This is a genomic window from Staphylococcus sp. HMSC068C09 (assembly GCF_001813735.1).
Classification (GTDB): domain Bacteria; phylum Bacillota; class Bacilli; order Staphylococcales; family Staphylococcaceae; genus Staphylococcus; species Staphylococcus hominis.
In genome coordinates this window covers 4,302-60,207 of the sequence record NZ_KV813778.1, presented here as the reverse complement: position 1 = coordinate 60,207, position 55,906 = coordinate 4,302, and the positions used below count along the sequence as shown (strand labels likewise).

46 protein-coding genes, 1 pseudogene and 2 riboswitches are annotated in these 55,906 nt (G+C 32.4%); of the genes and pseudogenes, 10 read left to right on the top strand and 37 right to left on the bottom strand.

Annotated elements, in window-relative coordinates; all coding sequences use genetic code 11:
* The coding region (locus HMPREF2930_RS09795; RefSeq protein ID WP_070597394.1) for a DMT family transporter at positions 1 to 774 on the top strand (774 nt) is incomplete at its 5' end.
* A 91-nt stretch (positions 775 to 865) separates the two neighbouring features.
* On the opposite strand, the pseudogene HMPREF2930_RS09790 reads toward HMPREF2930_RS09795, so the two are convergent.
* Positions 866 to 1,039: pseudogene (locus HMPREF2930_RS09790) on the bottom strand (VOC family protein); the annotation flags it as partial.
* Between the two features lie 52 nt (positions 1,040 to 1,091).
* A complete protein-coding gene (locus HMPREF2930_RS09785; protein WP_017175098.1) occupies positions 1,092 to 1,946 on the bottom strand; it encodes a fructosamine kinase family protein in 855 nt (284 codons plus the stop codon).
* Positions 1,947 to 2,171: 225 nt separating this feature from the next.
* Between HMPREF2930_RS09785 and HMPREF2930_RS09780 the strand changes: the two genes are divergently transcribed.
* Both HMPREF2930_RS09780 and HMPREF2930_RS09775 read left to right on the top strand, forming a co-directional pair.
* The gene (locus HMPREF2930_RS09780) at positions 2,172 to 3,242 is read left to right on the top strand and encodes a quinone-dependent dihydroorotate dehydrogenase (RefSeq protein ID WP_017175099.1); all 1,071 of its coding nucleotides are present in this window, start codon (positions 2,172 to 2,174) and stop codon (positions 3,240 to 3,242) included.
* A 71-nt stretch (positions 3,243 to 3,313) separates the two neighbouring features.
* Positions 3,314 to 3,589: a hypothetical protein gene (locus tag HMPREF2930_RS09775; protein ID WP_017175100.1), complete on the top strand. Its 276-nt coding sequence runs from the start codon at positions 3,314 to 3,316 to the stop codon at positions 3,587 to 3,589.
* A 52-nt stretch (positions 3,590 to 3,641) separates the two neighbouring features.
* On the opposite strand, the gene HMPREF2930_RS09770 is transcribed toward HMPREF2930_RS09775, so the two are convergent.
* The 4 genes from HMPREF2930_RS09770 to alsS all read right to left on the bottom strand — a co-directional run bounded on the left by HMPREF2930_RS09770 (position 3,642) and on the right by alsS (position 8,073).
* Positions 3,642 to 4,358, bottom strand: coding sequence for an epoxyqueuosine reductase QueH (locus HMPREF2930_RS09770; RefSeq protein WP_017175101.1), 717 nt, complete (start codon positions 4,356 to 4,358; stop codon positions 3,642 to 3,644).
* Between the two features lie 258 nt (positions 4,359 to 4,616).
* Positions 4,617 to 5,549 carry a zinc ribbon domain-containing protein gene (locus HMPREF2930_RS09765; protein ID WP_017175102.1) on the bottom strand — a complete coding sequence of 311 codons (933 nt, stop codon included), beginning with the start codon at positions 5,547 to 5,549 and terminating at the stop codon, positions 4,617 to 4,619.
* A gap of 125 nt (positions 5,550 to 5,674) precedes the next feature.
* Positions 5,675 to 6,379, bottom strand: coding sequence for an acetolactate decarboxylase (gene budA, locus HMPREF2930_RS09760; RefSeq protein WP_002449310.1), 705 nt, complete (start codon positions 6,377 to 6,379; stop codon positions 5,675 to 5,677).
* Positions 6,380 to 6,408: 29 nt separating this feature from the next.
* Complete coding sequence (gene alsS / locus HMPREF2930_RS09755) at positions 6,409 to 8,073, bottom strand: acetolactate synthase AlsS (protein WP_017175103.1); 1,665 nt, start codon at positions 8,071 to 8,073, stop codon at positions 6,409 to 6,411.
* Between the two features lie 739 nt (positions 8,074 to 8,812).
* Between alsS and HMPREF2930_RS09750 the strand changes: the two genes are divergently transcribed.
* The gene (locus HMPREF2930_RS09750) at positions 8,813 to 10,264 is read left to right on the top strand and encodes an APC family permease (protein WP_017175104.1); all 1,452 of its coding nucleotides are present in this window, start codon (positions 8,813 to 8,815) and stop codon (positions 10,262 to 10,264) included.
* A gap of 128 nt (positions 10,265 to 10,392) precedes the next feature.
* Here HMPREF2930_RS09750 and HMPREF2930_RS09745 read toward each other — a convergent pair whose 3' ends face one another.
* A complete protein-coding gene (locus HMPREF2930_RS09745; RefSeq protein WP_017175105.1) occupies positions 10,393 to 11,730 on the bottom strand; it encodes an aspartate aminotransferase family protein in 1,338 nt (445 codons plus the stop codon).
* 202 nt (positions 11,731 to 11,932) lie between these two features.
* Positions 11,933 to 12,748, bottom strand: coding sequence for a MetQ/NlpA family ABC transporter substrate-binding protein (locus tag HMPREF2930_RS09740; protein WP_017175106.1), 816 nt, complete (start codon positions 12,746 to 12,748; stop codon positions 11,933 to 11,935).
* Positions 12,749 to 12,856: 108 nt separating this feature from the next.
* Positions 12,857 to 12,963: riboswitch (SAM riboswitch) on the bottom strand.
* Positions 12,964 to 13,109: 146 nt separating this feature from the next.
* Here HMPREF2930_RS09740 and HMPREF2930_RS09735 point away from each other — a divergent pair.
* Together HMPREF2930_RS09735 and HMPREF2930_RS09730 are read left to right on the top strand one after the other, a co-directional pair.
* On the top strand, positions 13,110 to 13,535 hold the full coding sequence (locus tag HMPREF2930_RS09735; protein WP_017175107.1) for a hypothetical protein: 426 nt from the start codon (positions 13,110 to 13,112) through the stop codon (positions 13,533 to 13,535).
* A gap of 166 nt (positions 13,536 to 13,701) precedes the next feature.
* Complete coding sequence (locus HMPREF2930_RS09730; RefSeq protein WP_017175108.1) at positions 13,702 to 14,325, top strand: LPXTG cell wall anchor domain-containing protein; 624 nt, start codon at positions 13,702 to 13,704, stop codon at positions 14,323 to 14,325.
* A 156-nt stretch (positions 14,326 to 14,481) separates the two neighbouring features.
* On the opposite strand, the gene HMPREF2930_RS09725 is transcribed toward HMPREF2930_RS09730, so the two are convergent.
* Entirely contained in the window at positions 14,482 to 15,816 is a 1,335-nt protein-coding gene (locus HMPREF2930_RS09725; protein WP_017175109.1) for a putative glycoside hydrolase, read from the bottom strand.
* A gap of 192 nt (positions 15,817 to 16,008) precedes the next feature.
* A complete protein-coding gene (locus tag HMPREF2930_RS09720; RefSeq protein WP_017175435.1) occupies positions 16,009 to 16,500 on the bottom strand; it encodes a P-loop NTPase family protein in 492 nt (163 codons plus the stop codon).
* 175 nt (positions 16,501 to 16,675) lie between these two features.
* On the opposite strand from HMPREF2930_RS09720, the gene HMPREF2930_RS09715 reads away from it, so the two are divergent.
* Complete coding sequence (locus HMPREF2930_RS09715) at positions 16,676 to 17,566, top strand: fructose bisphosphate aldolase (protein WP_002449395.1); 891 nt, start codon at positions 16,676 to 16,678, stop codon at positions 17,564 to 17,566.
* Between the two features lie 141 nt (positions 17,567 to 17,707).
* On the opposite strand, the gene lqo is transcribed toward HMPREF2930_RS09715, so the two are convergent.
* The 9 genes from lqo to betB form a co-directional block, all read right to left on the bottom strand.
* Positions 17,708 to 19,210, bottom strand: a complete 1,503-nt coding sequence (lqo, locus tag HMPREF2930_RS09710; RefSeq protein WP_002449218.1) for an L-lactate dehydrogenase (quinone) — start codon at positions 19,208 to 19,210, stop codon at positions 17,708 to 17,710.
* A 314-nt stretch (positions 19,211 to 19,524) separates the two neighbouring features.
* Complete coding sequence (locus HMPREF2930_RS09705; RefSeq protein WP_017175436.1) at positions 19,525 to 20,355, bottom strand: pyruvate, water dikinase regulatory protein; 831 nt, start codon at positions 20,353 to 20,355, stop codon at positions 19,525 to 19,527.
* 6 nt (positions 20,356 to 20,361) lie between these two features.
* Entirely contained in the window at positions 20,362 to 22,986 is a 2,625-nt protein-coding gene (gene ppdK / locus HMPREF2930_RS09700) for a pyruvate, phosphate dikinase (protein WP_017175437.1), read from the bottom strand.
* Between the two features lie 213 nt (positions 22,987 to 23,199).
* Positions 23,200 to 24,792 (bottom strand): acyl-CoA synthetase MbcS, encoded by a 1,593-nt coding sequence (gene mbcS / locus HMPREF2930_RS09695; RefSeq protein WP_017175438.1) that lies wholly within the window; start codon positions 24,790 to 24,792, stop codon positions 23,200 to 23,202.
* 131 nt (positions 24,793 to 24,923) lie between these two features.
* Positions 24,924 to 25,361 carry an antibiotic biosynthesis monooxygenase family protein gene (locus HMPREF2930_RS09690; protein ID WP_202596562.1) on the bottom strand — a complete coding sequence of 146 codons (438 nt, stop codon included), beginning with the start codon at positions 25,359 to 25,361 and terminating at the stop codon, positions 24,924 to 24,926.
* Positions 25,362 to 25,480: 119 nt separating this feature from the next.
* Positions 25,481 to 25,687, bottom strand: coding sequence for a YozE family protein (locus HMPREF2930_RS09685; protein WP_017175440.1), 207 nt, complete (start codon positions 25,685 to 25,687; stop codon positions 25,481 to 25,483).
* 123 nt (positions 25,688 to 25,810) lie between these two features.
* Positions 25,811 to 26,992, bottom strand: coding sequence for an amidohydrolase (locus HMPREF2930_RS09680; RefSeq protein ID WP_037541498.1), 1,182 nt, complete (start codon positions 26,990 to 26,992; stop codon positions 25,811 to 25,813).
* 129 nt (positions 26,993 to 27,121) lie between these two features.
* On the bottom strand, positions 27,122 to 28,828 hold the full coding sequence (betA, locus tag HMPREF2930_RS09675) for a choline dehydrogenase (protein ID WP_017175442.1): 1,707 nt from the start codon (positions 28,826 to 28,828) through the stop codon (positions 27,122 to 27,124).
* 136 nt (positions 28,829 to 28,964) lie between these two features.
* Positions 28,965 to 30,455, bottom strand: a complete 1,491-nt coding sequence (gene betB, locus HMPREF2930_RS09670) for a betaine-aldehyde dehydrogenase (protein WP_017175443.1) — start codon at positions 30,453 to 30,455, stop codon at positions 28,965 to 28,967.
* Between the two features lie 239 nt (positions 30,456 to 30,694).
* On the opposite strand from betB, the gene HMPREF2930_RS09665 reads away from it, so the two are divergent.
* Positions 30,695 to 31,249, top strand: coding sequence for a choline uptake/conversion transcriptional regulator CudC (locus HMPREF2930_RS09665; protein ID WP_017175444.1), 555 nt, complete (start codon positions 30,695 to 30,697; stop codon positions 31,247 to 31,249).
* 93 nt (positions 31,250 to 31,342) lie between these two features.
* On the opposite strand, the gene HMPREF2930_RS09660 is transcribed toward HMPREF2930_RS09665, so the two are convergent.
* The 15 genes from HMPREF2930_RS09660 to HMPREF2930_RS09590 form a co-directional block, all read right to left on the bottom strand.
* On the bottom strand, positions 31,343 to 32,965 hold the full coding sequence (locus tag HMPREF2930_RS09660) for a BCCT family transporter (protein WP_017175445.1): 1,623 nt from the start codon (positions 32,963 to 32,965) through the stop codon (positions 31,343 to 31,345).
* Positions 32,966 to 33,376: 411 nt separating this feature from the next.
* Entirely contained in the window at positions 33,377 to 34,669 is a 1,293-nt protein-coding gene (locus tag HMPREF2930_RS09655; protein ID WP_017175446.1) for an anaerobic C4-dicarboxylate transporter family protein, read from the bottom strand.
* A 165-nt stretch (positions 34,670 to 34,834) separates the two neighbouring features.
* The gene (locus HMPREF2930_RS09650; protein ID WP_017175447.1) at positions 34,835 to 35,077 is read right to left on the bottom strand and encodes a hypothetical protein; all 243 of its coding nucleotides are present in this window, start codon (positions 35,075 to 35,077) and stop codon (positions 34,835 to 34,837) included.
* A gap of 220 nt (positions 35,078 to 35,297) precedes the next feature.
* The gene (locus tag HMPREF2930_RS09645) at positions 35,298 to 36,080 is read right to left on the bottom strand and encodes a CHAP domain-containing protein (RefSeq protein WP_017175448.1); all 783 of its coding nucleotides are present in this window, start codon (positions 36,078 to 36,080) and stop codon (positions 35,298 to 35,300) included.
* Between the two features lie 428 nt (positions 36,081 to 36,508).
* Positions 36,509 to 37,108 carry an adenylyl-sulfate kinase gene (cysC, locus tag HMPREF2930_RS09640; protein ID WP_017175449.1) on the bottom strand — a complete coding sequence of 200 codons (600 nt, stop codon included), beginning with the start codon at positions 37,106 to 37,108 and terminating at the stop codon, positions 36,509 to 36,511.
* Positions 37,109 to 37,126: 18 nt separating this feature from the next.
* Positions 37,127 to 38,305, bottom strand: a complete 1,179-nt coding sequence (sat, locus tag HMPREF2930_RS09635) for a sulfate adenylyltransferase (RefSeq protein WP_029376790.1) — start codon at positions 38,303 to 38,305, stop codon at positions 37,127 to 37,129.
* Positions 38,306 to 38,350: 45 nt separating this feature from the next.
* On the bottom strand, positions 38,351 to 39,226 hold the full coding sequence (locus HMPREF2930_RS09630) for a sulfite exporter TauE/SafE family protein (protein WP_017175451.1): 876 nt from the start codon (positions 39,224 to 39,226) through the stop codon (positions 38,351 to 38,353).
* Between the two features lie 21 nt (positions 39,227 to 39,247).
* Positions 39,248 to 39,859 (bottom strand): NAD(P)-binding protein, encoded by a 612-nt coding sequence (locus tag HMPREF2930_RS09625; protein WP_017175452.1) that lies wholly within the window; start codon positions 39,857 to 39,859, stop codon positions 39,248 to 39,250.
* 33 nt (positions 39,860 to 39,892) lie between these two features.
* Entirely contained in the window at positions 39,893 to 40,657 is a 765-nt protein-coding gene (cobA, locus tag HMPREF2930_RS09620) for a uroporphyrinogen-III C-methyltransferase (protein WP_017175453.1), read from the bottom strand.
* Between the two features lie 36 nt (positions 40,658 to 40,693).
* Positions 40,694 to 42,415 carry an assimilatory sulfite reductase (NADPH) hemoprotein subunit gene (gene cysI / locus HMPREF2930_RS09615; RefSeq protein WP_017175454.1) on the bottom strand — a complete coding sequence of 574 codons (1,722 nt, stop codon included), beginning with the start codon at positions 42,413 to 42,415 and terminating at the stop codon, positions 40,694 to 40,696.
* Positions 42,416 to 42,433: 18 nt separating this feature from the next.
* A complete protein-coding gene (locus HMPREF2930_RS09610) occupies positions 42,434 to 44,287 on the bottom strand; it encodes an assimilatory sulfite reductase (NADPH) flavoprotein subunit (protein ID WP_017175455.1) in 1,854 nt (617 codons plus the stop codon).
* 163 nt (positions 44,288 to 44,450) lie between these two features.
* On the bottom strand, positions 44,451 to 45,182 hold the full coding sequence (locus tag HMPREF2930_RS09605; protein ID WP_017175456.1) for a phosphoadenylyl-sulfate reductase: 732 nt from the start codon (positions 45,180 to 45,182) through the stop codon (positions 44,451 to 44,453).
* Positions 45,183 to 45,685: 503 nt separating this feature from the next.
* A complete protein-coding gene (locus HMPREF2930_RS09600; RefSeq protein ID WP_017175457.1) occupies positions 45,686 to 46,792 on the bottom strand; it encodes a hypothetical protein in 1,107 nt (368 codons plus the stop codon).
* Positions 46,789 to 47,991, bottom strand: coding sequence for a 5,10-methylene-tetrahydrofolate dehydrogenase (locus HMPREF2930_RS09595; RefSeq protein WP_037541500.1), 1,203 nt, complete (start codon positions 47,989 to 47,991; stop codon positions 46,789 to 46,791). The genes HMPREF2930_RS09600 and HMPREF2930_RS09595 overlap by 4 nt, the downstream gene beginning before the upstream one ends.
* 90 nt (positions 47,992 to 48,081) lie before the next feature.
* Positions 48,082 to 49,674 carry a solute:sodium symporter family transporter gene (locus HMPREF2930_RS09590; RefSeq protein ID WP_017175459.1) on the bottom strand — a complete coding sequence of 531 codons (1,593 nt, stop codon included), beginning with the start codon at positions 49,672 to 49,674 and terminating at the stop codon, positions 48,082 to 48,084.
* Between the two features lie 267 nt (positions 49,675 to 49,941).
* Positions 49,942 to 50,043: riboswitch (TPP riboswitch) on the top strand.
* A 123-nt stretch (positions 50,044 to 50,166) separates the two neighbouring features.
* On the opposite strand from HMPREF2930_RS09590, the gene HMPREF2930_RS09585 reads away from it, so the two are divergent.
* A complete protein-coding gene (locus HMPREF2930_RS09585; protein ID WP_017175460.1) occupies positions 50,167 to 50,916 on the top strand; it encodes a 3-oxoacyl-ACP reductase in 750 nt (249 codons plus the stop codon).
* A gap of 63 nt (positions 50,917 to 50,979) precedes the next feature.
* Positions 50,980 to 52,272, top strand: coding sequence for an LLM class flavin-dependent oxidoreductase (locus HMPREF2930_RS09580; protein WP_017175461.1), 1,293 nt, complete (start codon positions 50,980 to 50,982; stop codon positions 52,270 to 52,272).
* A 95-nt stretch (positions 52,273 to 52,367) separates the two neighbouring features.
* On the opposite strand, the gene HMPREF2930_RS09575 is transcribed toward HMPREF2930_RS09580, so the two are convergent.
* From HMPREF2930_RS09575 to HMPREF2930_RS09565, 3 genes are all read right to left on the bottom strand, one after another.
* Positions 52,368 to 53,132 carry a DUF4064 domain-containing protein gene (locus HMPREF2930_RS09575; RefSeq protein WP_017175462.1) on the bottom strand — a complete coding sequence of 255 codons (765 nt, stop codon included), beginning with the start codon at positions 53,130 to 53,132 and terminating at the stop codon, positions 52,368 to 52,370.
* 91 nt (positions 53,133 to 53,223) lie between these two features.
* Positions 53,224 to 55,179, bottom strand: coding sequence for an FtsX-like permease family protein (locus HMPREF2930_RS09570; protein WP_017175463.1), 1,956 nt, complete (start codon positions 55,177 to 55,179; stop codon positions 53,224 to 53,226).
* A 1-nt stretch (position 55,180) separates the two neighbouring features.
* The coding region (locus HMPREF2930_RS09565) for an ABC transporter ATP-binding protein (RefSeq protein WP_070597393.1) at positions 55,181 to 55,906 on the bottom strand (726 nt) is incomplete at its 5' end.

The following is a 55,906-nucleotide window of genomic DNA, read 5'->3' as shown; positions in this document are numbered from 1 at the left end:
TCACCTATTCAAGCAAGTTTTTTTAATGCTTTGTTTTCAACTTTAATATTATTAATAACTGTATTACTCGATAAAAGTAAAATAAAAATCTATCATAACAAATTTATATGGCTCTTAGGTATTACTAATACAATAGGTATTTTACTCCAATATGTAAGTTTAAGTTTGTTAGATCCAGTTAGTGTTGGATTATTAGGAAGATTTTATATTATATTTGCGTTGTTTCTTTCAGTGCTCTTTCTAAATGAAACGTTGTGCAAAAACGATACCCTTCCTATAATTTTTGCTGTTATAGGTTCATTCTTGATTACTCATTTTTCAGGTGATTTTAACAGTATATTAGGTGTGATTGTCACCCTATCTTATACATTCTTTTTTGCGCTAACGAATATGTTAGCTAAAAAGACCGTCAAAGACATTGATTCTAAAACCATCTTACTATACAATCAGGCGACTTCTACTTTGTTGCTAGGTATCATATTAATTGTGACTAATCATTTACATACCATACATATAAGCATAGGCTTGTTCTCTATTTTACTTTCTGCTTTGTGTAGTGGCGTAATAGGACTTTTATTATTTTATGAAGGTTTGAAATACATTTCGTTTCGTGAAGCGAATATTATAAGAACCCTCAATCCTATATTTGTGTTTATATTTTCTTTCCCGTTTTTCCCTTTACCATTAACGCCTAAATTCATAACCGGCGCGATTTTAATCATTATTTCTATTATTTATATGAATCTATATAAAGATAAAAAAACGTCTTCATGATAACTTTTTCATTAAAAATGCGCCCCACCATTAGATCTCATTCTAACTTTGGGGCGTATATTAATTGGCGTATTTTATAAAATTAATTGAACTAACAAACTAAGAAATTATATTTATGTCCATCTGGATCAGCAAATGTTGCACCGTAATAACCTTGAGAAGTCTTAGGTTCATCAATCACCTTACCACCTAATGCTTCCACTTTATGCATTAATTCATCCACTTCATTATTAGTTTTAACACCTAATGATATAATCACTTCATTAAAGACGAAAGAAACAACTTCGGATTAAGACGACTTAACCCGAAGTATTTTATTAGGCCAATATGTGATCCATTGAACGATTCACACTACTTGCATACATACCACCAAATTTAACTAAATGCACCATGAATAAATATAATCTATAGAACTCTAAGCGTTTTTCTGCTCCTTTTCCTAAAGGATAATGCTTTTCATATTCATTATAAAACTCTTGTGTAAATCCACCGAAGACAGTAGTGATACCTAGATCAAATTCTCTATCTCCATATAACGGCGCTGGATCAAATAAAGCGGGACGCCCATCTTTTAAAAACATATAATTACCGCCCCATAAATCACCGTGTAAAAGAGACGGTTTGCTATTATGATTTTCTAATTCATTAATCATAACAGAACGTACTTGTTCGTATACTTTATTATCTTCTTCATTCCATAAATTTTTACGTAATAGTTCATCCCTTAAATGATCCATACGGCGTTCTACAAAAATTTCACTCCAAGACTCTGACCATGTATTATCAAATGAGACATCAGCCCCTTCATAAGGTAACTCGAATCCAAACTTACCTTCTGACTGTTGATGACTATGCATTTTGGCTACAAGTTGTCCTAATTCTTTTTGACTTCCTTTACCGCCTTCTTCTAAATAACTGAGTAATAGATACGCATCGCCATTAATTTCGCCATTTTCAATCACTCTTGGTGCTGTAATATCTGCTTTTTCAAATGCTTCTAGTCCAGCCATTTCGGCAGCGTAGAAAGAGGGTTTACGATTTCTTTGAACTAATAAAAAATATATATCATCGTTTGTTGTAATTTTAAATGCTTCATTTACATCTCCACCGCTTACTGGTGAAATATCTTGAATACCCTCTAAAGGTAATTGATTTTTCCAATCTGATTTCATTAATTATCCTCCTTAGTCCAATTCTTTATCTACTATTCTATTACCTAAATGGATGTGCTTTAACCTTTGTCATTCCAAAATGATTTAAAGTTAGGCAATTTTTCAAACACTTTCAAATTTGACTATTCATTTTTAATCGAACGTGCTAGTCTATTAAAGGAATGTTTTTTCAATGATATTAAATGAGGATCGTAAGCCTCAAATACAATGAAATGGAGCATTATTATGTACAAATTAATTAAACCTCTTTTATTCAAAATCGAACCTGAAAAGGCACATGGATTAACAGTAGATGCCTTAAAATTCACTCAGAAAAACGCTTTTTTACTACCTTTTGTAAATAAATTATTTACATATGAACACCCCTCTCTTTCACAAAACATTAAAGGGATAACATTTAAAAATCCAGTTGGTTTAGCTGCTGGTTTTGATAAATCATGTGAAGTGCCTAAAGCACTTGAAAATGCTGGTTTCGGTGCTCTTGAACTTGGTGGCATTACACCTAAACCACAAGATGGCAATCCTAAACCGCGTATGTATCGCTTACTTGAAGATGATGCCTTAATCAATCGTATGGGCTTTAATAATATGGGGATGAATAAAGCTTTATGGAATTTAAGACGTCATGCTTACACTATTCCTGTAGGTTTAAATGTGGGCGTTAATAAAACGACACCTTACGAAGAGCGTTATCAAGATTATATTAAAGTCATCGATGCGTTTAAAGCAGATGTATCATTTTTCACTGTGAATATTAGCTCACCTAATACTGAAAACTTACAAAGTTTCCATGATAAAGATGAATTTTCAATGTTATGTCATGCTTTAATAGATTATAAAGCACAACACGAAGTGAATGTCCCAATCTTTTTAAAGCTAACTTCAGATTTAGAACTTGAAGGTTTTAAAACTATTTTACCTCAAATTACAGAAACCTTTGATGGTATGATTTTAGCCAATACCACACGTCAACGTGATGGATTATCTTCTCCAAATAAAGTAGAAGACGGAGGATTAAGTGGTCGACCTTTATTTAAACGTAATTTAGAACTTGTAAAATGGGCTTATCAACAAACGAATGGCGAATTTTTAATCATTGGTACAGGTGGTATTTTTAGTGCACAAGATACTATTCAAATGATGCGAAATGGTGCGTCACTTGTACAAATCTACTCATCCCTCGTGATAGAAGGCCCTGGTTTAACTAAAAAGATTAATCGAGATATTGCTAAATATTTAAAAGCAAACCATTATAGTCATATTAGTGAGATTATTGGACTAGATGCTAGACGTTAAAATATTTCACTAAACGATAAAGTGTACTATACTAATATTACACGTAGCACGTACTATCGGAGGGTATGTTGATGACTATAGAAGATAAACAAACAAAGTCACAAACTAAAGATAAGAATAACATTGAAGATGCCAAATCTTCTCAAGAATACGATAATAGTATCGGTTACAATGGTGAAAAGAAAACAGCTTTGGATCTTGAAATTGAACGTGAACTATTAGAAATGATGGAAAATAAAGATCCTGAACCTGAAAAAGAGAAGAAAGGTATAAAAATTGCTGGACTACTATCTGCCCTTGTTATTGCTATTTTAGCTATTGTGCGTTTTATTCATCGTACGTTATAACTAAAAGCGAAGGAGTAAGAAAGAATGGTTAACTCATTCTCTCTTACTCCTTTTAAAATTGTTCTAAAAATGCTTTAGCTTCTCGATTAATTTTTTTAAAATCAATACCTTGTTCCATCGCTGCAAATACACATCCGCAATAACATTGTCTAAATATATTATAATCATTACACATTTCTATAGACCGTTCGTAACCTTTATTTTTCTTAAAATCACTAGGTAAATAATATGTATTGTATAATCGTTGAACTTCCATACCGAGTTCGTTAATTAATTGAGCATTCTTTTTAGGAGATAATGTTAATGCACTACCGAAATAATCATATCCATACTTCACTGCTGCTTCTGCGACAAGCTCTAAACGCATCTCAAAACACGCTGTACAACGTTTTCCACCTTCAGGTTCTTCAGTAAGACCACGCGATTTCGCCATCTTCATGAATTCATATGGCTGATAATCAGCTTCAATATATTTTACCGAATATCCAGTCTTCTCATTAAAATCTTTTACAAATTGTGCTTGGACTTTGGCACGTCTTAAGTATTCATTTTTAGGATGAATGTTAGGATTAGCAAAATAAATAGCAATATCTGCATACTGAGATAGATATTCTAATGTATATGTGCTACAAGGTGCACAACAACTATGTAATAAAATTTTAGGGCGAACGCCTTCACGCTCCCATTGATTAATCAGTTTTTTCAACACCCTATCATAATTGATTTTTTGATTTTTCATCTTCTTAATCATAGGTTCAGCATTTAACATTTCTCAATTCTCCTTATAAAATATTATATATTATTTTTAGTTTGAGACTTATACAATAAAAATATATCAGATATTATCGACTTACTATATCTTGAACTTTTTTAATAGCCTCATCTTCTATTTCTTTGAAAATTTTTATTGCCCTATGTATTTTTTATATTATTTCTTAAAGATGGTGATTACTTAAATTCATTAATGACACGCGTATCACATTGAGTACATACATTTTAAATTGGAACAAATTTACTTCCATAATGCTTACAATAAGCCACTAAAACCTCTTCCAAATAATCTACGTAGTACTCCGAAATCATCGAATTGACTAATTAACGATGATCCAAATAAATGTAATGCAAATCCAATAATAACGAAAAATATGATAACACCGTAAAAACTAGGGATACGTAATTTTCTATTTACACTATATTTAGCAATTAAATATATACATGATGTGAATAATAAGATAATCGAAAATACTCCTAATACCCCACTTAAAATATAAAGTTTTAAAAATAGTGAAATAAATCCTAACAAAAGTATAAGCACTGATAATGTATTCGTTAAAATAAAGTCTGACAAAACTTTTTTAATTTGAAAAGGTTGAAGTACAGTTAAACGTATCACTCCATAAGTAATAAAGAAAAGAATAGCTATAGCAATAGCGATGCCTAGTATTACTCTTAGAACAATAGTAAATACTCCTGAAACGATATAACCAAAACTATCTTCAATCATAAAATGAATAAAAAATCCTAAAATTAATAAGCCCACTATCACTAATGAAGCTAATAATGAGTAACTAAATGAATGATGACTCTCAATGATTGTATCATGCCGTTTAAACACTTGTTTAAAGAATTTTTTACTTTCTTCGACAACAGATTTAACTTTTTGACTTGAAGCACTAGGATTACCATAACGTTGTTGATAAGATGTATAATCAGGTGCATCTTGCGTTTGAGATGACTCAATATTGTTGTATTGATTCACTGTAGGCTGTTCTTTTGATATAGCATTTGGCGAAGTAACAGAACTTGAAGTAGAGTGATTTACACTTTTGTTTATATGACTATCCAAGTTTAATGATTCTGGTGTTGTTGTAGATGGTGTAATCTGATCTAATTTCGTTCCACATTCTCCACAAAATAAATCTCCTTGTTGATATGACTGACCACAATTTGGACATTGCATCCTATATACCTCCATAAACATAAAATTCGAACTCATTATACCATTAAATTGAATTGCTTAAAATATTATTTTAATGAAATAAAAAAGTTCGAATCTTAAAAGATTCGAACTCTAATGATGATATATTATTCAGCTTCTCTAATTTCTGCATCGATATCTGCATAATCAATTTCAGTATTAGTGAATGTTTTATTATCGATTGGGAAGTGTTGTTCAAATGTTTCAAAGTTTTGAATTTCAACTTTTACATCATCTACTTCAAAATCTAAAATGTGTCCGCCGAAATTACGATCATCGTTGGCGAAATGAATATGGAAACCACCAGAACCAATACCATGGAATAATTCAGGTGTAAAGAAGCCAATCACTGTACCGTTAACATCTTCCTGAGTTTCTTCAGGTTGTCTACGTGCTGAATCAATTAATCTTGTATATGGTGGTTCTTGTTTTGGCATCATACGAACATGCATTTTTTTAAATTTACCAGTGATTTTTACTGCTGAGAATAAATTATCACTTAACATATGTTCTTTTACTTCATTTAATACTGTTTCAGAATCTTTATTAGAAGTTTCATAAGATTCATCTGCTTCAAATTTAGTAATTGTTGCAAAAGGTGTTAATTCATCACCTTTAAGTTTAACGAATTCTTTTTTTTCATTTGCATGGTAAGCTTCTCCATTAATGAAGATAACTTCACCGTCTGAACCTGTAAGTGTTGCTAGTCCTGAATCACCATGTTTTAATAATTCATCGATTGTGGCAGTTCCTTCTAATAAACCTGCCATCAATGTACCTAATGTACCATGTTGATATAATACGTGACCCATATTAATATTCACTCCTATTTTTTAGAAAATTAATTTAAAGAATCTGGTAACATATTTGTTGATAATTTAATATTATCTTTATAATTTACTGGAATATCAATTAAAACAGGTCCTTCTGTTTCGTAACCTTCTTTAATTGCAGCTTCAAGTTCTTCTGGGCTTGTTACTCGAATACCTTTCGCACCAAATGACTCTGCATATTTAACATAATCTACTGGACCAAATGCTACACCAGCTGCACGTTTATATTTCATTTCTTCTTGGAATTCAACCATGTTGTATTTACCATCATTCCAAATTAATTGAATGATATTTAATTTTTTACGTACAGCAGTTTCTAAATCTTGACCTGAGAATAAGAAACCACCATCACCAGCAACTGATACAACTTGTGTGTTTGGACGTACTAATGCAGCTGCTATAGCCCATGGTAACGCAACACCTAAAGTTTGCATACCGTTACTGAATAATAAATGTCTTGGATTGTAACTTCTAAATTTACGAGCCATCCAAATATAGTGACTACCTACGTCTACTGTAACAGTTGTATCATCAGTTAACGTTTTTTGCATTGTATTGATAATTTCTACTGGATGTAAAATACCGTCTTCATGTTCATATTTAATGCCAGTAGCTTCGATAATATTTGCTCTTAATTCTTCTAAGTCATCTAAATGTTTTTGATCAATAATTGGTTCAGATACTTTTTCTGACATCATTTGAATTGTACCTGCAATATTACCTACTAATTCTTTTTTAGGACGTAAGTAATTTGTAATTTCAGCATGCACTTCGTCAATTGAGATAATTTCAGTATCTAATTCTTTATTCCAGTTACTTGCTTCGTATTCAATTGGATCATAACCGATTGCAACTACTAAGTCAGCTTTTCTTAGTAATTCGTCACCCACTTGGTTACGGAATAAACCAACACGACCAAAGAAATGGTCTTCTAATTCACGACTAATTACACCAGCACCTTGGAAAGTTTCTACAACAGGTAAGCTTGTTTTTTCAACAAATTTACGAATTGCTTCTGTTTCTTTTTCACTAGAACTTCTCATACCTGCAAGTAATACAGGGAATTTAGCATCTTTAATTGCTTGAAGCACTTCATTCACTTCTTCATCTGTTGGTACGCCTAAATGAGGTTTTTCTGGTAAGTCGATTGCTTTACTTTGCACTTGAGATGAAATAACGTCTTGTGGAATACTAATGAAACTTGCACCATTTTTACCAGAAGTTGCAGTGCGGATTGCATTTGTCATAACTTCAGATAATGATTCAGGATCTTGAACCTCTGCACTATATTTAGTTGATGATTTTAGTAACGCAGCATTATCTACAGCTTGGTGAGTAAGACGTAATAAATCATTTCGTTTAACTTGACCACCGATTGCTAATACAGGGTCACCTTCTGAAGTAGCTGTTAATAATCCAGTTGTTAAGTTACTTACCCCTGGACCACTTGTTACTAATGCAACACCAGGTTTACCTGTTAAACGTCCAATGCCTTGTGCCATCATTGCAGCATTTTGTTCATGACGTGTAACGATAAGTTCTGGACCATCATCTTCTAATGCATCGAATAAATAGTCGATTTTTGCACCTGGAATACCAAATACATAATCCACATTATTATTTTTTAAAGTATCAATGACCATATCTGCAGCAGAATAGTTTTCTTTAGCCATTTTATATTCATATCCTTTCAAGTTTACATTTGTAATTTAAATTTTTTATTTCAAAATTACTTTTCTATTTTTTTATACCCAATTAAAAAGAAGCCACACACATGTCTATTTTTTTAGGGAAAAAGAGGGAAAGACTTAGTCACATGTTAATTGCGGCTTCTTTATATTTAAATAACTTCAATTTTTAAAGTTGAAGTGTAACCTCAGTTAATTAGACATATTCAAATATGAGATGGGAGTTTTCTATTATATATGTCATGTTTAAGGGAATGATAGTAAGACATACTTATTAGAACATTTGAATACGTTGTAACTTTATTACGTTTCTTATTATAGTACGCATCGAAACATTAATAAAATACATATTTTCGATAGTAACCATTCCATATTGGAATAGGTCAATATACTTTAACCATTGTAAAATGACACAATTAAAAAGGTCTAATGACTTGACTTGTCTTCTATCATTATAGTGCCAATATTGATATAATTACTACTTTTTATATTTTTGGAGTAAATATACTCTTTTTTGTTGTTTTTATTTTAGATTTATCTGATATAATCAAATCTATCATTTAAATTTTCTAGTTATGTATTCTTGTTTGATTAAAAGTAAGAAAACTTGAAATTTTCAGAAATTTTAGACAAAATACCGTTCTTTTATGCTATGATAATAAATGTTATATAGCTAACAAGCTAATTCATTAAATTTTAAACTTATTAGTGGAGGTTTATAATTATGGCCAGTTTTTTCAAAAATTTTACTAGAAAAGAAGATCCCACTATCTATCAAAGTAAAGATGGACATTTAAAACGTACGTTACGTGTTAAAGATTTTCTTGCATTAGGTGTAGGTACTATTGTATCAACATCGATTTTCACACTACCTGGTGTAGTAGCAGCAGAGCATGCTGGTCCAGCCGTAGCTTTATCTTTCTTATTAGCTGCAATTGTTGCTGGTTTAGTTGCATTTTCATATGCTGAAATGGCTGCAGCCATGCCTTTTGCTGGTTCTGCATATTCTTGGATTAACGTTTTATTTGGTGAATTCTTTGGATGGGTAGCTGGTTGGGCATTACTTGCCGAATACTTTATTGCCGTTGCCTTTGTAGCTTCTGGTTTTTCAGCCAATTTAAGAGGACTTGTGTCTCCTTTAGGTATTGCGTTACCTAAGTCTTTATCTAACCCTTTTGGTGCAAATGGAGGAATTATAGACTTAGTTGCAGCAATTGTTATTATTTTAACTGCATTATTATTATCTCGTGGTATGAGTGAAGCTGCTCGTATCGAAAATATTCTTGTTATTTTAAAAGTTCTAGCGATTGTTTTATTCGTTATTGTTGGATTAACAGCAATTCAAGCAAGTAACTATGTTCCATTTATTCCTGAGCATAAAGTCACTGAAACTGGTGATTTTGGTGGATGGCAAGGTATTTATGCGGGTGTATCAATGATTTTCTTGGCATACATAGGATTTGATTCAATTGCTGCCAACTCAGCTGAAGCTATTAATCCGCAAAAAACGATGCCTCGTGGTATTTTAGGTTCATTAATCATTGCGATTGTTTTATTCGTAGCTGTAGCTTTAGTATTAGTTGGTATGTTCCATTATTCAAAATATGCTGGGAATGCTGAACCTGTAGGTTGGGCACTTCGTCAAAGTGGACATGGTGTAGTAGCAGCAGTAGTTCAAGCTATTTCAGTCATCGGTATGTTTACAGCATTAATCGGTATGATGTTAGCTGGTTCACGTTTACTTTATTCATTTGGTCGTGACGGATTATTACCTTCTTGGTTAGCCAAATTAAATGATAAACATTTACCTAATAGAGCGCTTGTTATTCTCACTGTTATCGGTGTTTTAATTGGTTCAATGTTCCCATTTGCTTTCTTAGCTCAATTAATTTCAGCAGGTACATTAATTGCATTTATGTTTGTATCTATTGCAATGTATAGTTTAAGAAAACGTGAAGGCAAAGATTTACCAGTTCCAGCATTTAAAGTGCCATTCTTCCCTGTATTACCTGTCATTACCTTTTTATTAGTCTTGCTTGTATTCTGGGGATTAAGTTTTGAAGCTAAACTTTATACATTAATCTGGTTCTTAGTTGGTATTGTTATTTATGTACTCTATGGTATTAAACATTCTAAAAAGAATGATGAAGATGATTATGTCGTACCAAAAGATTAAGATAATGAACTAACTTATATTTCTCATATCCCCTTAAGAAACATTCAATTGTTTTTTAAGGGGAGTATACTGAAAAAGAGCAAGAAAAGACATTCACTTAATGTCTTTTCTTGCTCTTTTAATATATTTTACCAACCTTGTCCTTCTATACTATATTGATTTAAATTACCATCTTGTAGTGCTTGAAGCGCTTCTTCAATAATATCTAACGCTTTATCTAACTGTTCATAAGTAATAACGAGTGGCGGTTGAAAACGTAAGACGTTCCCAGCAACTGCAATAATCACTACACCATGTTCAAAACAGTAATTACAAATTTTCAATGCTTCTTCAGCAGCTCTTTCTTTTGACTGTTTGTCTTTAACAATATCAATTCCAATAGATAACCCAATACCGCGCACATCTCCTACGTAATCGTATTGATCTACCCATTGATTCATACGTTGACGCACGTAGTTTCCTTTTTCAGAACTAGCTGTTAGTAAGTCGTCGTTTTCTATCATTTCAATCGTAGCAAGAGCCGCTTCACAACTTACTGGATTTGCCCCTGTCGTAAATAGATGTGCTGGTGCTTCAAGACTTTCAATAATTTCTTTTCGACCCACAATCGCTGACATTGGTAATCCACCTGCTAATGATTTACCAAATGTAATGAGGTCTGGTGTAAAGTTAAAGTGGTCCACAGAGCTCCAAGAACCTGTACGACCTAATCCTTGTTGGATATCATCAACAGCAATTAAAATACCGTATTCTCGACATAACGCTTCAAGTGCTTCAAAATAGCCTTCTACTGGTTCTAATAGTCCACCATCTCCTTGAATCGTTTCTAACACAATACAAGCTACTTCCTCAGCTGGAACATATTTAGCAAACATCTCTTTCAATGGCGCTAAATATTCTTCAACAGTGTTTGATTTAGATTGTTCAAACATCCCTCTGTATTTATCTGGAAATGGAATATGATAAAAACCATTTAATAAAGGGCCATAATGTTTACGCATATTTAAACTGATAGCCGACATTGATAACGCTCCAAATGTAGAGCCATGATAAGCATTTGTAAAGCTGATAATATAGGGTCGTCCCGTATAAGCACGTGCAAATTTGATAATACCATCATTCGCATCCGAACCACTCAAACCAAATGTGACACGTTTTTCATAATCACCTGGCGCAATATCGCATAACTTTTTAGACAGTTTCACTAAAGGCTCGTGATACATATATGCGGGGGTATAATGAATAAATTTATCTACTTGCTTTTTAATCGCCTCTGCTACCTGTTGTGGTGCATGACCCACATTTTGTGAGCTTGCACTAGCTAACAAATCGATGTATTCTTTTCCATCTATATCTACTAAAGTTGCTCCATATCCATGATCAATCACTAATGGATAATATTTTATACGTCCTGAAGTAGCAAAATACTTGCTCTCTTCTTTTATCATATCCTCTGCTTTACTCAAATTGACTCATCCTCTCCCAAAGTATCAACAACTTATATCTAACTTTCTTTATTGACTTCAATTCTTGTGATAATAATCAATATCTTACTAATAATTGTCAGATTTGTAAATATTTTCAGAAAAATTAAAATATATTGTTTCTATCTTTTAAACAATGATAAATATAAATCATAAAAGGCCTCTAATAGAGACCTTTTATGACTTATTTGTTTTCGTATGGAATAACATCATCGCCATATTCTTTTTTAATATAGGCTTTGATTTCTTTAGATTGCATAACTTTTAATAATGTTTGGAATTTTTCATCATTTTTATGACCTTCTTGCACGGCAATCGTATTCGCAAATGGTGATGATTTACCTTCCATAACAATAGCATCTTTAGACGGTTTTAAACCATTATCAAGCGCATAGTTTGAATTTATAATTACTGCAGCTCCTTCACCATTCTCATATGTTTTTGGTAAAAACTCTGCCCCTTGTTGATGGTTAAATTTCAAGTGTTTTTTATTTTCAGCAATATCTTCAAATTTTGCATTTTCAATTTTAACGCCTTTTTTTAATTTAATTAATCCTTCATTAACAAAGAAAGATAGAAAACGTCCTTCTTCTGCAGGATTATTAGAAACGTAAATCGTCGATCCATCTGGAATGTCTTTTAAATTTTTATATTTTTTACTATATACACCCATAGGCGTTGTAAACACTTTACCTAATTCTTCAATTTTATAACCATGACTTTTCTTTTCAGCATTCAAGTATGGAACGTGTTGGAAGAAGTTCGCATCAACATCGCCTTTATCTAATAATTTATTAGGCACCTTATAATCATTAACTTCTTTGACTTCTAAATCATATCCTTTTTTCTTCATTTCTTCTTTAGCTTTTTTCAACACATCACCATGAGGTGCTGGCGACGCTGCTACGGTAATTTTTTTATTATCTTCTTTCTGATTTCCACAAGCCGTTAGCGTAATAATTACTAATACAATACTGATCATACCTATTAATTTTTTCATATGTATTGACACCTTTTTATAAATTTTCAACTCTCATTTACTCTTACTAGATATGTAAAGACATAAAAAAATACTTTCTACTATTAAGAGAAAGCATCGATACACTTTCTCTCATCTTCTAAAGTATGATTAACTTTATGTGAATTAGCACCATGTCATACCATGACGGTTGCTGGGTTTCGTAGGGCACATCCCTCCACCACTCTTGATAAGAGTTAATAGATTATTGAATTATTAATAACTTATCATTGATTTAAACGTTGGTCAATATGTTTTTTTAATATTCTAAAAATTCAAAAAGTGTTAAACCAAATATTTCAGGGAATATTCTTATACTATGTATATAAGAAGGAGGGAAATTATGATCTATTATTTTTATCATTGTCTTAGTGCTTTAGTTATAAGTATCATCTTATTAATTACAATGGCTATAATGGATGTCTTAGTTCAATCGACTCATCTTACTTTATTGTTAATTAATATTGATTTCTTAATTGACCCAAGCAAAATGCCATTATTATTAGAACTAGCCATTCATATTTTTATAGGATGGTTAATATATTTTATTTTCTTACTTATTTATCATGTCTTTAAACCATTATATAAACTAAGTTATGTCTTATTAATGATTGTTTTTGCCTCTCTTTATCCGTCACTCATCGCTATGGCAAAGCGTTCATTCTTTCACTTTAACTGGACAGAATACGGTTTATGGATGATTGCTCATATTATTTTTATGATTTTAATGGCTTGTTCCATTTCATATTTTTCTAAAAAGAAATATTAATACCTTATATAAATTATGTGATAAATATTGATTTAATGTTTACAAAACATTTATTCTTTAAGTTAAGTTAAAGATTTATTATGATTTTTTTTAAAACCCTGTTTCTGATCTATTCAAATGCTACACTCTAGTTGTAATTGATCATGAATGAAATGGGGTTTTCATTATGAAGAAAGTATCTTTCATCGCATCTACACTTTTAACAAGTACAATGCTACTTACAACGACTCAATCTGTAGAAGCACATACTGCTGACTTAGTGACTAAAGAAAACGCTAAACAAATTGCTACAGATGCATTATCTAATAGTGGAGGTAATCCAAATCTACAACGACTTGGTCGTACTGTTGACAAAGGCGCATACTTTGAAATTATAAGTCATAATAGATTAAATGAAGGCAGTGGAATGTATAAAGTTTATAAAAATGGCGAAGTTGAGTACAAAAATGGTACATATAGTGACTTTAATCAACTTCAAGATACACGTATTCATGCAGAATCAGGTATCGCTAAAGCTGCTAAAACACCTTCCTCTTCTAATGATAAACAAGTTAATTCTGTTGATTGTGCACGTGAACTCAATCGTTATTATGTAGGAACAGTTGCTTCTTCTGAGGTGCCATCCTCTAAGTCACTTAAAAATACTCAAACATCACAATCTTCTGTTAAAACACTCCCAAGTACTGGAGACGATACACAACAACACTCAACTCAACTTTTAGCCTCACTTCTATTAGTTATGGGAACTTCATTATTACTTAAACGAAAACATCATAGTCATTCTTATTGATCTACTAAACATTTTTAATAAATAAAAAAGGAGTGAGTCAACAAATTCAAAATGAATTCTGACTCACTCCTTTTGTTTAATCATGATTTCGTTTAAATAGTTCTACAAGATAAATCATTTCCATACTAAATTAATATACAAGAAACTGTCTCTATATTATTTATTTTTATTATCCGCTTGTTCATTATCTTGACTATCAGAATGTTGATCATCTTTGTTTTTAGTTTGTTCTACACCTTCAGGGTCTTGTTCTTTAGCATTGCCTTTTTTTGGATTATAATTAACACCTTCTGTATAATCATTACCTGCATTCCATAATAAGAACTCATTCACACCGTTATCTTTTAAAGCTTGAACTTCTTCAGATATCGCTTTTGCATCATAATCAATATAATTACCAGCCCCTAAATATGAAGCGGTAAAGTCTTGAATCCATGGTCTTGAAATAGGCTTATCTTTACCTAATGTATCTAATAAACTATTTTCTTTTTGAATATAGCGATTAACTGTTTTATATGGCTCAGTATCTGGTGCTTGTAAACCGAAATCTCCATTACTCCAATGAGATGGATAAATCATTGATGAAATGGCATCTACATTTTTAGAAATTTTAGGGAAGCTTTGACCAATACCAGGTGCATTTTCAACTAATGCAGAATAACCAAATACATCAGCTGACACATTAACTCCCATTGGTTTTAATTCTTTATTTGCGTATTCTAAGAATTTAGTAATTGTATCCACACGTTGATCGCCTGAACTCATCTGACTATTTTTATATTCACCTTTATTATAAGTTAAGCTATCTGCTTGATTTTCAAATCCTTCTGGGAAGCGTACATAGTCAAATTGAATATCTTGGAAGCCTGCTTTTGCAGCTGCTTTTGCAACATCAATATCATACTTCCATACTTCCTTCATAAATGGATTAACAAAGCTATCCCCTTTACCATTTGTCCAAACAGAACCATCACTATTTTTGAATGTCCATTCAGGGTGTTCATTTGCTAATTTTGTATCTTTAAATGTCACAATACGTGCAATTGGATAAATATTATTATCATGTAGTTTTTTTAATAATTTTTTACCATCTACAATATCAAGCGTATTTTTATCCACTTGTTTATTGCCTGTATTTAATTTCATAGTAATGTTACCTGTATCATCTTTCACATCGATAACCATGGTATTTAAATTAGAATCTTTGATGAATTTAACTAACTCATCCATTTTAGCACCCTGTGTAGAATTACTTGTTACATAAATCCCTTTAACACCATCTTTAGGATACTCTACTTTATTTTCATTTGTATTTTTATCATTATTCTTTTTCAATGCATCACTTTGACTATTACCACTTTTATTACTAGATTGCTCATTTTTCTGATTTCCATCTTTTTGTCCACTATCAGATGCATTATCTCCATTACTACAAGCCGCCAATAATAGAGCACTTGTTGTTAATACAGCAAAAATTTTATTTTTCTTCATTACTGTTCCTCCAAGAAAGTATATAAGTATTAATTAAGAACTTAGTTATCATATATAAACGATTTAAAAATAAAGACTAACTTCAATTAATAAGAACTTAACTTACTTTAGAATAGCATATTTTAACAAAAAATATACGATACACTAAAGTTTTATAAAATATTCTATTTAATATTTACATATATTAAAATTTTAAAGAAAACGTAAAGATAATGCTTTAGAATCATCGATGATCCACTGAACATTTGGTATTGATCTTTTCATTTGTTGCATGATAAATTGCTCATTATTTTTAGGAAAATCCCAAATATACTTAATAAATTCAAAACTTAATGTTTTAGGATTTCCTCCGATATGTTCTCTGTTAAATAGTGAATATATGTAACGCTTGATTACTCTAAGTATACATTTTACTCTTGGTTCTTTAATCCATATGACTTTAGTTGCATATTTTAATCTCATACTAAGTGTACTAGAATAATTTCCATCAATAATCCATTCCTCTTTTACTACAATAGATTCAAGTTTTTGTTTTAATTCTTCAAAAGTAATGACGTTTTTATTATTAAGCCATTGAATTTGATCAATATGGTAAAGTGGCAGTTGATATTTTAAATGTAGTTGATATGCCAATGTTGATTTTCCAGAACCAGGGCTACCAATAATTAATATACGTTGTTTCATAACAATCCCCTTTGAATATGTTTGAATGTTTACATTAAATGTATAAATACGGTAATTTCATAAAATTGTAAATTGTTAATTAAGAAATTTCAATAATTAATTACTTTATACTTGAGAATATTATTATTTTTTACGATAATGATATTGAAAGTTTATTAAAGGAGTGAAAGGCATAATGAATAAAGAACAATTAGAAAAAGTAAGTCATGGGAAAGGATTCATCGCTGCATTAGACCAAAGTGGTGGTAGTACTCCAAAAGCATTAAAAGAATATGGTGTAAACGAAGATCAATACAGCAATGATGACGAAATGTTCCAACTTGTACATGATATGCGTACACGTGTTGTCACTTCACCTTCATTTACTTCAGATAAAATTTTAGGTGCGATTCTATTTGAACAAACTATGGATCGTGAAGTTGAAGGTAAATATACTGGTGACTACTTAGCTGATAAAGGTGTCGTTCCTTTCTTAAAAGTCGACAAAGGTTTAGCTGAAGAGCAAAATGGTGTCCAATTAATGAAACCTATCGACAACTTAGATGAAACTTTAGACCGTGCAGTTGAACGTCATATCTTCGGTACTAAAATGCGTTCTAACATCTTAGAATTAAATGAACAAGGTATCAAAGACGTTGTTGAACAACAATTTGAAATTGCTAAAAAAATCATTGCTAAAGGTTTAGTACCTATCATTGAACCTGAAGTAAACATTAACGCTAAAGACAAAGCTGAAATCGAAGAAGTATTAAAAGCTGAACTTAAAAAAGGCTTAGATTCTTTAAATGATGATCAATTAGTAATGCTAAAATTAACTATCCCTACTAAAGCTAACTTATACAAAGAATTAGCTGATCATCCAAATGTTGTTCGTGTTGTTGTATTATCTGGTGGCTACAGCAGAGACGAAGCAAACAAATTATTAAAAGACAATGATGAATTAATTGCAAGCTTCTCACGTGCATTAGCAAGTGATTTACGTGCAGGCCAATCAAAAGAAGAATTTGATAAAGCTTTAGGCGATGCAGTAGATTCAATCTACGATGCTTCAGTAAATAAAAATTAATAGTCAGATTTTTATTTAAAAGTGATGAGTCACGTGCTCATCACTTTTTTCATGTTTTTAAGCAGTTATAACCATTAAATTTATTTAATAAAAAAACTGTTAACAGAACGTGATGTCCTGTTAACAGTTTTCTAATTTTTCTTATTTAGCATTAGTATTTTCATAGAAACCTAATTCTAATTGTTTAGATGTTAAACGACGAGTTTTTCTCATTAAGTCAACATCATGAATTAATGATTCACCATATGAAGGAATCATTTTTTTGATTTTTGGTTTCCATTCATCTAAATATTGTTCGAAGTTTCTTTCGATAACTTCTAACGCTACTGAAACTGATGTAGAAGCCCCTGGTGATTCACCAAGTAAAGCAATGATAGAGTGGTCTTTAGAGTCAACCACTTCTGTACCGAATTGGATGAATCCTTTACCTTCTTTTTCATCATCTTTAATAACTTGTACACGTGTACCAGCAGTATATACTTGCCAATCTTCATCACGAGCTTCAGGGTAGAACGTACGTAAGTGGTTCATACAACCTTCTTTAGTCATGATGATTTGGTCAAATGAATATTTAAGTAATGACATATTCTTAACTGCTGCAGCTAATAACGTAGTGATATTGTGTGGTTTAACTGATTTGAATAAATCTAAGTTAGAACCGTGAATTAAGAATTTAGGGCCAACATTTGCGAATGGTCCGAATAATAATGTTCTTTCACCATCGATATAACGAGTATCTAAGTGAGGAACAGTCATTGGTGGTGTGCCAGGTGGCTCTTTACCATAAACTTTCGCATCATGTTGTTCGATAACTTCTGGATTTGTACAAGCGATAAATTGACCAATGATTGGGAAACCACCGATATGTTTACCTTCTTCGATACCAGTTTTTTGTAATAATGGAATAGATCCACCACCAGCACCGATGAATACATGGTCAGCTTCTTTAGTAAAGACTTTATTGTTAGCTAAATCTTTAATTTTAACTTGCCATTTACCGTTAGATAAACGTTTGAAGTCTTGTACTTCATGATTATAGTTGACGTTTACGTTTGAATCGTCGTTTTGTAAGTTATGTGCCATTTTACGAGTTAATTCACCGTAGTTAACGTCAGTACCTTCGTCGATTTTACTAGCAGCCATTAAGCCATCATCGAAACGACCTTGCATCATTAATGGAATCCATTTTCTCATTACTTCGATGTCTTCAGTGTATTCGATATCATCGAACATAGGGAAATCTTTCATTTTTTCGTAACGTTCTTTTAAGAATTGAACGTTGTTTTTACCACGTACGAAACTGATATGTGGTAAAGGATGAATGAAATCTCTAGGATCTTTAATTTGTCCTGATTCTACTAAATGACCCCAAAATTGTTTAGAAATTTCAAATTGTTCGTTAATTTCTTTTGCTTTTTCAATGTCAATCGTACCATCTGGTTGTCTTACAGTATAGTTTAATTCACATAATGCAGCGTGACCAGTACCAGCATTGTTACGTTCATTTGAACTTTCGATACCTGGACGATCTAAACGTTCATAAAGATCGATGTTCCAGTTAGGTACAAGTTCATTGAACATAGATGCAACTGTTGTACTAATTACACCAGCACCGACAATAATCATATCTTTTGATTCTGTCATGTTTGTACACCTCTCCAAAAATTATGTTTCACAATATATTATAATTACCTGTTGCTCTTGTTTCCCTAATATCTAGTAATCAATATATTGTTTTAGTAATGTGTTAAGTCTTTCATTACTATGTTAAAACAAATATAGTCAATTGTAAATCAGAAAAACTTAAATATTCGAATTAATGAATTCATTATCATTAAATTAAGCAAAAAATTTATCAATATAAGTTAAATAGTAAGAATAGTTGAATGATCAAAGTTTTATTATAACATGATGTCATTACAATCACTTAATGATTTACTTACAACCTTATATAATGATTATTTATTATTTTGTAAAAACTTTTCAATATAAAAAGCTGATTCTTCAATTGATTTATACTCAGTATTAATCACTGTAGCATTTAATTTTTTAAATACTTCTTCTGCATAACTGAGTTCTTCTTTTATACGATTTAAATTATTATATTGAGACTCTTTCGACAAACCTAATGTTTCAGCACGACTTTTTCGTATATTTGCAATATACTGTGGACTTGCAGTTAATCCAAATACTTGTAACCCTTTTTGCTTAAAAACACTGTCTGGAATACTAACTTCAGGTACTAAAGGAATGTTTGCTATTTTGTAGCCTTTATTCGCTAAATACATACTTAATGGTGTCTTTGAAGTACGTGATACCCCTACAATCAACGCATCCGCTTCGCCTATATCAGAAAAATGCTTACCATCATCATATTTAACTGAATATTCAATCGCTTCAATACGCTTAAAATAAGCTTCATTTAACTTTCTTAACGCACCACTTTCCATCAATGGTTTTTCACCTGTCACGTGTTCAATAATGCTAATTAAATCTGACATATAATCTACATATGGGATATGATGTTCTCTAGCAAATTCGTGACCAAGTGCATTAAATGATTCACTTACTAATGTCGTAGCTACTATTGCGTGGTGTTCTTTCGCTAAATTTAATATATTTAAAAATTCTTCCTCATCTTTAATATAAGGAAATTTTTTTATTTCTACATTATTTAAATCTGGAAACTGGGTTAAAGTTGCATGAATCATACGTTGAGCAGTTTCTCCAATTGAATCTGAAACAATAAATAATTTTAAATTATGTGCTTGTGACTCGACTTCATTCATTTTTGATTACTCACTTTCCTCCACTTGACTCTGAGCAGTCGCTAAAATTGCTCCTGGAATTCGGAATGGTGAACATGATACATAATCAATTGGTAAGTGATTGAAATAATGAATAGATTTTGCATCTCCACCTAATTCACCACATACACCAATCTTAATATTTTCGTTCACTTTCTTTGCCTGTTTAACTGCCATTTCAATTAGTTTTCCAACGCCATCTTCATCTAATGTTTGGAACGGGTCAAGTTTCAATATATTTCTTTCAGTATACACATTTATAAACTTCCCTGCATCATCTCTAGAAAAACCAAATGACAATTGTGTTAAATCGTTCGTACCAAAGCTGAAGAAATCACAATATTTTGCTAATTCGTCTGAAATAAGACATGCACGAGGCGTTTCGATCATTGTTCCCATTGAGTAATCTACGCTTTCTTGATGTTGTTTTTCTAATTGATCAATAGTCTTAACAAGGTTTTCTTTTAAAGTAGTAAATTCTTCGACTGTAGACACTAACGGAATCATAATTTCTGGTTTACACTGAATGCCTTCTTCTTTTAATTTAAATACACTTTCAATAATCGCTTCTACTTGCATTTCATATAACTCAGGGTATGTGATGGCTAAACGACAACCACGATGTCCAAGCATTGGATTCACTTCGTTTAAATCCACAATGCGTTTATCTAATGTTTCCTTTGAAATATTTAATTGCTTCGCAACATTCGCAATATCCTCTTCAGAATGTGGTAAGAACTCATGCAATGGCGGATCAAGTAAACGTACTATTGTAGGATGTTCACCTGATAATTTAAAAATTTCTTTAAAGTCTTCTACTTGATATTGTTTAATATGATTAAGTGCTTCGAGACGGTCTTCACGAGAGGATGATAAGATGAAACGTCTCATCTCTACTAGTCGCTCAGCCCCAAAGAACATATGCTCTGTACGTACTAATCCGATGCCTTTAGCACCAAATTGGTAACCCACTTTAATATCTTGAGGTGTTTCTGCATTCATACGTACTTTTAAACGAGCTGTCTTTTCTGACCACTCCATAAATTGATTGAATGACTCGCTATGCTCAGCATTGACTGTTTTAATCTCACCTAAATAAATGTCACCTTCTGAACCATCAACTGAAACCATATCTCCTTCATGTAGTGTTTGATTGCCATAGTATACCGTCTTAGCACTCGTATTAATTTCTAAATCAGAACATCCTGTCACACAACATTTACCCATTCCACGAGCTACAACTGCTGCATGAGACGTCATGCCACCATGTGTGGTTACAATCGCTTCACTTGCAATCATACCTTCAATATCTTCAGGAGACGTTTCTGGTCTCATCAAGATCACTTTTTTACCTTGATCTGATTGTGCTTTCGCCTCTTCAGCAGTAAATACAATTTGACCTGTTGCAGCACCTGGACTCGCAGGTAATCCCATTTTAGATACAACTGTTGCTTCTTTTAATGAAGACTCATCGAAATTAGGATGCAACAGTTGATCAATTGATTTTACTTCAACTTTTTTCATTGCTTCTTTTTTAGTAATAATACCTTCATTCACTAAATCTACAGCAATTTGAATAGCTGCACGTGCTGTACGTTTACCATTACGAGTTTGGAGTAAATATAATTGTCCATTTTCAATTGTAAATTCAATATCTTGCATATCTTTATAGTGTTTTTCTAATTGTTTTGTCACATCTACAAATGCTTGATGAACCTCTGGCATTTGATCATGTAATGTTGAGATATCTTTAGGTGTACGAATACCAGCAACAACATCTTCTCCTTGTGCATTAAGTAAATATTCACCAAATAATTTATTTTCGCCAGTCACTGGATTACGCGTAAAAGCAACACCTGTTCCACTATTATCTCCACTATTACCGAAAACCATTTCTTGGATATTTACTGCTGTGCCGATGTCATGTGGAATATCATTTAAATCTCGGTAAATACGAGCACGATCATTATCCCAAGATTTAAATACAGCTTCTATAGCTTCTTCCAGTTGTTTCAAAGGCTCTTGTGGGAAAGGTTTATGTACTTCTTCTACATATATTTCCTTAAAGCGCTTACAAATTTCTTTTAAACCCTCTGCACTAATGGCAGCGTCATTCTCAAAATGATGTTGTTTTTTATACTGTTCGAAATATGTATCAAATGCTTGCATAGGTACACTATATACGACTTCACCAAACATTTGTAATAAACGACGATAACAGTCATAAGCAAAACGTTTATCCCCAGTTTTTTTAGCTAATTTTTCTACATTCTCATCATTTAAGCCCAAGTTTAATATTGTATCCATCATTCCTGGCATAGAAATTTTTGCACCACTTCTTACAGAAACAAGTAATAAATTAGTATCAGAAGAGAATATTTTTCCGGTTCTCTCTGAAAATGAAGCCAAGTGATCAATTAATTCTGTTTTGATGTCAGTAGATAATGACTTACCTTGTTTTAAATACTCAATACATGCTGTTGTGGTAATGGTGAAACCATCTGGTACAGGTAAACCTAAGCGTTTCATTTCAGATAGATTAGCTCCTTTACCTCCCAATACATCTCTCATTGATTTTTGTCCTTCATCAAACGCATAAATATATTTAGTCATTATAAATCACCTCAAATTTTTATTATGTCATACTAATTATTTAAAAGTATGTCATAATAACACGTGAAATACAATTAAAATTATCTTTATTTTTAATTTTTCTAAATATAGACAAATTTTCAATATTCATGTTATCTGATACATCAGTATTCTCATCATAAAAAAACACTGATAAATTAGTGACATACTAATTTATCAGTGTGGTGAATATGATTATTTATTTTGAGCGTTGTTATATTTTGTGCGTTCAGCATCGCGTAATTCAACACGACGAATTTTGCCAGAGTTTGTTTTTGGTAAATCTTCTACAAATTCAATCGCACGTGGATATTTATATGGTGCGACTACTTTTTTAGAGAAAGTTTGTAACTCTTTCACTAAATCATCACTTGGTTTATAGCCCTCTTTTAAAATAATAAATGCTTTAACAATATTGCCACGAATTGGATGTGGACTTGCTACAACTGCACATTCTTTTACCGCTTCATGATTTGTGAGTGCATCTTCAACTTCGAAAGGTCCAATAGTATAACCAGAACTAATAATAATATCGTCACGGCGACCTTCAAACCAGAAATAGCCATCTTCGTCGATATGTGCTAAATCTCCAGTAATGTAATAATCTCCTGCATGTGCCTCTTTTGTACGTTTCTCATCTTTAAAGTAACCTTTAAATAATCCAGGGAAATCAAGTGGTAATGCTATATTACCTTTTACATTTGTATCCACTTTGTTTCCATCATCATCAACAACTGCTACACGACTACCCGGAATAGCTTTACCCATAGAACCAGGACGTGGTTCTGTATCTTTTAAGAAACCAATTAGTAACGTACTTTCTGTTTGTCCATATCCGTCACGCACTGTTAAATTAAAATGTTTACGGAATTGTTCAACTACTTCTCTATTTAATGGTTCCCCTGCAGATACTGCACTGTGTAAATGATCTAAATTGTATTGATCTAAGTTATCTAATTTTGCCATCATACGGTATTCTGTTGGTGTACAGCAAAGCACATTAATTTTAAAGTTTTGTAATAGTGATAAATAACGGGAAGGATTAAATTTACCATTATACACAAATGCTGTCGCTCCTGATCCCATAATAGATAGGAATGGACTCCATACCCATTTTTGCCAACCAGGTGCAGCTGTTGCCCACACTAAGTCATCTTCTTTTATAGCTAACCAATGTTCAGGTGCCATTTTCATATGAGCATATCCCCAACCATGAGAATGTGTAACAGCTTTTGGATTACCTGTAGTTCCAGAAGTGTAAGATAAAATAGCAACATCATCTCTTGTTGTATTGGCTATGTCTAATTTATCACTTTGCTTTGCTTTTTCATCTTCAATACTAATCCAATTCTCTTGATTTCCGTTAATCACAAATTTTGTTAATTCGTTATATTCTTCAATATCTCTAAATTCTTCTATAAAATCAGCTAATACAATAACTGCATTAATTTCTCCATGCGTAATACGATATTGTAAATCCTTTGTTCTTAACATTTCAGAACTTGGGATAATTGCAATACCTAATTTTAATGCTGCAATATAAAGTTCATACGTGATGATAGCACGTGGCATCATGATTAACACTTTATCGCCTTTTTTTAGTCCATGGTTTAATAATACATGTCCTACTTTATTAGCGTTTTTAATTAATTCAGAGTATGTAACACTAATGGGTTCTTCTACACCGTTTTCATAAATAATTGCTTGTTTACTTTGATTTGAAGCATGTTTTTCTATTTCAGATACAATATTATATGTCTCTGGTGCTAATAAATTTAAATGATTCATTACTTTATTTTCCTTCCAATTTTTAAGTTTTCATCGTTCATAAAATCACACATCTTAATTTCACGCAATCCTATGCGGTATTTGTTTTAAATATAAAAAAGATTAAGTTTCTATACCAGTATATTACTTTTTTAGAAACTTAATCTTTGAATATTAAATATATTATCTATATCAACATTCGTTTCTAAATTAGCAAGTTCTATTCTTACATTATAAGATAAATCGCGATTAACTATTTTATTATCGACACCTTGTTTAGTGCCTCTTTTTTTATGCGTTTTATCATAAGCGGCTGAACTTTGCCAATCATAGAACGATTGTCGATCTTTCCATAACGTCAAAATAATATAATGACGATGCTTAGTTTGAGGACGTAAAAAACGTAAAGCTTTGAATCCTGGCACATCTTGTAAATATTTAGTGCGCTCTAAAAATTTAGATTCAAATTGAGGTTCATTACCTTCATTAACAAACAAGTGATTCAAAACACATATTGAATCGTTTGTTAACTCGTTTATTGACTCAAGTACTGTATATAATTGAACATCATTATTTTTTTCGATAGACATAGTCCGTTCTTCTTTTTCTTCTATTACATATGTTTTATAACTATCAGTTAAAGTCACTTCTTAGTTCCTTCATTTCTTAACTAGCTTTAAGCTATCATTTTTAATTCTGCTATTCATCTCTATCTTCCTTCATATAATGAAAGGGAACGTTTAACAATTTCTAAGAATTCATGATCCAACATCGACGTCTTAGAAAAGTAATCAAGTATATTTTCAGCAAGATATTCATGTTTTGGAAAATTTTGGTCTTGATTTATCCATGATGCAAGTTCACCTAATGGGGTCTTATCATCAATAAATCCTTGCATAAAATCATAAAAACTCATCAACTCACCCCAATATCTAAATATAGGATAATACTATCATGACAAATTCTTTAATACTAGAGTATACACTTGACTTCTACTTTAAAAATGTAGAATTATTGCTTAAATATATATTTTGACTGCTTATTCAATAGTTAAATAGTTTAATACTACTGCACCTACTGCTTCTGCTGCAACTAACATACTTGACTCATCAATCGTAAATTTAGGATGATGATGTGGATATGCTTTACCCTCTCTCGGTTTTGCTCCAGAATATATAAAAGTACTTGGCAATGTTTTAGCATAAAAAGCGAAGTCTTCAGATGGCGGTTGAGGTTCGCATACTTCTATGCCTTTAACATCAGCTAATTTTGCTTGGTTAATGGTTTCTGCAACATATTCAGTAAAGTCAAGATCATTATACAATGCAGGATAATCTTTACTAAATGTAAATTCACAATTTACACCAAATGTTTCTTCCAAACCATGAACCATTTGTTTTAAAGCCGTTTCAATACGATCGCGTGTAGCATCTGTCAAAGCGCGAACGTCACCTTCAATGGTTATTTTATCTTTAATCACATTAAATTGACCTTTACCATCAAATGATCCAATTGTGACGACACCCGTTTCAAAGGGATTAAGGCGACGTGAGACCACTGTTTGAGCGGTAGTAACGAAATTAGCTCCCGCTACAATCGCATCATTTGAAGTATGCGGAGAAGAACCATGTCCTCCTTCACCTTTTACAATTAATTTAAAGTAAGAACGTCCTGTTTGAACGTTACCCTTATGATAATAGACTTTACCAGGAGCCATATTAGTCATCACATGGGTGCCTAAAACATGATCAACGCCATCCAATACGCCATCTTCAATCATACCTTTAGCTCCACCAGGTGGCATTTCTTCAGCGGGTTGATGAATAACAATTACTTTGCCACTGAACTGAGATTTCATTTCTATCAATGTTTCTGCCAAAATAAGCATATATGCTGTATGTGCATCATGTCCACACGCATGCATGACTCCCTCGTTTTTAGAAGCAAATGATAAACCAGTATCTTCTTGAATGGGAAGCGCATCAAAATCTGCTCGAATAGCAATCGTTTTCCCAGGTTTACCACTATCTATCGTTACTTTTACACCATTTTGTCCTATATTTGTTTCTACCTTACACTCTTTATCTTTATAAAAATTAGCAATATATTTGGGTGTCTCAGTTTCATGAAATGATAACTCAGGATATTCATGTAAATGTCTTCGAATCTCGATCATACGCTTTTCCTTATCTTGTAAACGTTGCACTAAATCTTTAATCATTTCATATCACTCCTTCTCTGTCATTCATTATATGCCTTTACGTATTAAAAATGTTGTAGAAGAGGATATTTAAAATAAAAAGGTTAGAATCATCTTTGATTCCAACCCTTATTTCATATAACTATCTTATTAATGTTTATAGTATGGATCGAATTCCATTGCTCCAGCATTCTCGTCACTAACACCATGTTTATAGTAATCAACATATTGTGGTTCTAATGGTTTTTTACCACGAATGATATCAGCTGCTTTTTCAGCGAGCATTAAAACTGGTGCATGAATATTACCATTAGTAGTGCGAGGCATAGCAGATGCATCAACAACACGTAAATTTTCCATGCCATGTACTTTCATAGTTAATGGATCTACAACTGCCATCGGATCTGACGCTGGCCCCATTTTAGCACTACAAGAAGGATGTAAAGCAGTTTCGCCATCTTTACGTACCCAATCAAGAATTTCTTCATCTGTTTGTACAGATGGTCCTGGTGAGATTTCACCACCATTATATGGATCCATTGCAGGTTGAGATAAAATATTACGTGCTACTCGAATTGCTTCAACCCATTCTTGTTTATCTTCTTTTGTTGATAAATAATTGAATACAATACTTGGTTTTTCAAATGGATCTTTTGATTTAATTTTTAAACTACCACGTGAATTTGAATACATAGGACCAACATGTACTTGATATCCATGCGCCACCGGTGCTTTTTGACCATCATATCTTACAGCAATTGGCAAGAAATGGAACATTAAATTTGGATATGCAACTTGATTGTTAGATCTAACAAAAGCACCACCTTCAAAGTGGTTTGAAGCTGCTGCACCTTTACGTGCAAATATCCATTGTAATCCAATCCAAGGCATACGTTTTACATCTAAGCTTGGTTGTAATGAAACAGGCTGCTTACATTTATGTTGAATATATACTTCTAAATGGTCTTCGAAGTTTTCTCCAACACCAGGTAAGTGCATGCGTGGTTCTATACCTTTAGATTTTAAGAATTCAGAATCACCGATACCAGACAATTGCAATAACTGAGGTGTATTAAATGCACCACCTGAAAGAATTACTTCACCGGCATTCACAGTATGAAGTTTACCATTACGTTTAAACGTTACACCTGTAGCTTTCTTACCTTCAAAATGTATTTTAGTAACAAATGCACGTGTTTTAACTGTTAAATTTTTACGCTTCATTGCAGGACGTAAATAGGCACGTGAAGCTGAAACACGACGGCCATTATGTACTTGACTATCAAATGGACCAAAGCCTTCTTGTCTATATCCATTGACGTCGTTTGTTTTATGATAACCTGCTTCAACACCTGCATCGAAGAATGATTTAAATAATGGATTTGTGGCTGGTCCACGTTTTAATTTAATCGGACCGTCATGTCCTCTATATTTATCATATGGTGCAGCTCCAAATGTTTTTTCTAGTTTTTTAAAATAAGGTAAACAATGTGCAAAGTCCCAAGTTTCCATTCCTTCTGGTTTAGCCCAGCCTTCATAATCCATTGGATTACCACGTTGATAAATCATACCATTAATTGAACTTGAACCACCTAATACTTTACCTCGAGCATGGTCTACCTTACGTCCCATATGCGGTTCTTCTTCAGTTTGGTATCTCCAATCGTAAAATGGATTTCCTGAAGGAAACATCAATGCTGCAGGCATTTGTATAAATAAATCCCATGGATAATCACTACGTCCTGCTTCTAGTACAAGTACTTCTTTATTTTTATCTTCTGACAAACGATTTCCCAATACTGATCCAGCGCTTCCTCCGCCAATAATTACGTAATCATATGATTGATTTTTACTCATATATTGTCGTCCTCCTATAAAAATATAAATCTTCTATTTAAATACAATTTAGTTTGATTTGATACGTCTTTATTCTTCAAAATAAATGGACCGTAAAATAATACGTCTACGGTCCTTTATAGTTAAATTGTAAAAGTTATTTACTAAAGAAATTTACAGGTTCTGGATTTCTATTTGTAAGAATATGTTTAGAGATTAAGTATTCTTCTAATCCTTCTTTACCTAACTCACGTCCAATACCAGATTGTTTATAACCACCCCATGGCGCTTGAGCGAAGTAAGGATGGAAGTCATTAATCCAAACTGTGCCTAGTTTTAATTTATTAGCTACACGTTGTGCTTTTCCTATATCTTTAGAAAATACTGCACCTGCTAAACCATAAATTGAATCATTTGCGAGTGCAATCGCTTCTTCTTCATTATCGAACCCTTCTACTGTAACAACAGGGCCAAATACTTCTTCTTGAACAATTCTCATATGAGTATCGCAATTAGTGATTACAGTTGGTTCAAAGAATAAACCTTCTTTTAAACCTTCATCGTCTGGACGTTTCCCACCGATAGCAATTGTTGCACCATCATCTTTAGCAACTTTCATATATTTTTCAATTTTATCTCTATGTTCTGGAGAAATCACTGGACCCATTTCTGTGTCACTATCAAATCCATTACCTAATTTAATTTTTCCAACACGTTCAATTAAAGCTTTTTCAAATTTTTCTTTTATATTGTTATGAACTAAAATTCTTGAACCTGCTGAACAAACTTGACCTGCATGGAAATATCCGCCATTTAATGCTTGATCTACAGCTAATTCAAAATCAGCATCATCAAAAATAATATTTGGATTCTTTCCGCCAAGCTCTAATGCAATATTAGTTACATGATTTGCAGCATTCTTCATAATGTGTTTACCAGTTTCAATTCCACCTGTAAATGATACTAAATCAACTTCTTTATGACCTGATAATGTATCTCCTACTTCTTCACCACTACTTAATATTAGGTTGATAACCCCTTTAGGGAATCCAACCTCTTCCATTAATTCAAATACACGAATTGTTGTTAATGGCGTAATTTCACTTGGTTTCATTACTAATGAGCAACCAGTTGCTAATGCAGGTGCAATTTTCCATGAAGCTTGTAATAATGGATAATTCCAAGGCGTAATTTGTGTAACTACACCTACAGGTTCTTTAACAAGTTTACTTTCAGTGTTAGGTATTGGAGAATCAATAATTTCTCCTCCGTCTTTATCCGCCAAACCTGCAAAATAATTAAACACATTTGCAATATCATCCATATCTGCATAAGATTCCTCTAATGTCTTACCAGTATCTAGTGTTTCTAATTTGGCTAATTCATCACGATTTTCTGTAATTTTATCAGCAATTGCTCTTACTTTTTTACCTCTGACTTCACTTGTTTCTTGTGACCACTCACCATTTTCAAATGAACGACGTGCTGCTAAAATAGCTTGCTCTGCATCTTCCTTAGTACCTTCAGTAACAGTGAAAATCACTTCTTGATTATATGGATTAATAATATCTCTAGTATTTTTGTTAGCGCTCTCTACCCATTCACCATCGATATATTGGCGATTAGACAATGCTTTTACAAGTTCCATCATACTACCTCCGTTAAGTTTGTTAAATTTTTATTTAACGAATTTTACAAAAGTAGCTTATCATATTTTTTACGTCATTGCAAAAAGCATCTTTATATATTTTTTTATATTATTTTAAATATTATGGAAATTAAAATTGACTTTTGAAACTCATAAGAAAAAATCATATAATGAGTGAGAATGTAAAATTTGTGTTAATATTTCACATCTTATGAAGATCAAAATAAGTGAGGTGCAATATGAGCAATTCTAATAATATCAATCAAAAAATAGAGGAAGCGAAAGATTTAGTTATCAACTCAATTGGTGAAACAATGGATTTATATGGTACAAACCGTAGTGTTGGTAATCTTTACGGTACGATGGTTTTTGAAGGCAGTATGACGCTTGATGAAATGCGTGAACATTTACAAATGAGCAAACCTAGTATGAGTGCTGGTGTAAAAAAATTGCAAGAATACGATATCGTTAAGCAACAATTTACCCGTGGCAGTCGCAAACAACATTTTATAGCTGAGAAAGATTTCTTTAATTTTTTTCGAAACTTTTTCACACAAAAATGGGAACGTGAAGTCGATACAAATTTAGAAGCAACGAAAAAAGCAGAAAACATTCTTCAAAACATAATACAAACTAATAATTTAAGTGGAGAAGAAAAAGAAAAAATAGATCGTATACAATCCCAACTGAACCACACAAAATTATATTGTAAATGGTTAGAAAATTTAAGCTCTGCGATTGAATCTGGAGACATTTTCGAACATTATCCTATACCAAAAGAAGAAGAGTTATAACTTAATTCATTATCAATATTATTCAAAAATCCTCAGAAATTAGATTTATTATCTAATTTCTGAGGATTTTTAAATGTACTATCATTTTTTACATTATAAATTATCGTCTTCAGGGTCTGATTTAACTTGAACAATACGAAGTGAACGGCGCTCTACTTCTTTTAGTTTATCTGCTCTTGTTTCCAGTTTAATCCGATCTTTATTAAGTGTGATAATAAAGGATATCATCATAAACGTAAATATAAATAGAAGGGGTACACTTGCTAATAATGAAGCAGTCTTTAATACTTCAAGAGCTCGTTCTCCACCAACTAACATAAGGGAGAAAGGTAATAGACATAAAGCAAAAGCCCAGAATAAACGATTAGCTTTTAATGGTTCCCCTATTACCTTCTTCTGAGAAGCAGCCGCTAAAATATAAGAACCTGAATCAAATGTCGTTGCTAAGAATAAAAATGCAGATATTAAGAACAACACTATAATTAAAGAACCAAATGGCAATTGATGCATAACTTCTATAATTGTTGCTTCAGTACTATGTTTATTTAAAAAATCAACCACATTAAACTGTCCACTAATTTGTAAATAAACAGCATAATTACCAAAAATTCCAAAGAATAAGACACATCCCAATGTACCATAAGCAATTGTTCCTAATATGACTTCTTTGAGACGACGACCTTTTGAAATTCGAGCAATAAATAAACCAATAAATGGTGCATATACAAGCCACCATGACCAATAAAATATAGTCCAATCTTGAGGGAAATTTGTTTCATTACGGTTTCTAATTCCACCAAATGGCTCCATCCAAGTTGCCATATGGAAGAAATCTCGCATCATATTCCCAAAACCAGTTAAAGTTGTTTCCATAATAAAGATTGTTGGACCTACAATAAATACAAATGCAAGTAATAAGAATGATAACCATACGTTAATATCACTTAATTTTTGTATTCCTTTTTTCAAACCAGTATAAGAACTAATTGCAAAAATGACTGTGATTGTGAAAAGTATAATTGAGCGAATAACCATATTGTCTCCATCTATACCTGTTAATCGTTCAATTCCAGAAGAAATTAATGGCACACCTAATGCTAAAGAGGTTGCCGCTCCTCCTAATAGTCCAAATATAAATAAGATATCTACTAATTTACCTAAAAACTTATCAGTTTGTCCTTTCAATACTGGACGACAGGCTTGACTAATTTTATATACTGGTTGTTTCTTTACAAATACTAAATAGCCAATAGGCAAAGCTGGTAATACATAAATCGCCCATGCAATAGGTCCCCAATGGAACATACCATATTGCGTTGCATATGTAAGAGCCTCATCAGTCATTCCTTTAGCACCATTTGGAGGTACCTGATAATAGAAGGCCCATTCGATAACACCCCAATAAAGAATATCTGAACCAATACCTGCACAAAATAGCATTGCAGCCCAACTAAAATTATTGAATTCAGGTTTATCACTTGCTTTTCCTAAAGTCACATTACCATATCGGCCGAAAGCAATATAGAGTACAAAGGATAAAACGGCTAAACCTATAAATAAGTAAACAGATCCTATCGAGTTAGAAATAGCACTATTTATATCAGTAATAACTTTCTCACTTGCACTTGGAAAGACCATCATAGGTATAACTGCTGAAAGCAAGACAATAACAGTACCTATAAAGGTGGGCCAATCCATTATTTTTTCTTTTTTCAACTAAGATCCTCCTTTGAATATTATATGTACGACTTATATTTTATTTACGTGAATGATTCACATGATGACAATATCTAAAATTAAATAAAAATGCAAATTACATTCATAAAATTATTTTAGAAAACTGAATATTTATATATTTTATTCCATTGAAACTATCGAAAAAAATTAACTATATCAACATTGTTAAATTAAAAATAAACGTTTTGAACAAATATTAAATTATAAACATTGAATTTTTATTCATTTTTAATGAATATATATTTTTTTGAAATTCTCTGTTTTAAAATAAAAATAAGAGAAGAATACAATTCTTCTCTTCAATATTCAAAAAGGCACAAAAGGCCTTCTCAATCTATTAAATTGTCATGAAACTTTAAATCGTTTATATTACAAATACTCTATTATAAACTAATATCCTAATATTATTTTTATTATAAAACCAACAATAACTGAAACACCTATTGCAAAGAATCCTGGAATAATAAAGCTTGTAGGTCGTGTACGTCCTGTTTCATCTAAATTAACTGCAAATAATAACGTTGGTTGCGCAGGTATAACAAAGTTAACATTTAATGTTTGTACCATTGCTACAAAATACATGGGTGGAATTCCCATACTCATGACGATGGGTACCATAATCGATGCTGTTGCTGTTTGTGAAATAACAATCATCGCTACTACAGCTACAAGAATAATCACAAGCCAGGGCATATTTTGAATCGTTTTGCCAACATCATTTTGTATGATATGTAAATTATGAGGTGCGTTAAATACTGTCGCACCTAACCAACCAGGTCCGAGTACTGCAAATAATGCACCAATAGCAGATTGTGTAATATTTGAAGATAGAATATCACTCGTATTCACTTTCAACATCAATAAATTAATTGCTGCACTTAAATACATAAAGAATTGTACAATCTCTGTCATTGATACAGTGACATCTTTTCCATTGACATTAAATGAAGGCATGAATTGAGGAAAAATACCAAACGTAAGAATACCAAACACACACAAAATAAATGCTAAAACACCTATCTTTACTCTAGTAGAAAAAGCATGATTTACATCAACGTCAGGTGTATGAGCAATTTCACTTTCAGTAATTGTATTTTTACGTCCTACAAACGTACAAAATATACTTAACATAAACATAGTGATTAATGATGTAGGTAAGACAATACTCAAATATTGACCCATTGAAATTTCATGACCTGCAAGTACTGAAATAACGTAGGCTGTTGCAGATGCAGCTGGACTACAAAGTAAAGCCAAATTAGCAGTTAGTACTGAAGCAATCAGTGGTCGCTTAGGTTGGATTTTAGCTTTTACTGCGGTTTGAGCAATAATAGGTTCTAGTGATAAAGCAATATTTGCAGTCCCTACTCCAAATACGAAGACAAATACAATCATAGGCGCAATAAAAATAATTGATTTTGGAAATCGTTCAATGATTTTCGAAGCAAGATAGACAAGATAATCAATTCCGCCTGTAGCTTGTAGCGTTCCTCCAGCTATACCAATTGCCAGAATAATTAGTACTGCTGTAACAGGGGCAGAACCAGGAGGAAGTTGAAATCCAAATATCATAATCAGTTGGGCCACAATAGCAAAAATACCACAGCCTAAAGCACCTGCTGTGCGCAATCCTAGCATAATGGCTACAATCATTATGATAATTTCTACTATAAACAGTAGCATTATAATAACTCCTAACTTTAAATAGTTCATGTGAATTTTTTAACATATATATTTTATCACTTTTATTTGTTAAAAGTATATAATTGCATAAAGTTAATTAATATAAATATTTTGATAAGAAAAAACCTTTAAAAATCAAAAGGATTCTTAAAGGTTTATCAATATTTATTGTTTTTTATAATCTTCTTTGAGTGATGCACGACCTTCTTCATCATATACTACGTCATCATCGGTATGCCCTTTTGCCATTTTAAGATTTTTCTCAATACGTGCTTCTTCTTCTTTTTTAGAACGACTTCTATAAAAGCGTTCCTCAAAAAGTGAACCCCAAATGAGACCAAATATGACGCCAATCGTAATTACCACAATTGCGATCACTAGGATCCATTGAAGTACTCCTAACGCCATTGTGAATCACCACCTTTATATTTGAACACTATAGGAATTAGTAGTTATATATTTCCCTTTATAAAGTGATTTAAATCATATTAAATGTAATTTTTAAAAATAAAAAAGAGCAAGTTAGAATTCGTTTTGAATTCATATACTTGCTCTTTTAAATAACGTTATTGTTTAAATATCTTAGTCATTATTTTACATTAATTTTTAAATAGTTCATTTCCTTAAATTATGAAATGTAATTGTATGAACTTGCTTGACTTGCTGAAATTGTACGTGTAGATACTACACCTACGCCTTGATAGTTCATTTCAGATACTGTAACAGAACCATCACTATTTACACTTTCAACATATGCAACGTGACCATAACCACCTTGAGTCGTTTGCATTACAGCACCTGCTTTAGGTGTATTGTTTACAGTATAACCAGATTGCGCTGCTGCGTTAGCCCAGTTATTTGCATTTCCCCAAGTATTACCAATTGTGCCACCAACTTTGTCATATACATAATATGTACATTGACCCCAAGTATAGTAATTCGCACCTGAATTTGTTTTACCTGAGAATGCTTGAGTTGAAGCAGTTGATTGTGTTCTTGGTGCACTTTGAGTTGTAACTTTTACATTACTATTTGATGTTGATGCAGTGTTAGCGCCTAATCCACCTGTCGTATTATTAGTTGTATAAGATTGATTATTGTTAGTAGATGTTTGGTTATTGTTTGTTGTATATGAATAATTGCTATTGTAGTTATAGCTATTATTGTTGTAATTATTATAGTTAGATTGACTATGATTTGAGTCATTAGTGTGATTTAAACGATCAGGACTCCAATTACCTTTCCATGTGTAATGATAGTTACCTTGTTGATCAATTGTATAAGAGTAGCTATATGAAGTTGGGTCATTAGGGTTATATCCATTATTTTCCGCTGCATGTGCGTCATGATGCGCAAATCCAACTGTAGCGATTCCGGCTGTGGCGATAGTTACTGTAGCGATTTTTTTCATAATTAAATATCCTCCTAGAAATTTAAAACATTCTTCCTTTATTTATCACGTGGCTACTTTCAAATGACATCTCAATATTAAATTACTTCGAATTATTTTTTCTCGTTAATTAACGACAAGACATACTTTATCAGATAAACAAGCGTTTGTGGGCGTTGTTAATACCTTGTAATTGAATCATAATAATAGGATGGTTTTTGTAATTAAATCTCTCTTTTGTTACATCACTCAAAATGCTTTAATATCAATCTTTTTATCAATTTAATCAACAGTGTCATTACAGATGGTGTAATATATCTGATTATTTTAAATATGTTTTATTTCATAAAATAAGGGAATATTAACTATTATTTTCAAGAATGTATAGCAAAAAAACGAGTGAGACAACATTCATTTTAAATTCGTTATCTCACTCGTTTGGTTATTCATTAAATATATTTGTGTTCTTTTAAGTAATTAAGAATATGTTCAACTGATTCATCTATACTTTGTGTTTCAGTATTAATAGTTATTTCAGGATGTTTTGGCGCTTCATAAGGCGCACTAATTCCTGTAAATTCTTTAATTTCACCTGAACGTGCTTTTTCATATAAACCTTTAGGGTCTCGTTTCTCACATTCTTCTACACTGCACTCCGTATATACTTCAATGAATTCTCCGTCTTCTAAAATATCACGTACTTCATCACGATCTTCTCTATATGGAGAAATAAATGCAGTAATTGCAATTGTCCCTGCATCTACAAGCAATTTACTTACTTCACCGATACGACGAATATTTTCTTTACGGTCTTCTGGACTAAAACCTAAATTTTTATTTAAACCGTGACGGACATTATCGCCATCTAATCGATATGAATGTTTATCTTTTTCAAATAAAGCCTTCTCAAGTGCCACAGAGATTGTGGACTTACCAGAACCAGATAACCCTGTAAACCAAATGACAGCACTTTTATGACCATTTTGGTGTTGTCTATCTTCTTTAGTTACTTCTGAATCATGCCATGTAATATTTGTTGATTGACTCATTTTATATACTCCCCCAAATTACTTTTGTCTTAATCCTTTAATTAATACTTCTGCAACTTCAGGTCTTGAGAATTCTTTTGGTAATGATTCGCCATTACGTAATTTTTCTCTCACTTTTGTACCACTTAAATGTACATGGTCTGATGCATCATGTGGACACGTTTTAGCTGTAGCCATATTGCTACATTTTTTGCAGTAAAATGCATGTTCAAATTTTAGAATATGAATATCTAATTCATCTTCAAATTGAGAGATAAGTTCTTGTGCTTCATAAGTACCATAATAATCACCCACACCTGCGTGATCACGTCCAACAATAAAGTGTGTACAACCATAATTTTTACGAACTGTAGCATGTAAAATTGCTTCACGTGGACCTGCATAACGCATCGCTGCGGGATAGATAACTAAACGTGCTCTATCTTTAGGAAAGTAATTTTTCAAGATAGCTTGATAACTTTCCATACGTACATCTGCAGGGATATCATCCGCTTTAGTTTCGCCAACTAAAGGATTTAATAATAAACCATCTACAATTTCTAATGCAGATTTTTGAATATATTCATGTGCACGGTGGACAGGATTACGTGTTTGGAATCCAACTACTGTTTTCCACCCTAAATCTTTGAATAATTGGCGTGTTTCAGCAGGATCTAAATGATAATCTGAAAATTCATCATGTTTAGGACGATTTACTAATTGAATAGGACCTGCTAAATAAACGTTCCCTTTTTCATATACTTTTTTGACACCTGGATGCGCTTCTTCAGTCGTACCGTAGACATTTTGAGCTTCTTTTTCTTTATCATACGTATATTTTTCTTCAAGTTTTAAAGTACCATAAAGCACTTCATCTTCACCATATAAAGCAATATCATCACCAATATTAAATTCATTCGCTTGTGTCTCAGTGACAGGTAAAGTGATAGGAATACTCCATACTAGTCCATTTTCAAGATGTGTATCTTCAACAACTTTTTTATAATCCGCTTCTCCCATAAATCCAGTAAGTGGACTAAAACCACCAATAGCGATTAATTCTAAATCTGAAATGGACCAAGGATTTAAAGTTAATGATTTAAAAGCGTTCGCTTTTTCAATTAATGCTTCTCTTTCCTTCCCTTCTACAACTCGATTAATTAACTCTCCACCATGTGGCTTAATTGTATAATTGATAATATCTTCATTTGTTGACATCATTGATAACCTCTTTTCTAATTATTTTGATTAGTTTACTCGGTTTTATTTATAAGAAAAAGACAATTTTTTGTTGCGAATAATAGTAATAATAACTAATACAATAATCGCACAAATAATTGCGAATCGAATAACATTTGTCACTGTAGTATCTTTGATGAAATACGTCATTAAAGCATTACTATTTGTAAAAATAATAAGACCACCTACACAGATTGCTAAAATATTAATGGGCAATATTTTAGTTAAATAGGCTGAAATTGGTGCGGCAATCATACCGCCTATACTTAATGCAATGACAAACCACCAATTAATTTGAGTAAATCCTAAAAAGATAATAAAACTTAATGATGTTGAAAGTGTTACAAAAAATTCACTTGCAGACACTGTACCAATGGCATAGCGTGGTTGAATTTTATGGCTTGCAAGTAACAACGGTGTGTTGACTGGTCCCCAGCCTCCACCACCGATGGCATCTAGAAAACCAGCAACGGCTCCTTGTGGAACAAGTTTCGCACTACTAAGCGTTCCTACGTGTGTATGAATGTCTTTGTGACGTTTAAATAAGAACTGATACAAAATATAAAAACCCATTGAAAGTAAGAATAGTGCTATATAAGGTTTAATATAGTCACCATGTATTTGAGTTAATAATGCTGCACCGATAAATCCACTGATTGATCCTGGTATTGCGAGTTTCAACATGGTTGGCTTATGTACATTTTCAAATTTCCAATGTGATGTACCCGATGCAGCAGTCGTTGCTATTTCTGAAAAATGTACCGTTGCTGAAACAATCGCAGGTGCTATGCCGTATGTTAATAATATAGATGATGAGGAGGCACCGAATCCCATTCCGAGTGATCCATCAACAAGTTGTGCTAAAAATCCAGCTAATGCAAATATAAACAATTTTCTCATATATCACATATCCCTTCATATCTAAACTTGCAAATGAAGCCATCGTGTGAATTCTTGTTGCTTAACCTCATCTAAATACTCATCAGATAAAATGTGTTGTAATAACTCCTGTTTCCTAGATGGCTCGATTGATAATCGTTTAATTAGTTGTCTACTTTCATATAAAAAATCAATATACATTTCATATGATTCATCGTACATATCGCTTATTCTTGAAATAATTTTTTTATTCAATTTAGGACTTGCTCCATTGGTTGACACGCTAATAGAAAGTTTTCCACGTTTTAAAATACTTGGAATCGTAACATTTCCAACTTGGGCTTTCGAAGCATGATTACACAATGCATGATGAGGAACACTTTCTAACACCTTTGTATTGACGTCGTTATTATTTGTGGCAATCACTACAAGGTCGGCATGTTCAACATCTTGTGGCTCAAATTCTTTTTGACTCCAAGTGATATTTTCGTTATCTAATAATTCTTTTAAAGTTGTTGAAATAGTAGGACTAACAATATGAACATCAGCACAATATTCGATTAAAGTTGAAGCTCTTTTGGTTGCAACTTTTCCGCCACCTACTATGACAATCGATTTCTGGCTTAAATCAATCATGAGCGGCATATGGTTCATATTGTCGTCCTCCTATATTAGATATTTTTCAAATTATGGTAATGTCATTTCAACATCTGATACTTGTTCTTTGAACCAGCTAATTTTTTGGCGCATATTTACAACATCACCAATCACAATCATTGCAGGATTTTTGATTTCAGATGCACGTTGTACAATGCTACCTAATGTTCCAGTGACTGTTTTTTGAGAAACTGTTGTCCCTAAATGTACTAACGCTACAGGTGTATCTACTGACTTACCATGACGCACTAACAGTTCACAAATTTCAGGCAAACGTTTTACACCCATATAAATACACAATGTTTCAGGACCATGGGCTAAATGTTCCCAATATGCTTCTTTCGTCATACCTGGTTTATTCACAGCTGTAACAAACGCAACGGATGAACTATAATCTCTGTGAGTAACAGGAATTCCTGCATAAGCAGGAGCTGCAATTCCTGATGTAATCCCAGGAACAATTTCAAATGGAATTTGATTATCCGATAATATTTCTGCTTCTTCGCCACCACGTCCAAAAACGAAAGGATCACCACCCTTTAATCGTGTAATGGTGTGCCCTTTTTTCGCTAAATTCACTAACATACGATTTGTTTCCTCTTGTGGCAATGAATGCTTATTTGGATCTTTACCACAATAGAAGAACTTTGTGTGAGGTTTTGCAAAATCTAAAATTTCCTTGTTCACTAAGCGGTCATATAAAATCACATCTGACGCTTGAATCGCTTTCATACCTTTTACAGTTATTAAATCAGGATCACCAGGTCCTGCACCTACAAGATAAACCTTTCCCATCTTATCACCCCGTTCGCCTTCTATTTCTTTAAAAAATCAGCTGTGAAAATCTCTACCATCATGAACTTTAGCTACTACACCCGAACGAATAACGAAGTCACCGAAATGTTCACCTTCGAGACGTGATTTTCCATAATCCATTAAAATTGGTCTTAAGCTTTCAAGGATTTCCTTTTCATCGATGTTTTCTTTGTATAGTTTATTTAAGCGATCACCATTAAAGCTTCCGCCTAAATACATATTATATTTGCCAGGCGCTTTACCAATAAATGCAATCTCAGCTAATGCAGGTCTTGCACAACCATTAGGACAACCTGTCATACGTATAGTAATCTCTTCTTCACTAATACCAGCTTCATCTAATAAATCTTCAATTTTAGATAATAGCGTTGGTAAATAACGTTCTGATTCAGCCATTGCTAAACCACAAGTTGGAAATGCTACACAAGCCATTGAATTACGTCTTAAACCACTATAATTTTTACCATCAGTTAAACCGTATTTATCAATAAGAGATTGAATATCTGCTTTTTTCTCTTCAGTTACATTAGCAATAATTAAATTTTGATTTGGAGATAATCTAAAATCACCAGTATGTGTTTCTGCAATTTCTCTTAACGCCGTTTTTAACTTATAGTCTTCTGTATCTTTTACACGTCCATTTTGAATGAATAATGTATAATTCCATACACCTTTTTCACCTTCAATCCAACCTAAACGATCGCCATTATGTTCAAATTTAAATTCACGAGCTTCACTGATTTCCCAGCCTAGACGTGTATTTAATTCTTTAACAATATTGTCTACACCAAAACGATCTACTGTATATTTAAAACGTGCATTTTTACGATTTGAACGATTACCGAGATCACGTTGAATTGTAAGTAATGCTTCACATACATCTATGACTTTATCTTTAGGAATAAATCCAGCAATGCGTCCTACTTGAGGGTATGTATCTGGATTACCATGCGTCATACCCATGCCACCACCAATAGCCACATTAAATCCAACGAGTTCATCATTTTCTACAATTGCAATTAAACCAATATCTTGTGAAAATACATCAATATCGTTTGATGGTGGTACGGCAATACCAATTTTAAATTTACGTGGTAAATATTTTTCCCCGTACATTGGTTCTACTTCTTCTTTAGAATCAAGCACTTTCTCTCCATCTAACCAAATTTCATGATAGGCATTCGTTTTAGGTAATAAATGATCACTGATAGCTGTAGCATAATCAAGTATTTCTTTATTAATATTTGATTGATATGGATTTGGGTTACACATTGTATTACGATTGACATCCCCACATGCTGCAATCGTATCTAACACTGATTCATTAATTTTTTTCATAGATGATTTTAAATTTCGTTTTAAAATACCATGAAATTGGAATGTTTGACGTGTTGTTAATTTCAATGTATGATTCGCATAATTATTAGAAATATCATCCATTGCAATCCATTGTTCAGGTGTTGCTTTACCTCCAGGTAGTCGCACACGAATCATGAAAGCATATGCAGGTTCTAATTTTTGTTTACGGCGTTCATCACGTACATCTCGGTCATCTTGTTGATAGCTCCCATGAAACTTAAGTAATTTGGTATCATCATCAGAAATAGCACCAGTTAAAGGATCTGCTAAGCCTTCTTCAATCGTACCGCGTAAATAATTACTTTCAGTTTTTAAATGTTCTAACGCATCAAGGTTTTCATTTAACTCATCAGCAATTTGTTTAATCGTTTTAGCCATTCACTCTCCACCCTTTCTTTAGTACACGTCACGTTGATAACGTTTATCTTTTTTCATTTGTTTTAAGTAGCTTTCAGCATCTTCTTCAGTTAAATTTTGTTCTTTCACTAATACATTGCGAATAGCTTGATGTACATCTTTAGCCATATTTTTTTCATCACCACAAATATAGATTGATGCACCTTTTTCTAACCACTCATTAAATTCTTTACTATGTTCAGCAATGCGATGTTGTACATATACTTTTTGATCTGTATCACGTGAGAAAGCGACATTCATTTTTTCAAGAAAACCATCTTTTAACCATTCTTGCCATTCTGTTTGATATAAGAAATCAGTAGTAAAGTGTTGATCGCCGAAGAATAACCACGTATTACCTTTATAACCATATTCTTCACGTTCTTGCATATGTGCTCTAAATGGCGCAATTCCTGTACCAGGTCCTATCATAATAACAGGCGTATCTCCATTTTTAGGGAATTTAAAGTTTGGATTACGTTTAAGATAAATTGGAACAGTATCTCCTGGTTGAATACGTTCAGCAAATTGAACGGAACATACACCTGAACGATCTCTACCGTGTGTATTATATCTTACTGCACCAACCGTAATGTGAACTTCATCAGGTAATGATTGATAACTACTTGATATAGAATATTCTCTAGGAGGTAATTTTCTAAGGATTTGATATAAATCTTCAGGTTCTAATTCTTCAGGTGGGAAATCATTGAGTAAATCAATAAAATCTCTACCTTCAATATAATTTTGTATCCACTCACTATCTTGAACTTTGTCTTCTAACGCTTCATTATCAAAATATGCTGCTGCATTTTGAAGTAATGGTCTCGTTAATTTTGTAATTTCAAAGTAAGATGTTAATGCTTCTTCTAAAGAAATCGTATCTCCATCTTCTGAGATTTGAATTTGATCTCCCGGATCCCATCCTAATGTACTCATCAGTAATTCAACTAAAGCTGGATCATTTTGTGGTAAAACGACTAAGCAATCTCCTACTTCATATTCTTCACCAAAATTATCTAATAAGAATTCAATATGACGTGTTTCTTTATTAGATCCTCTACCATTTAAATTAATATTTTCTAATACTTCAGCTTGGTATGGATTCGCTTTTGAGTATTTTTTCTCTTTCGCAGATTTAATTGATTCACTTACAACTTGTTCACTTTGTGTACCTTCAGGTGCTGAGTCAATAGTATTAATGACATTAGCCATCCATTTTTCGGCATCTTCTTCATAATCCACATCACAATCAACACGTTCATATAATCGTTCGGCACCAAGTTCTTCAAGTTTTTTATCAAAATCTTTACCTGTTTGACAGAAGAACTCATAAGTTTGGTCACCTAATGCAAGTACTGAAAATCTTACTCCCTCTAATTTAGGAGCTTTTCTACCATGAATAAATTCATGTAATTCGGCTGCATTATCTGGTGGATCTCCTTCACCTTGTGTGGAAGTAATAATAAATAAATCTTCAACATTTTTAAGATTTTTAGATTTAAATTCATCCATGGCTTTTAACGTTACATTATGTCCAATATTTGAAAGACGTTCTTCAAATATTTCTGCTAAACCTTGCGCATTTCCTGTTTCTGAACCATATAATAATGTAATCGCTCGTTTTTCAGGTTGAATTGTTGGTTCATTTTGTTGAAGCATTGTTTCAGTATCCTTTGAAACAGCTCCTATTTGTGAACCTTGTGTGTCAGATGTTCCTGATGTAAGTTGTTGATTTGCGACTAAATAGCCACTTAACCATACTTTTTGTTCTGGTGTAAGTGTCTGTAATAATTCATTAATTTGTGTGGCTTGTCCTTCAGTAAAAGGACTATTGGTAACACTTAGATTCAATTCATCCACCTCTATCATTTCAATCTTTATTTTATTTTAAAATACTTACTATCTCTATATTATGTAATCTATATTCGACTTTCCAGTAAAAATCGAATATAGAATATTTTTAAATCCTTATCAGAATACTATGTTTTTTGTATAAAATTTTTTAAACCTTACATCACGGTTTATCTGCAACATGAAGTCCACATTCTGTTTTTTCAAAACTTGACCAACGTCCTGCTCTGGAATCATCTGAATTGAATACTGGCGCTGTACAAGGAATACAACCAATACTTGGATAATGCTGGTCATGCAGTTCATTATAAGGTAAATCGTGCTGTTTAATATAATCCCAAACGTCATCTTCCGTCCAATAAATTAAAGGACATACTTTAATCGATTTAAAACGTTCATCTTTATTAATGAAATTTGTTTTAGCACGAGTCGGAGATTGATCTCTTCGTAGTCCCGAAATCCAGGCAATCGCCCCACCTAGTACCTCTTCTAAAGGTTTAATTTTACGAATATAACAACATTGATTTGGATTATTTTTCCATAATGCAGGATTGTATTTCTCAGCTTGTTCTTCAAGCGTCAATTCTGGTTTCTTCATTTCAATACGTAACTTAGGAAAACATTCTTTTACTCTATCAATTAAATCGTATGTTTCTTGAAAATGTAAATCTGTATCTAAAAATACAATTTGAGCATCTGGTTTAATTTGATAAATCAAATTAATAAGTACCATGCTCTCTGCCCCAAAACTACATGAGTAAACGATATCTTCACCATACGTAGTATAAGCCCATTTTAAAATTTCATAGGCACCCTTTGTCGCGTCGTCAGTAGAAATGGAGTCAATAAATGGATCACCATCAAAACTCTCATACGTTATCTTTGATACTGACATAAACCTATGGTCCCTCCTCAGTATTTACAAATTTATTAATCTAATACCTATCAGAATTGTCAGAATAATATGCTAATACTTTAACGAGTTTTGAGAAGAAAGTCAAGAAAGTTTAGGGAATATTTACTTTAAAATAAACATACATTTTTGATTCGAACTAAAAATATAAGTTTTATTTTATTCCTACCTAAATAAGTGCCTACTTCATAACCGTTTTTTTCATTATTGAAGCAACTCCAACTGTAATTACTACCTTTTCTTTAAAACTAGGATTATAATTAACTACTAAATCCTTGTAATCAATTCATAATCTATACACTCTATATGAATTTTATATTTTCCGACTATCTTTTTAACTTCCTTTTTAGTCATACTTGAAAAACTATATATCCATTCACACTTATATTTATTCATGATTTCAAATGACTTTAAAGATATTTTCTATAAATTTATTATAGTATATAAAAATAATAATGAAGTGTTTCTCACTTCATTATTACTAATTAGTTATTCTTTTCATAACGTACTTTTTGACGGTAACCATATGTGCTTTCTTTAATTAATTGATCATTAAGCAAACCTGCACCTATTGCTCCTGCAACAGTAGATATTGAGGTTGCAAACCAAGGAATACTTAAATAAAGTTGAACACTGGCTGGTCCTTTTAAACCTACTTGTTGTCCTAAGAATCCTGGAGGTAATAAAACCAGCTCTGCTATTAAGAATAATGAATATAAAATCATATAATATATAACAATGGCTATAAATAAAGTCATGATAGTTGTTAAATTATATAACATTACAATTCTTTTATGCTTAGCTTCTTTTGTAGATTCCCATAAACCATGGGATACCATTATCCAAACGAGCATACCTAAAATTGCCATGATGGAAATTCCAAATAATCGCCATACAGAAAAATCAAGACCCATATTCCACATGGTTGAAAAAATCAATCCGAATGCACCTGTCGTAAAAGCAATCGCTACAATATTACTTAAACTTGCCATCATATTCAGTGGGTTATTCGCAAAGGTCATCCCACTGACAAGTCGTATCATTCCAAGACTGCGTGAATTTGATAAATATCTTAAATGATTGTTTCCTGTTTCTTTTAAATGTACTTCTGTTTTCTCAATACGTGAAAAAGGAAATTGTTTATTGATTTCTTTCTTAACCCTATTATTGTCATCATAACCTATATGCGCTCTTTCAGAATAATGAAGTTCATTAATAATGGTTACGATAGCATGTTTAAAGCGATTCTTTACAGGACGCCATCCAAATGCAGGATATGAAAATATTGCAGCGCCATTTTTTTTATTAATATCTAAAGCAAGTACGTTTTGATGATAGAACATAGGTAAGTCTGTAATTCCTACAACATAATCCCATTCTCTTTTATTATGATAATCTTGAATTTTTTTGAATATTTCTTCCACACTTTCCGCAAAACCAGTAAGAGGATCCACCACGAGATCAACTTTCCAGTCACGTTGATGATTATCTTGTTCTGATAATATATTGGGTATGTCATTAATTAAACTTTGTGCTAATTTCTCTGTCACTCCTGGCGCCACAACGAGACCAATTAATTTTTCTTCACTCATGTTGTTTCCTCCTCTCTATGATCTTGTTTTTTATGTTCATCTTGTTGATTATCATTATTTTGTTTATTGGATGCACTTTCTTCAACTTGTTGATTTGATGCATCATGAGAAGATGATTGAGCTTGTTCTTTTTCTTTCTTCTCTTGTTCTGCTTCTTTATAACGATGATATTGTCGATACGAATAAGTAATCTGACGGATTTTCTCTTCATTCTCTACAGTAGACCCCATTGCCCCAGCAAGTAAACCTAGTGAAGATACAAACCATACTAATTTTACATAATTTATAAATGTAAAATGAGGATGTGCGCTGGTCCATTGATTAAATAAACTTGGTGGAACAAACAATGATACACTTATCGCTAATAAAAGATATAAAATAATATAATTTAAAAGTGTAATAATAAATAATGTGAATACGGTAGTAAAATTATAAATATAGCGATACACACGCTGTGACTTAGCCGTTTTACGTTCAATCAATTGATGTGCATAGAGTAACCAGCCTGTCATACCTAGGATAGCAATAAGCATAAGTATAATAAATCTTATTATGGAGTACTGTATACTCAGCTCCCAAGGCATGGAGAAAATCGATACATAAGTCCCAGTTGCAAAAGCAACTGAAATAATCTTTTTGAAATTAAAAATATTTTTCCATGGTTCATTTGCTCGTGTTAACCCTAAAATAAGTTGAATCCAACTGAGAATAAACCATCGATGAATATAACGTTGCTTTGGCGTTTCATCTTCATTTGGTTCTACTGCTTTAGGATGTATAAGAGGATGAATCTTGGGAGCCACTCTTGAAGTTGAATAATACAATTGTTCAATAATAGAAGTTAAACTATTTCTTAATTTTCGTCGTAGGTCTATCCAACCTAATGAAGGTAAAGATAGCATCGCTACTTGTTTATCATTATTAAAATCACTAATCACTACTTTATTTCCAGAAATACTTGGTAAATCTGTAATACATACAACAAAATCCCAATCATGTTTCTCTTTCATTTTTGCCGCTTTATCAATACTTTCATGTACATCTTCAGCTGAGCCAATCATTAAATCAACGTGGAGCTGAAATACCCATTCTTGTTGATCATTCACACGTTGATTCAGCTGTTCTTTTACATCTGGAATAACAGCTTCTACGTGTTTATGAGATACACCCGGTGAAGGTATCAAACCGATTTTGTGCATTGTGTTATCCTCCTTTCTTTATAAATATATAAAGTAAGGTGTACGTCGAAAAAGTCTACTCTTTTCAAACGTACACCTATTTATAAATGATTATTTAGCAAGTACAAGTGGTGAAAAGATAATGTAAGCAAGTACTACTAAACCTAGAACAATACCGCCTGTAATATAACGATATTTCCAAGGTGTAAGATCCACTTTAGCTTTATTAGTATTTAAGTCAAACGTATTGGAAGGTTTAAATTTATTAAAGACAAGTATAATAGCTAAATCAATAAAGAACATAAAACTAAAAGTATATAAATAATTTAATTGTGGCACCATAAAACTAATTGCAGCATATAACACAATGTGTGTAACTAAAGCTACTTTAGCGCCTAGTTTAGATGTGTGCTTAGAATAAAATGCAACTAAGACCAATGCAAGTACCGGCATACTATATACACCATTGAACTGTTGCACAATCGCATATAATCCACTTGGGAAAAGGGCAATAAGTGGAGATATACCTACTACAATAATGCCAATCACAACTGTCGCGATATGACCGACACGTGCAATATGTTGATCTGAAGCACGCTTACCAAAAATAGGTTTATAAAAGTCTAAAGTAAAGAGTGTTGTTGTACTGTTTAATGATCCAACAAATGAACTTAATATGGCTCCAAAAATAACTGCTCCGAATAAACCATAGCCCCAATCAGGTAAAATCGCCTGAATCAATGCAGGATAAGCATTATCATTAGATGTTATACCCCCATTGAAATAATTATATGCAATAACACCAGGAATCACTGTAAAAATAGGACCAAATACCTTGAATAAACTTAAATATATCGCACCTTTTTGTGCTTCTTTTAAATTCTTACCAGCTAAGGCTTTTTGTACAATCATTTGGTTCGCACACCAAAAGAATAAATTATTAAAGAACATACCAAAGAATAATGTTGGCCATGGAACAACATCTGAATCAATGGCCCCAAAAGCGTTTAGTTTTTCAGGCGTACGTTGGACCATGTGGTCGAATCCTTTTACAAAATTCCCATCACCTAAATGATGTAAACCTAAAATTGTAATAATCAAACCACCTATAATTAATCCGACACCATAGATTGAATCACTAAATGCGCTCAGTGACAAACCACCGATGAATAAGTAGATAACACCTACTGCACCAATGACAAATGCAATAATAATCGTTGCTGTGGCATCACTTACTCCTAAGTATTCCCCAATACTAAACATTTTATTAAATACTAATGAACCAGAATATAAGACAACTGGTAAAAATGATACAACATAAGTGAAAATAAATAATATAGAAACGAAACGTTTAGTAAAGGTACCATAACGCATTTCAAGTAATTCAGAAATGGTATCCACACCGTACCTTAAATATTTTGGTAAGAATATCCATGCAAGTAAGACAACTGCTACAGCAGCTGTGACTTCCCAAGCCATCACTTCCATACCCTTACCATAACTTTGACCATTCTGCCCTACAATTTGTTCTGTAGATAGGTTAGTCATAATAATCGTTGAGGCAATCGTAAATCCTGTTAAACTATTGCCTCCCATAAAATAGCCATCTGCACTATCAGTCTTTATTTTTTTTGAACGCCAGAACGCATAAAGACTGACCCCCATAACAACGGCTAAAAATAAAATAATTGCTAGCCAATTCATAATACGTGTCGCTCTCCTTATTTTTTAAAATAAAAAAACGTTAAACTTTCATTTAACGTTGGATAACTAATCTATTCTATGATGTACATGTCTTGTGCCTTATTTATTTTAAACACAGAATATCTAATTTTCAATTATCATATTTAAATTTATTATATAAATAAATTATTATCTTTAAATTTGATGATATTTTTTACGTTGTTGAATATCATATGGAAGCGCTTGACTTCTGATAATAGAAGTCATAAAGTGAAACTATAGTTAAATCATATGCACTAGGGGTGTTTTAAAACTGAGATGAGGTGTAACCTCAAACCCTTTGAACCTGAACTAGCTTATACTAGCGTAGGAAAGTGTCGTATAAAATAAGATGACCTGTTGAGATGTGTCAAACTGTTCTCAATAATGATATATCTATTTTAATGCAACTTTCCTAATGTGAAGGTTGCATATTTTTTTGCTGTAAATGAAGTAAATGGAGGCACGATATTTATGACGAGAACAGTATTAGTAACTGGAAGTAGCCGTGGTTTAGGTGCGGTCATTGCAAAAACATTAGCTAAACAAGGATTTGAAGTTATCATTAATTACAATCAAAGTCGTGAAGCAGCTGAACAATTAGCACATGATATTGGTGAAAACGCCATTGCTTTACAAGCAGATGTCACACAACGTGACGAAGTCGATCGTTTAGTTAATGAGGCAACACATCATTTTGGAAAAATTGACGTTGTTGTCAATAATGCATTAGTTAATTTTAAATTTGATCCAAATGCGCAAAAGGCATTTAAAGACTTATCATGGGAAGACTACCAACAACAAATCGATGGTACACTAAAAGGTGCTTTTAATGTTACTCAAAGTGTCATTCCACAATTTATAGAGCGTGGTTCTGGCACCATTGTAAGTATTGGCACAAACTTATATCAACATCCTGTTGTACCATATCATGAATACACAACAGCTAAAGCTGGGTTGATTGGATTCACACGTAATATTGCAGCCGAATTAGGGCAATATGGTATTACTGCTAATGTAGTGTCAGGCGGATTGCTTAAAACAACTGATGCTAGTGCTGTCACTACACCAGAAGTTTTTGATTTAATTGCACAGACTACGCCATTACGTAAAGTGACTACCCCACAAGATGTTGCTAATATGGTTGCTTATTTAAGTAGCGAAGCAGCAGATGGTATGACTGGTCAAAATATTACTGTCGATGGTGGTTTAACCATGAATTAATATATAACTGGTCTTCCTTATCTTAGAATAGAAATAAAATGAACATTGGAGTGAGAAATTAAATTGACTCATCAACATCAACTTCATCTCGGTGTATTAATCTATGGATGTGGTCATCATCAAGCTGCTTGGCAACTTCCCAATTCAAGTATTGAACGTCTCGGTGATATTCAATACTATCAAGAATTAGCCCAGTTATCTGAAAAAGGGTTGTTAGACGTAGTCTTTTTCGCAGATAATCAGTCTTTTATTCCTAGCTATACTTCGATGCCAAGTTTTTGGTTTGATCCACTGATTAACTTAACTGCTATATCTCAAGTCACACAACATGTTGGATTAGTTCCTACGATTTCAAGTACATTTTCTAATCCATTCACTGCAGCACGTCAGTTACTTAGTTTAGATCATATTAGTGGTGGACGAGTGGGATGGAATTTAGTCACTTCCATGACAGATGCCGAAGCTCAAAATCACAGCATGGACCATCTACCTAATCATGATGAACGCTATAAGAAAGCTGAAGAGTTTGCTCAAGTCATGAACGGATTGTTTGATTCTTGGCATACTGAAGATTTCAAACCCAACCGGCATCACCATACAATGATCAATCGCAACATCAAACCGCTTCACCACAATGGCAAATATTTTCAAGTTCATGGACCATTGACAACACCAAGTAGCATTCAGGGAAAACCTGTGGCCATGCAAGCAGGTGCCTCTAAACAAGGTATTGCATTAGCTACAAAATATGCAGATGCAGTATATTCTGTTTCTTGGAATATGAAGCAAGCAAAACGTTATCGCGAGCGCTTAGATAGTGAAATGGCACAACATGACCACAAGCGTTATATTAAAGTCTTTCCTGGACTAGTCACTTATGTAGGTCATACACATGAAGAAGCATTGAAAAAGAAAGCAGAACTTGACCAACGACTTCCTATCAAAGCTGCTTTAAAACAACTCAGTTTTTTCATTCAACAAGACTGTAGTCAGTGGGAATTAGATGCTCCTGTGCCTAAACTACCTTCTTTAGAAGAGTTTAACGGTCCCGTCGGTCGATATGAAACCATCTTAGAAATTATTCAAGATAAGCAACCTACTGTAAGAGAACTGCTAAGTTACCTTAATGCAGGTGGTGGACATCTGACACTCATAGGTACGCCAAAAGAAATTGTAGATGAAATGGAACGCTGGTTTAATGCAGGTGTTGCAGATGGATTTAACTTAATGCCACCTTCTTTACCAGATAGTTTAAACGACGTAGTTACACTCATTGTACCTGAATTACAACGTCGTGGCTTATATCGACATCAGTATAAAGGTTCTACACTAAGAGAACACTTAGATTTAGTTTAAGGTCTAATATATTTTATCCAAACCATATAGTAGAAATTAACGTAAAAAGCGATGGTATTAACTTAGGAATACCATCGCTTTTATATATCATATTATTAATATTTGTATGGATCGTTATCTTTTTCTTCTTGAAGCTTTCTTGCTTCATCTTGAATAAAATCATTACTTCGTTTATTCGTTTTATGATTTGAATAACGTTGATCACGATAGTCGTCATCATTTGAATCATTTACGTGTGTATCGTGCTCTTTTTCATTATTATTGTCCACTGCTTGATCTTTATTTGAATAATGATCTTTAATATAACGTTGTTGTTGTCTTTCTTCTTCTTCATTCAAAATGAATGCATTGTTATTTGCATTTACATCATGATGGTCTCTTCTGTAATGATCATTATAACCGCCATTGCCATACATGTCATGCTTAGGTTTACGAACAAGTAACATAATACCTGCAATTAACCATAAAATTAAACTAATCCAGTTTGTAGCAATCGCTAAAATACCTGCAATAATTAATAAGATACCTGCAAGTTTAGGTTTTTTATTAATTAAAATACCACCAATAATTGCAAGAATTAATGGGATGAACGCGCCCCATGTAAAGAAATTAAATAAACTACCTAATGCATCCATACCATTATTTATTTCTGTTATAGAAACCTGATTGCCTTGCTTTTGTGTTTCATTAATAATTTGTTCTTTAAAATCAGCATTACCAATAAAGGGTTTAATCATTAAAAACATAATTGCAACTAATGCTTGAATTGCGACACCTATCCAAGTAAGGATATGTTCCCCTGTACGTTTAATGTTATTGTTACTATTTCTATTTGTTGTATCATCATATTGTTTCGCCATTATTCCGCCTCCTTTTTTATCCTTATACCCTACTGCCTAAAGTCTTACACTCATTTATATATAAGAATGAGAATTTCTTTTCACTAATATATCAACGATGAATAAGACGATAATACACACGAGACGTAATCACATACATCAAAGCATAGATTATCATTACAATCACTAAGACAAAGATATAAGTTGTTAAAAATAATTTTATATTATTAACATCTAAAATACCAAGCAAAGTATAAATCATTTTAGAAGCAAATAATACATGTATCATCGATACTATAATAGGTAAGGTAAAAATAATAATTACTTGGTCATTAATAACCGATTTAATCCGTTCTTCTTCTAAACCTACCTGGCGCATAATTCGATAGTTTTTCCGATCTTCATATCCCTCAGCAATATTCTTGTAATACATCATTGTAAATGTACCGATAATTAAGACTAAAGAAACAATAGTGCCAACAAAAATGAGACCACCATAAATATCAAACATTTCTTTATTTAATTCATCTTTTTTATCAATTTGAATATCATATTGTTTCATCAATTTAGACTTAATATGATCTATGGACTGTGTATCATGTGTTTTAAGATTAAAAGCAATGTATGAGTTAATATTTGCTGTTGTTTGATAATAATAAATCAATTGACGTTGTTGATTTACATTATGAGTAACAAGCGTGACTGCTCCTGGAAATGGAAATGAAAAATGATCTCCCTTTAACTGATTTGTTTTAAATGTTTGATTCATTAATTTGATATGGTTTAACTTTTGAAACATGACATTATTCGTTAATATTCCCATTTCATTATGTTTAAGTCGCAGGTGCGTATGATTGATTGTATTGTAATCTTGCTGATTCATTACAATTAAATATACACTATTTACATCCAATGGACTATTCTCATTATCTCGCTTTACAAATGTACCCTTTTTATAAGTGACTGCGACACTTCCACTTGTATATTCTCTGAAAGCATCAACATCAACATATCTCTTAATCTCGTTTTCTAGCTGACGTACTTTGTGTTTACTCGTAGTACTATGATGCACATCTCCACTCAATTCAATACGATATTGTGTTGCCATTAAATGATTCGCACGTTGGTCTATACTACGATATGTAGCTACGCTCATTCCTAGAGTCACAATAAGAAAAGTACATAGCATGGTTAAACTAGCCAAACCGATAGAATTAGAATTCATTCTTGAACGTAACCCTGAAATAGTAAAAAAATATTTAGGTCGATAATAAACACTCGGAATCTTTTGAAGCCAATCTATCACTAAAACACTCAATGATATAAATAAGCAATACGTTCCTATTGTCACTAAAATAAGGGCAATAAAAATATTACGTAGCGAAACCAAAATGAGTGTATCTTTTAAGGCAATCATATAACTGTCACCAACAGTTATGATTCCAACAATCAATAAGATATAGAGTAAAGGTTTGGACCACTGTTTTTCCGTTGGATGTTGCTGTTGTATTAACTTAATAGGACTTTGAAAAGTGATTTTTATATTGTTGACAATAAATAAAAATAGTATCATTATCGCTAACATCAACAAGGTATATCTCATTGCACTTATATCAAATGGATATTTTTTTAAAGAAACATGCGTATATCCTAATATTCTATTTAACGACATATAAGTTAATGCACCAAATAAGTAACCACCTATCATACTCAGACACCCAATAATAATATATTGATAAATTCCTTCTATAAACAACATTAACCTAAAATGCTTTTTTTCCATACCAAGAATCATATTCATAGCCAGCTCTTTTTGACGACGTCGCATAATAAAACGATTAGCATAAAGAATAAAAAGTAGTCCAAACAGACACATAAAAAAATTTCCGATACCAATAAAAACTGGAATAACATCACTATGCTTATGAATCGAAGCATTCATGTTTAAGGATAATAAAATAAATTCAATACCAAATAACGTACTGATTACTAGAATAAATGGAATCATAATATGTCGCTGTGTTTTAAAATTCTGAGTGACTAATGTCCAAAGCAAGCGAAAGGTCATTTTAATCACCTCTTTCGTGAAGCATTGCTAAACTATCAGCAATACGTTTTTGAAACTCTGATTGTAGTTCCTCCCCTCGATAAATTTCATGATATAAACGGCCATCTTTAATGAACAAAATACGTTTGGCATAAGAAGCATCCACAGCCGAATGTGTCACCATTAAAATGGTTTGCTCATTTTTATTAATATCTCTAAATAGTTCCATAATTGTTTTAGATGTTTTAGAATCAAGTGCACCTGTAGGCTCATCTGCGAGTAACAAATCCGGTTCATTAATCAGTGCTCGACAGATAGCCACGCGTTGTTGTTCTCCTCCTGATATTTCAAAAGGATATTTATTAAGCAGTGGTTCAATATGTAACTGATAACTTAAGCGATAAAGACGATGACGCATCGTTTGATGTGAGCGATTCGCAAGTACAAGCGGCATTAAGATATTATCTTTATTTGTCATCGTCGGTAAAATGTTAAAATTTTGAAAGACAAAACCTAAATGATCTCGACGGAAATATGCGATTTCTTTATTACGCAATTGATGGATATTTTGCGCGTCAATCGTTATCGTACCTTCAGTAGCTTTATCATAAGTTGCAATTAAATTGAGTAAAGTGGATTTCCCAGATCCAGATTCACCCATAATTGCTACAAATTCACCTCTATCCACATTAAATGAAATGCCATTTAATGCGGTCGTAGCATTCAGACCTCTTCCAAATATTTTTTT

Bases quoted from the DNA above. Each gene is read 5' to 3' on its own strand.
- HMPREF2930_RS09785 (WP_017175098.1), bottom strand. From the start codon at position 1,946: ATGAAATCAGATTGGAAAAATCAATTACCTTTAGAGGGTATTCAAGAT.
- HMPREF2930_RS09780 (WP_017175099.1), top strand. From the start codon at position 2,172: ATGTACAAATTAATTAAACCTCTTTTATTCAAAATCGAACCTGAAAAG.
- HMPREF2930_RS09775 (WP_017175100.1), top strand. From the start codon at position 3,314: ATGACTATAGAAGATAAACAAACAAAGTCACAAACTAAAGATAAGAAT.
- HMPREF2930_RS09770 (WP_017175101.1), bottom strand. From the start codon at position 4,358: ATGTTAAATGCTGAACCTATGATTAAGAAGATGAAAAATCAAAAAATC.
- HMPREF2930_RS09765 (WP_017175102.1), bottom strand. From the start codon at position 5,549: ATGCAATGTCCAAATTGTGGTCAGTCATATCAACAAGGAGATTTATTT.
- budA (WP_002449310.1), bottom strand. From the start codon at position 6,379: ATGGGTCACGTATTATATCAACATGGTACATTAGGTACATTGATGGCA.
- alsS (WP_017175103.1), bottom strand. From the start codon at position 8,073: ATGGCTAAAGAAAACTATTCTGCTGCAGATATGGTCATTGATACTTTA.
- HMPREF2930_RS09750 (WP_017175104.1), top strand. From the start codon at position 8,813: ATGGCCAGTTTTTTCAAAAATTTTACTAGAAAAGAAGATCCCACTATC.
- HMPREF2930_RS09740 (WP_017175106.1), bottom strand. From the start codon at position 12,748: ATGAAAAAATTAATAGGTATGATCAGTATTGTATTAGTAATTATTACG.
- HMPREF2930_RS09735 (WP_017175107.1), top strand. From the start codon at position 13,110: ATGATCTATTATTTTTATCATTGTCTTAGTGCTTTAGTTATAAGTATC.
- HMPREF2930_RS09730 (WP_017175108.1), top strand. From the start codon at position 13,702: ATGAAGAAAGTATCTTTCATCGCATCTACACTTTTAACAAGTACAATG.
- HMPREF2930_RS09725 (WP_017175109.1), bottom strand. From the start codon at position 15,816: ATGAAGAAAAATAAAATTTTTGCTGTATTAACAACAAGTGCTCTATTA.
- HMPREF2930_RS09720 (WP_017175435.1), bottom strand. From the start codon at position 16,500: ATGAAACAACGTATATTAATTATTGGTAGCCCTGGTTCTGGAAAATCA.
- HMPREF2930_RS09715 (WP_002449395.1), top strand. From the start codon at position 16,676: ATGAATAAAGAACAATTAGAAAAAGTAAGTCATGGGAAAGGATTCATC.
- lqo (WP_002449218.1), bottom strand. From the start codon at position 19,210: ATGACAGAATCAAAAGATATGATTATTGTCGGTGCTGGTGTAATTAGT.
- HMPREF2930_RS09705 (WP_017175436.1), bottom strand. From the start codon at position 20,355: ATGAATGAAGTCGAGTCACAAGCACATAATTTAAAATTATTTATTGTT.
- ppdK (WP_017175437.1), bottom strand. From the start codon at position 22,986: ATGACTAAATATATTTATGCGTTTGATGAAGGACAAAAATCAATGAGA.
- mbcS (WP_017175438.1), bottom strand. From the start codon at position 24,792: ATGAATCATTTAAATTTATTAGCACCAGAGACATATAATATTGTATCT.
- HMPREF2930_RS09690 (WP_202596562.1), bottom strand. From the start codon at position 25,361: ATGTCTATCGAAAAAAATAATGATGTTCAATTATATACAGTACTTGAG.
- HMPREF2930_RS09685 (WP_017175440.1), bottom strand. From the start codon at position 25,687: ATGAGTTTTTATGATTTTATGCAAGGATTTATTGATGATAAGACCCCA.
- HMPREF2930_RS09680 (WP_037541498.1), bottom strand. From the start codon at position 26,992: ATGATTAAAGATTTAGTGCAACGTTTACAAGATAAGGAAAAGCGTATG.
- betA (WP_017175442.1), bottom strand. From the start codon at position 28,828: ATGAGTAAAAATCAATCATATGATTACGTAATTATTGGCGGAGGAAGC.
- betB (WP_017175443.1), bottom strand. From the start codon at position 30,455: ATGGAACTTGTAAAAGCATTGTCTAATCGCCAATATATCGATGGTGAA.
- HMPREF2930_RS09665 (WP_017175444.1), top strand. From the start codon at position 30,695: ATGAGCAATTCTAATAATATCAATCAAAAAATAGAGGAAGCGAAAGAT.
- HMPREF2930_RS09655 (WP_017175446.1), bottom strand. From the start codon at position 34,669: ATGCTACTGTTTATAGTAGAAATTATCATAATGATTGTAGCCATTATG.
- HMPREF2930_RS09650 (WP_017175447.1), bottom strand. From the start codon at position 35,077: ATGGCGTTAGGAGTACTTCAATGGATCCTAGTGATCGCAATTGTGGTA.
- HMPREF2930_RS09645 (WP_017175448.1), bottom strand. From the start codon at position 36,080: ATGAAAAAAATCGCTACAGTAACTATCGCCACAGCCGGAATCGCTACA.
- cysC (WP_017175449.1), bottom strand. From the start codon at position 37,108: ATGAGTCAATCAACAAATATTACATGGCATGATTCAGAAGTAACTAAA.
- sat (WP_029376790.1), bottom strand. From the start codon at position 38,305: ATGTCAACAAATGAAGATATTATCAATTATACAATTAAGCCACATGGT.
- HMPREF2930_RS09630 (WP_017175451.1), bottom strand. From the start codon at position 39,226: ATGAGAAAATTGTTTATATTTGCATTAGCTGGATTTTTAGCACAACTT.
- HMPREF2930_RS09625 (WP_017175452.1), bottom strand. From the start codon at position 39,859: ATGAACCATATGCCGCTCATGATTGATTTAAGCCAGAAATCGATTGTC.
- cobA (WP_017175453.1), bottom strand. From the start codon at position 40,657: ATGGGAAAGGTTTATCTTGTAGGTGCAGGACCTGGTGATCCTGATTTA.
- cysI (WP_017175454.1), bottom strand. From the start codon at position 42,415: ATGGCTAAAACGATTAAACAAATTGCTGATGAGTTAAATGAAAACCTT.
- HMPREF2930_RS09605 (WP_017175456.1), bottom strand. From the start codon at position 45,182: ATGTCAGTATCAAAGATAACGTATGAGAGTTTTGATGGTGATCCATTT.
- HMPREF2930_RS09600 (WP_017175457.1), bottom strand. From the start codon at position 46,792: ATGAGTGAAGAAAAATTAATTGGTCTCGTTGTGGCGCCAGGAGTGACA.
- HMPREF2930_RS09595 (WP_037541500.1), bottom strand. From the start codon at position 47,991: ATGCACAAAATCGGTTTGATACCTTCACCGGGTGTATCTCATAAACAC.
- HMPREF2930_RS09590 (WP_017175459.1), bottom strand. From the start codon at position 49,674: ATGAATTGGCTAGCAATTATTTTATTTTTAGCCGTTGTTATGGGGGTC.
- HMPREF2930_RS09585 (WP_017175460.1), top strand. From the start codon at position 50,167: ATGACGAGAACAGTATTAGTAACTGGAAGTAGCCGTGGTTTAGGTGCG.
- HMPREF2930_RS09575 (WP_017175462.1), bottom strand. From the start codon at position 53,132: ATGGCGAAACAATATGATGATACAACAAATAGAAATAGTAACAATAAC.
- HMPREF2930_RS09570 (WP_017175463.1), bottom strand. From the start codon at position 55,179: ATGACCTTTCGCTTGCTTTGGACATTAGTCACTCAGAATTTTAAAACA.